General features: G+C 63.9%; 57 protein-coding genes and 1 riboswitch (2 of these 58 running past the window's edge). Of the genes, 31 read left to right on the top strand and 26 right to left on the bottom strand.

The window, feature by feature from the left end; all coding sequences use genetic code 11:
- A protein-coding gene (locus FJ986_RS26450; protein WP_140664817.1) for an alpha/beta hydrolase crosses the window boundary here: on the top strand, nt 1-729 show its 3' portion. The gene continues 78 nt to the left of window position 1, outside the view; the window shows 729 of its 807 coding nt (coding positions 79-807); the start codon falls outside the window, past its left edge; its stop codon occupies nt 727-729.
- 55 nt (nt 730-784) lie between these two features.
- Here FJ986_RS26450 and FJ986_RS26445 read toward each other — a convergent pair whose 3' ends face one another.
- The gene (locus FJ986_RS26445) at nt 785-1,087 is read right to left on the bottom strand and encodes a BolA family protein (protein ID WP_140560160.1); all 303 of its coding nucleotides are present in this window, start codon (nt 1,085-1,087) and stop codon (nt 785-787) included.
- A gap of 183 nt (nt 1,088-1,270) precedes the next feature.
- Here FJ986_RS26445 and FJ986_RS26440 point away from each other — a divergent pair, with 183 nt between their 5' ends.
- The 4 genes from FJ986_RS26440 (at nt 1,271) to FJ986_RS26425 (ending at nt 5,936) form a co-directional block, all read left to right on the top strand.
- Complete coding sequence (locus FJ986_RS26440; RefSeq protein WP_140500760.1) at nt 1,271-1,891, top strand: J domain-containing protein; 621 nt, start codon at nt 1,271-1,273, stop codon at nt 1,889-1,891.
- 123 nt (nt 1,892-2,014) lie between these two features.
- The gene (gene cobS, locus FJ986_RS26435) at nt 2,015-3,001 is read left to right on the top strand and encodes a cobaltochelatase subunit CobS (RefSeq protein ID WP_140500761.1); all 987 of its coding nucleotides are present in this window, start codon (nt 2,015-2,017) and stop codon (nt 2,999-3,001) included.
- An 11-nt stretch (nt 3,002-3,012) separates the two neighbouring features.
- A complete protein-coding gene (gene cobT / locus FJ986_RS26430; RefSeq protein WP_140525765.1) occupies nt 3,013-4,911 on the top strand; it encodes a cobaltochelatase subunit CobT in 1,899 nt (632 codons plus the stop codon).
- The gene (locus tag FJ986_RS26425) at nt 4,908-5,936 is read left to right on the top strand and encodes an esterase-like activity of phytase family protein (RefSeq protein WP_140500763.1); all 1,029 of its coding nucleotides are present in this window, start codon (nt 4,908-4,910) and stop codon (nt 5,934-5,936) included. Before cobT ends, FJ986_RS26425 begins: the two co-directional genes overlap by 4 nt.
- A gap of 87 nt (nt 5,937-6,023) precedes the next feature.
- On the opposite strand, the gene FJ986_RS26420 is transcribed toward FJ986_RS26425, so the two are convergent.
- The 3 genes from FJ986_RS26420 to rpmB form a co-directional block, all read right to left on the bottom strand.
- Nucleotides 6,024-6,704, bottom strand: a complete 681-nt coding sequence (locus FJ986_RS26420; RefSeq protein ID WP_140500764.1) for a hypothetical protein — start codon at nt 6,702-6,704, stop codon at nt 6,024-6,026.
- 3 nt (nt 6,705-6,707) lie between these two features.
- Complete coding sequence (locus FJ986_RS26415; protein ID WP_140500765.1) at nt 6,708-7,391, bottom strand: queuosine precursor transporter; 684 nt, start codon at nt 7,389-7,391, stop codon at nt 6,708-6,710.
- Between the two features lie 163 nt (nt 7,392-7,554).
- A complete protein-coding gene (rpmB, locus tag FJ986_RS26410) occupies nt 7,555-7,851 on the bottom strand; it encodes a 50S ribosomal protein L28 (RefSeq protein WP_140500766.1) in 297 nt (98 codons plus the stop codon).
- Between the two features lie 251 nt (nt 7,852-8,102).
- Here rpmB and FJ986_RS26405 point away from each other — a divergent pair, with 251 nt between their 5' ends.
- Genes FJ986_RS26405 through FJ986_RS26395 form a run of 3 tightly spaced genes read left to right on the top strand, consistent with a single transcriptional unit; the run spans nt 8,103 to nt 10,519 of the window.
- Complete coding sequence (locus tag FJ986_RS26405; protein ID WP_140676378.1) at nt 8,103-8,891, top strand: DUF3108 domain-containing protein; 789 nt, start codon at nt 8,103-8,105, stop codon at nt 8,889-8,891.
- Between the two features lie 27 nt (nt 8,892-8,918).
- The gene (locus tag FJ986_RS26400) at nt 8,919-9,848 is read left to right on the top strand and encodes an EamA family transporter (RefSeq protein ID WP_140676375.1); all 930 of its coding nucleotides are present in this window, start codon (nt 8,919-8,921) and stop codon (nt 9,846-9,848) included.
- Nucleotides 9,845-10,519 (top strand): lysoplasmalogenase family protein, encoded by a 675-nt coding sequence (locus FJ986_RS26395; RefSeq protein ID WP_140676372.1) that lies wholly within the window; start codon nt 9,845-9,847, stop codon nt 10,517-10,519. The genes FJ986_RS26400 and FJ986_RS26395 overlap by 4 nt, the downstream gene beginning before the upstream one ends.
- Before the next feature lie 15 nt (nt 10,520-10,534).
- Here the strand turns inward: FJ986_RS26395 and FJ986_RS26390 are convergent, their stop codons facing one another.
- The gene (locus FJ986_RS26390; RefSeq protein ID WP_140513900.1) at nt 10,535-10,975 is read right to left on the bottom strand and encodes a cupin domain-containing protein; all 441 of its coding nucleotides are present in this window, start codon (nt 10,973-10,975) and stop codon (nt 10,535-10,537) included.
- 23 nt (nt 10,976-10,998) lie between these two features.
- Nucleotides 10,999-11,766 (bottom strand): hydroxyacylglutathione hydrolase, encoded by a 768-nt coding sequence (gene gloB / locus FJ986_RS26385; protein ID WP_140560165.1) that lies wholly within the window; start codon nt 11,764-11,766, stop codon nt 10,999-11,001.
- A 153-nt stretch (nt 11,767-11,919) separates the two neighbouring features.
- Here gloB and FJ986_RS26380 point away from each other — a divergent pair, with 153 nt between their 5' ends.
- The 3 genes from FJ986_RS26380 to FJ986_RS26370 all read left to right on the top strand — a co-directional run bounded on the left by FJ986_RS26380 (nt 11,920) and on the right by FJ986_RS26370 (nt 15,580).
- A complete protein-coding gene (locus FJ986_RS26380) occupies nt 11,920-12,708 on the top strand; it encodes a methyltransferase domain-containing protein (RefSeq protein WP_140525413.1) in 789 nt (262 codons plus the stop codon).
- Between the two features lie 139 nt (nt 12,709-12,847).
- A complete protein-coding gene (locus tag FJ986_RS26375) occupies nt 12,848-14,671 on the top strand; it encodes an ABC transporter ATP-binding protein/permease (RefSeq protein ID WP_140676369.1) in 1,824 nt (607 codons plus the stop codon).
- 105 nt (nt 14,672-14,776) lie between these two features.
- A complete protein-coding gene (locus FJ986_RS26370; protein WP_140558098.1) occupies nt 14,777-15,580 on the top strand; it encodes a DUF1194 domain-containing protein in 804 nt (267 codons plus the stop codon).
- 111 nt (nt 15,581-15,691) lie between these two features.
- Here the strand turns inward: FJ986_RS26370 and metW are convergent, their stop codons facing one another.
- A complete protein-coding gene (metW, locus tag FJ986_RS26365) occupies nt 15,692-16,306 on the bottom strand; it encodes a methionine biosynthesis protein MetW (protein ID WP_140558100.1) in 615 nt (204 codons plus the stop codon).
- A gap of 58 nt (nt 16,307-16,364) precedes the next feature.
- Nucleotides 16,365-17,534, bottom strand: a complete 1,170-nt coding sequence (locus FJ986_RS26360; protein WP_140513895.1) for a homoserine O-acetyltransferase — start codon at nt 17,532-17,534, stop codon at nt 16,365-16,367.
- Between the two features lie 120 nt (nt 17,535-17,654).
- Nucleotides 17,655-17,732: riboswitch (SAM riboswitch) on the bottom strand.
- 136 nt (nt 17,733-17,868) lie between these two features.
- Here FJ986_RS26360 and hisC point away from each other — a divergent pair.
- Nucleotides 17,869-18,978, top strand: a complete 1,110-nt coding sequence (gene hisC, locus FJ986_RS26355; RefSeq protein ID WP_140676366.1) for a histidinol-phosphate transaminase — start codon at nt 17,869-17,871, stop codon at nt 18,976-18,978.
- A gap of 6 nt (nt 18,979-18,984) precedes the next feature.
- Nucleotides 18,985-19,920 (top strand): prephenate/arogenate dehydrogenase family protein, encoded by a 936-nt coding sequence (locus tag FJ986_RS26350; RefSeq protein ID WP_181167284.1) that lies wholly within the window; start codon nt 18,985-18,987, stop codon nt 19,918-19,920.
- Here the strand turns inward: FJ986_RS26350 and FJ986_RS26345 are convergent.
- Both FJ986_RS26345 and FJ986_RS26340 read right to left on the bottom strand, forming a co-directional pair.
- Nucleotides 19,917-20,846: a sugar kinase gene (locus FJ986_RS26345; protein WP_140676362.1), complete on the bottom strand. Its 930-nt coding sequence runs from the start codon at nt 20,844-20,846 to the stop codon at nt 19,917-19,919. The genes FJ986_RS26350 and FJ986_RS26345 overlap by 4 nt on opposite strands.
- Before the next feature lie 9 nt (nt 20,847-20,855).
- Nucleotides 20,856-21,854 carry a DUF2125 domain-containing protein gene (locus tag FJ986_RS26340; protein WP_140676359.1) on the bottom strand — a complete coding sequence of 333 codons (999 nt, stop codon included), beginning with the start codon at nt 21,852-21,854 and terminating at the stop codon, nt 20,856-20,858.
- A gap of 138 nt (nt 21,855-21,992) precedes the next feature.
- Between FJ986_RS26340 and FJ986_RS26335 the strand changes: the two genes are divergently transcribed.
- The 3 genes from FJ986_RS26335 to FJ986_RS26325 all read left to right on the top strand — a co-directional run bounded on the left by FJ986_RS26335 (nt 21,993) and on the right by FJ986_RS26325 (nt 24,293).
- Nucleotides 21,993-22,514 (top strand): gamma-glutamylcyclotransferase, encoded by a 522-nt coding sequence (locus FJ986_RS26335; RefSeq protein ID WP_140500781.1) that lies wholly within the window; start codon nt 21,993-21,995, stop codon nt 22,512-22,514.
- Between the two features lie 118 nt (nt 22,515-22,632).
- A complete protein-coding gene (locus FJ986_RS26330) occupies nt 22,633-23,580 on the top strand; it encodes an aldo/keto reductase (protein WP_140676356.1) in 948 nt (315 codons plus the stop codon).
- 86 nt (nt 23,581-23,666) lie between these two features.
- Nucleotides 23,667-24,293, top strand: a complete 627-nt coding sequence (locus FJ986_RS26325) for a LysE family translocator (protein ID WP_140676353.1) — start codon at nt 23,667-23,669, stop codon at nt 24,291-24,293.
- Nucleotides 24,294-24,333: 40 nt separating this feature from the next.
- On the opposite strand, the gene FJ986_RS26320 is transcribed toward FJ986_RS26325, so the two are convergent.
- Together FJ986_RS26320 and FJ986_RS26315 are read right to left on the bottom strand one after the other, a co-directional pair.
- Nucleotides 24,334-25,122: a 1-acyl-sn-glycerol-3-phosphate acyltransferase gene (locus FJ986_RS26320; protein ID WP_140525420.1), complete on the bottom strand. Its 789-nt coding sequence runs from the start codon at nt 25,120-25,122 to the stop codon at nt 24,334-24,336.
- A 122-nt stretch (nt 25,123-25,244) separates the two neighbouring features.
- Entirely contained in the window at nt 25,245-26,147 is a 903-nt protein-coding gene (locus FJ986_RS26315; RefSeq protein ID WP_140525421.1) for a LysR family transcriptional regulator, read from the bottom strand.
- A 112-nt stretch (nt 26,148-26,259) separates the two neighbouring features.
- Between FJ986_RS26315 and FJ986_RS26310 the strand changes: the two genes are divergently transcribed.
- Together FJ986_RS26310 and FJ986_RS26305 are read left to right on the top strand one after the other, a co-directional pair.
- Nucleotides 26,260-26,730 carry a DUF1348 family protein gene (locus FJ986_RS26310; protein WP_140500786.1) on the top strand — a complete coding sequence of 157 codons (471 nt, stop codon included), beginning with the start codon at nt 26,260-26,262 and terminating at the stop codon, nt 26,728-26,730.
- A gap of 25 nt (nt 26,731-26,755) precedes the next feature.
- Nucleotides 26,756-27,388: a pyridoxamine 5'-phosphate oxidase family protein gene (locus FJ986_RS26305; RefSeq protein ID WP_140513885.1), complete on the top strand. Its 633-nt coding sequence runs from the start codon at nt 26,756-26,758 to the stop codon at nt 27,386-27,388.
- Between the two features lie 9 nt (nt 27,389-27,397).
- Here FJ986_RS26305 and FJ986_RS26300 read toward each other — a convergent pair whose 3' ends face one another.
- The 3 genes from FJ986_RS26300 to ftsE form a co-directional block, all read right to left on the bottom strand.
- Complete coding sequence (locus FJ986_RS26300) at nt 27,398-28,111, bottom strand: YdcF family protein (RefSeq protein ID WP_140676351.1); 714 nt, start codon at nt 28,109-28,111, stop codon at nt 27,398-27,400.
- A gap of 99 nt (nt 28,112-28,210) precedes the next feature.
- A complete protein-coding gene (locus FJ986_RS26295; RefSeq protein WP_140658261.1) occupies nt 28,211-29,197 on the bottom strand; it encodes an ABC transporter permease in 987 nt (328 codons plus the stop codon).
- Nucleotides 29,190-29,849 (bottom strand): cell division ATP-binding protein FtsE, encoded by a 660-nt coding sequence (gene ftsE / locus FJ986_RS26290; protein WP_027023302.1) that lies wholly within the window; start codon nt 29,847-29,849, stop codon nt 29,190-29,192. Before ftsE ends, FJ986_RS26295 begins: the two co-directional genes overlap by 8 nt.
- 301 nt (nt 29,850-30,150) lie before the next feature.
- Here ftsE and FJ986_RS26285 point away from each other — a divergent pair, with 301 nt between their 5' ends.
- From FJ986_RS26285 to FJ986_RS26275, 3 genes are all read left to right on the top strand, one after another.
- On the top strand, nt 30,151-30,792 hold the full coding sequence (locus FJ986_RS26285; RefSeq protein ID WP_140676348.1) for a hypothetical protein: 642 nt from the start codon (nt 30,151-30,153) through the stop codon (nt 30,790-30,792).
- 89 nt (nt 30,793-30,881) lie between these two features.
- A complete protein-coding gene (hpt, locus tag FJ986_RS26280; protein WP_140525426.1) occupies nt 30,882-31,424 on the top strand; it encodes a hypoxanthine phosphoribosyltransferase in 543 nt (180 codons plus the stop codon).
- Between the two features lie 109 nt (nt 31,425-31,533).
- Nucleotides 31,534-31,905 (top strand): response regulator, encoded by a 372-nt coding sequence (locus FJ986_RS26275; RefSeq protein ID WP_181165388.1) that lies wholly within the window; start codon nt 31,534-31,536, stop codon nt 31,903-31,905.
- Here FJ986_RS26275 and FJ986_RS26270 read toward each other — a convergent pair whose 3' ends face one another.
- Nucleotides 31,906-32,847, bottom strand: coding sequence for a DMT family transporter (locus tag FJ986_RS26270; RefSeq protein WP_181165387.1), 942 nt, complete (start codon nt 32,845-32,847; stop codon nt 31,906-31,908).
- A gap of 222 nt (nt 32,848-33,069) precedes the next feature.
- Between FJ986_RS26270 and FJ986_RS26265 the strand changes: the two genes are divergently transcribed.
- Entirely contained in the window at nt 33,070-33,951 is an 882-nt protein-coding gene (locus FJ986_RS26265; RefSeq protein ID WP_140525428.1) for a LysR family transcriptional regulator, read from the top strand.
- On the opposite strand, the gene FJ986_RS26260 is transcribed toward FJ986_RS26265, so the two are convergent.
- The 3 genes from FJ986_RS26260 to FJ986_RS26250 all read right to left on the bottom strand — a co-directional run bounded on the left by FJ986_RS26260 (nt 33,930) and on the right by FJ986_RS26250 (nt 37,997).
- Nucleotides 33,930-34,301 (bottom strand): glyoxalase superfamily protein, encoded by a 372-nt coding sequence (locus tag FJ986_RS26260; RefSeq protein WP_140625569.1) that lies wholly within the window; start codon nt 34,299-34,301, stop codon nt 33,930-33,932. The two genes, FJ986_RS26265 and FJ986_RS26260, sit on opposite strands and share 22 nt — an antisense overlap.
- A 41-nt stretch (nt 34,302-34,342) precedes the next feature.
- Entirely contained in the window at nt 34,343-36,937 is a 2,595-nt protein-coding gene (locus tag FJ986_RS26255; protein WP_140676345.1) for a TIGR02302 family protein, read from the bottom strand.
- Nucleotides 36,938-37,055: 118 nt separating this feature from the next.
- The gene (locus tag FJ986_RS26250; RefSeq protein ID WP_140676342.1) at nt 37,056-37,997 is read right to left on the bottom strand and encodes a threonine/serine dehydratase; all 942 of its coding nucleotides are present in this window, start codon (nt 37,995-37,997) and stop codon (nt 37,056-37,058) included.
- Nucleotides 37,998-38,047: 50 nt separating this feature from the next.
- Between FJ986_RS26250 and FJ986_RS26245 the strand changes: the two genes are divergently transcribed.
- A complete protein-coding gene (locus FJ986_RS26245; protein ID WP_140513877.1) occupies nt 38,048-38,350 on the top strand; it encodes a metalloregulator ArsR/SmtB family transcription factor in 303 nt (100 codons plus the stop codon).
- 22 nt (nt 38,351-38,372) lie between these two features.
- On the opposite strand, the gene lysA is transcribed toward FJ986_RS26245, so the two are convergent.
- The 3 genes from lysA to argH all read right to left on the bottom strand — a co-directional run bounded on the left by lysA (nt 38,373) and on the right by argH (nt 41,457).
- A complete protein-coding gene (gene lysA, locus FJ986_RS26240; RefSeq protein WP_140676339.1) occupies nt 38,373-39,641 on the bottom strand; it encodes a diaminopimelate decarboxylase in 1,269 nt (422 codons plus the stop codon).
- Between the two features lie 68 nt (nt 39,642-39,709).
- Complete coding sequence (locus FJ986_RS26235) at nt 39,710-39,916, bottom strand: lipoprotein (protein WP_140500798.1); 207 nt, start codon at nt 39,914-39,916, stop codon at nt 39,710-39,712.
- A 140-nt stretch (nt 39,917-40,056) separates the two neighbouring features.
- The gene (gene argH / locus FJ986_RS26230; protein ID WP_140513875.1) at nt 40,057-41,457 is read right to left on the bottom strand and encodes an argininosuccinate lyase; all 1,401 of its coding nucleotides are present in this window, start codon (nt 41,455-41,457) and stop codon (nt 40,057-40,059) included.
- Nucleotides 41,458-41,493: 36 nt separating this feature from the next.
- Between argH and FJ986_RS26225 the strand changes: the two genes are divergently transcribed.
- Complete coding sequence (locus FJ986_RS26225) at nt 41,494-42,174, top strand: TlpA disulfide reductase family protein (protein WP_140558128.1); 681 nt, start codon at nt 41,494-41,496, stop codon at nt 42,172-42,174.
- A gap of 191 nt (nt 42,175-42,365) precedes the next feature.
- On the opposite strand, the gene FJ986_RS26220 is transcribed toward FJ986_RS26225, so the two are convergent.
- Nucleotides 42,366-43,124, bottom strand: a complete 759-nt coding sequence (locus FJ986_RS26220; RefSeq protein WP_140513873.1) for a Crp/Fnr family transcriptional regulator — start codon at nt 43,122-43,124, stop codon at nt 42,366-42,368.
- Between the two features lie 261 nt (nt 43,125-43,385).
- Between FJ986_RS26220 and FJ986_RS26215 the strand changes: the two genes are divergently transcribed.
- From FJ986_RS26215 to FJ986_RS26180, 7 genes are all read left to right on the top strand, one after another.
- Nucleotides 43,386-43,709, top strand: a complete 324-nt coding sequence (locus tag FJ986_RS26215) for a circadian clock KaiB family protein (protein WP_140676336.1) — start codon at nt 43,386-43,388, stop codon at nt 43,707-43,709.
- Complete coding sequence (gene kaiC, locus FJ986_RS26210; RefSeq protein WP_140500803.1) at nt 43,693-45,186, top strand: circadian clock protein KaiC; 1,494 nt, start codon at nt 43,693-43,695, stop codon at nt 45,184-45,186. The genes FJ986_RS26215 and kaiC overlap by 17 nt, the downstream gene beginning before the upstream one ends.
- Nucleotides 45,183-46,307 (top strand): ATP-binding protein, encoded by a 1,125-nt coding sequence (locus tag FJ986_RS26205; protein ID WP_140676332.1) that lies wholly within the window; start codon nt 45,183-45,185, stop codon nt 46,305-46,307. The genes kaiC and FJ986_RS26205 overlap by 4 nt, the downstream gene beginning before the upstream one ends.
- 396 nt (nt 46,308-46,703) lie before the next feature.
- Nucleotides 46,704-48,008 (top strand): sn-glycerol-3-phosphate ABC transporter substrate-binding protein UgpB, encoded by a 1,305-nt coding sequence (gene ugpB / locus FJ986_RS26200; protein ID WP_140633277.1) that lies wholly within the window; start codon nt 46,704-46,706, stop codon nt 48,006-48,008.
- A gap of 238 nt (nt 48,009-48,246) precedes the next feature.
- Nucleotides 48,247-49,131: a sn-glycerol-3-phosphate ABC transporter permease UgpA gene (gene ugpA / locus FJ986_RS26190; RefSeq protein ID WP_140513871.1), complete on the top strand. Its 885-nt coding sequence runs from the start codon at nt 48,247-48,249 to the stop codon at nt 49,129-49,131.
- An 8-nt stretch (nt 49,132-49,139) separates the two neighbouring features.
- Nucleotides 49,140-49,988 carry a sn-glycerol-3-phosphate ABC transporter permease UgpE gene (ugpE, locus tag FJ986_RS26185; protein WP_140676326.1) on the top strand — a complete coding sequence of 283 codons (849 nt, stop codon included), beginning with the start codon at nt 49,140-49,142 and terminating at the stop codon, nt 49,986-49,988.
- Nucleotides 49,989-49,995: 7 nt separating this feature from the next.
- A complete protein-coding gene (locus tag FJ986_RS26180) occupies nt 49,996-51,045 on the top strand; it encodes a sn-glycerol-3-phosphate import ATP-binding protein UgpC (protein ID WP_140500808.1) in 1,050 nt (349 codons plus the stop codon).
- Between the two features lie 45 nt (nt 51,046-51,090).
- On the opposite strand, the gene FJ986_RS26175 is transcribed toward FJ986_RS26180, so the two are convergent.
- The 3 genes from FJ986_RS26175 to FJ986_RS26165 form a co-directional block, all read right to left on the bottom strand.
- A complete protein-coding gene (locus FJ986_RS26175; RefSeq protein ID WP_140500809.1) occupies nt 51,091-52,173 on the bottom strand; it encodes an ABC transporter ATP-binding protein in 1,083 nt (360 codons plus the stop codon).
- Entirely contained in the window at nt 52,170-53,750 is a 1,581-nt protein-coding gene (locus tag FJ986_RS26170; RefSeq protein WP_181181925.1) for an iron ABC transporter permease, read from the bottom strand. The genes FJ986_RS26175 and FJ986_RS26170 overlap by 4 nt, the downstream gene beginning before the upstream one ends.
- Nucleotides 53,751-53,918: 168 nt before the next feature.
- Nucleotides 53,919-54,516: the 3' portion of an iron ABC transporter substrate-binding protein gene (locus tag FJ986_RS26165; protein ID WP_140676321.1), read on the bottom strand. Its footprint extends 410 nt past the window's final position; the window shows 598 of its 1,008 coding nt (coding positions 411-1,008); its start codon lies beyond the right edge, outside the window — the gene reads right to left on this strand; its stop codon occupies nt 53,919-53,921.

The following is a 54,516-nucleotide window of genomic DNA, read 5'->3' as shown; positions in this document are numbered from 1 at the left end:
CGCCAACCCGTGCCGACAACCTTCGATTACGGGCCGGCCAAGCTCGATATCTATGCGCCGGATGGCGCACGCGGATTGCCGGTCGTCTTCTTCGTCCATGGCGGCGCCTGGCGCTCCGGCAAGCGCTCGCAGGTCAACGCGAAGCCGGCCTTCCTGCTCGCCAACGGGTTTTGCCTGGTCTCCATCGACTATCGCATGCTGCCCGAAGCGGAGGTCGCCACCCAGGCCGACGATGTCGAAAAGGCCTATGCCTATGTCCGCGCCAACATTGCCCGGCATGGCGGCGATGCCAGGCGGATCGTGGCCATGGGCCATTCGGCCGGTTGCCACCTCGTTGCGCTGACCGGCATGCGTGGCGGTCTACCGGGTGTCGCCGCGCTGCTTCTCGACGACACCAGGGCCTATGACCTCACCGCGCTTGCCAGGAATGGCGGCATGGCGGGGGCCTATGCGCGGGCCTTCCCCGATCCCGCGCAATGGGCGGCGTTGTCGCCGGCCAGTTATGTAGATGGCCGCAAGCACCCACCGACCTTCATCGCCTACTCAGGCGCTTCGGGCCGGGACGGGGACTCCAAGGCGTTCGCCGAGCGCTTGCGCGCCACCGGCACCAAGGTGACGCTGTTCGACGGCAGCGCCTATACGCACATGTCGATCAACCGCGATTTCGGCGAGGATGGCGACGCCTTGACCGGGGCGGCACTGGCATTCCTGAAATCGGCGGTTGGGTGATTGCGGCATCGAAACGGAGCTCTGAACGTCACCGCGAGGAGCGAGGAGGACCGGCCTACCAGCGCGTCTTTTCGCCGGGAGCCGCCGGTTCGATCGCCAGCGCGTGCAGGCCAGCCTTCAATTCGTCGGCCAAAAGCGCGTTGACCGCGCGGTGGCGCTCGATGCGGCTCATGCCGGCAAAATCCTGCGAAACAATGCGGACGCGGAAATGCGTCTCGCCGGTGCCGTCGAACGTAGCCTGGTGGCCGGATTCCACATGATGATGGCCGGCGTGCAGATGGCTTTCGTTGATGACGACCAGCCGCTCCGGCGAAAATGCCTTGCTCAACTTGTCTTCCATGGTTGCCTGTATGGACATTGCCGTCTCCCTTCACCACATATCGCCAGCGGGATCGCGGAAGCCGAACCGACTTCGTTGCATGTCGCGCTTCAACAAAATCGGTCCTTCGCCTGCTTTATGCCGCGATTCAGCGGTTAGGGCGATCATCGCGAAAATGTCAATTCTTGTTTCGCATCTGCGAACGCCCCATAAATGGGTTAGATGAAGCCGTATCCCAAATATTTCGAGAAGATCCGCATCCGCCAGGAGAAGGACGCGGAGCTGAAGTCGCACGCGCCGATCTGCCAGTGGGATGGCTGCAAGGAGGCGGGCACCCATCGCGCTCCGGTCGGGCGCATGAAGGAGGGCGAGTATTTCCGCTTCTGCTTCGATCATGTGCGCGAGTACAACAAGGGCTTCAACTATTTTTCCGGCGTTCCGGACACCGAGGTCGCCCGTTTCCAGAAGGAGGCGATGACCGGCCATCGGCCGACCTGGAAGATGGGCGTCAACGGCGCCTCGACGCGCTCGTCTCCCGATATGGCGCAGATGCGCTCCGGCCGCGCCGGCTACTACAACCGGATGCGCGACCCGTTCGACCTGTTCAAGGGGCCGAAGGATCCCCGGGAGGTGCGCGAGCGCAAGGCCAAGCCGCTTGAGGCCAAGGCGCTGGAAACGCTTGGCCTTGATACAAAGGCGACTGGCAAGGAGATCAAGGCGCGCTATAAGGAACTGGTGAAGCGTCACCATCCGGATGCGAATGGCGGCGACAGAGGTTCGGAAGACCGGTTCCGCGATGTGCTCCAGGCCTATCGCGTGCTCAAGCAGGCGGGTTTGTGCTGAGCGACCCAACGGTTCGTGTCGTTTTCCAACTTTCATAAGGGTGGAAAAGGCTCTAAGACCGCCCCCGGAGAAAATCGATTGCCGGCGAAATCAGTCGTTTCGCCCGTGGAGACGTGGATAGAGATGAACAAGGTCGATCGCGACATCGCCAACCTGCCCGACACCACGGTGTCGGTGAAGGACAAATTCGGCTTCGACTCCAAGATGGTGGTGCCGGCCTATTCGGTCACCAGCGAACATGTGCCCGACATCGATCCCGACTATCTTTTCGACAAGGCGACGACGATGGCGATCCTCGCCGGCTTCGCCTACAACCGGCGCGTCATGGTCTCGGGCTATCACGGCACCGGCAAATCGACCCACATCGAGCAGGTCGCGGCCCGCCTCAACTGGCCTTGCGTGCGCGTCAATCTCGACAGCCATGTCAGCCGCATCGACCTCGTCGGCAAGGACGCGATCGTGGTCAAGGACGGCTTGCAGATCACCGAATTCCGCGACGGTATCCTGCCTTGGGCTTATCAGCACAATGTGGCGCTGTGCTTCGACGAATATGACGCCGGCCGTCCGGACGTGATGTTCGTGATCCAGCGCGTGCTGGAATCGTCTGGTCGGCTGACGCTGCTCGACCAGAGCCGCGTCATCCGTCCGCATCCGGCGTTCCGGCTGTTCTCGACCGCCAACACGGTCGGGTTGGGCGACACCACCGGCCTCTACCACGGCACCCAGCAGATCAACCAGGCGCAGATGGACCGCTGGTCGATCGTCACCACGCTGAACTACCTGCCGCACGACAACGAGGTGAACATCGTGCTGGCCAAGGCCAAGCACTATCGCGACGGCAAGGGCAAGGACATCGTCAACAAGATGGTGCGCGTCGCCGACATGACGCGCTCGGCCTTCATCAATGGCGATCTGTCGACCGTGATGAGCCCGCGTACCGTCATCACCTGGGCCGAGAATGCCGAGATCTTCGGCAATATCGGCATGGCGTTCCGGCTGACCTTCCTCAACAAATGCGACGAACTGGAGCGCTCGGTGGTGGCCGAGTTCTACCAGCGCGCCTTCGGCGAGGATCTGCCGGAGAGCGCCGCCAATGTGGTGCTGGGCTAAGCAGAGCCTCGATGGCGGGTCCGGGCGACAATACGCGCAACAAGTCGAAGACGGGCTCTGAAGCCGACAGCTTCAAGCGCGCCGTCACCGTCTGCATGCGCGCCATCGCCGGCGACAAGGAGCTGGAAGTCGGCTTCGCCAAGGACCGCCCGGCGCTCGCAGGCAGCCGCGCCCGGCTGCCGGAATTGCCCAAGAAGGCGTCCAAGACCGACATAGCCATCACCCGCGGCCTCGGCGATTCCATGGCGCTCAAGCGCGCCTGCCATGACGTGCGCATCCACAGCAGACTGGCGCCGGAAGGCAAGGCGGCCCGCGCCATCTACGACGCGGTCGAGCAGGCGCGCGTCGAGGCGATCGGCAGCCGCGCCATGCAAGGGGTCGCCGACAATATAGGCTCGATGCTGGAGGACAAATACGCCAAGGCCAATCTCGTCGACGTCAAGGACAAGGCCGACGCCCCGATCGAGGAGGCGCTGGCGCTGATGGTGCGCGAGAAGCTGACCGGCCGGCCGATCCCCAAGAGCGGCGAGCGGCTGGTCGAGCTCTGGCGCCCCTGGGTAGAGGAAAAGGCCAGCGCCGACCTCGACGGGCTGTCGTCCAAGCTCGACGACCAGCAGGCCTTCGCCCGCGTCGTGCGCGATATGCTCGCCTCCATGGAAATGGCCGAGGAACTCGGCGACGATCAGGAGACCGAAGACTCAGAGGACAATGACGATAACCAGCCGCAAGGCGAGGAACAGAGCGAGGAAGGCGGCGAGGACGATTCCGGCTCCGAACAGTCGCAGTCCGAGGATGCCGAGGCTTCCGCTGACGACGAGCAGTCGGCCGAGACCGAAGCCTCCGACGCCACTGCCGACGATTTGTCCGACGATGACGATGCCGATGCCGAGACGCCCGGCGAGGCGCGCCGCAATGACAACCCTTTCACCAACCTGCCGAAGGAGATCGATTACAAGGTCTTCACGTCAGCTTTCGACGAGACGGTCGGGGCGGAGGAGCTTTGCGAGGAAGAAGAACTCGACCGGCTGCGCGCTTTCCTCGACAAGCAACTCGCCAACCTGTCCGGCGTCGTCGGCCGGCTGGCCAACCGTTTGCAGCGCCGCCTGATGGCGCAGCAGAACCGGTCGTGGGATTTCGACCTGGAAGAGGGCTATCTCGACCCGGCACGGTTGGTGCGCGTCGTCATCGATCCGATGCAGCCGCTGTCTTTCAAGCAGGAGCGCGACACCAAATTCCGCGACACGGTGGTGACGCTGGTGCTCGACAATTCGGGGTCCATGCGCGGCCGGCCGATCACCGTGGCCGCCACCTGCGCCGACATTCTGGCGCGCACGCTGGAACGCTGCGGCGTTTCGGTCGAGATTTTGGGCTTCACCACGCGCGCCTGGAAAGGCGGGCAGGCCCGCGAGAAGTGGCTGAAGGACGGCAAGCCGCCGAATCCGGGCCGGCTGAACGACCTGCGCCACATCATCTACAAGTCGGCCGACCATCCCTGGCGGCGGGCACGGCGCAATCTCGGACTGATGATGCGCGAGGGCCTGCTCAAGGAAAACATCGACGGCGAGGCGCTGCTGTGGGCGCATAACCGGCTGATCGCCCGACCCGAACAGCGCAAGATCCTGATGATGATCTCCGACGGCGCGCCGGTCGACGATTCGACACTGTCGGTCAATCCGGGCAATTATCTCGAGCGCCATCTGCGCGCCGTCATCGAGCTGATCGAGACGCGCTCGCCGGTCGAGCTGCTTGCCATCGGCATCGGCCATGACGTCACCCGCTATTACCGGCGCGCCGTCACCATTGTCGATGCCGAGGAACTGGCCGGCGCCATGACCGAGCAATTGGCTTCGCTGTTCGCCGAGGAAAGCGCACGCGATACGCGGCGCGGCGGCATGCGGCGCGCCGGATGATCTTTTCGCACGGCGGATTTCGACAAGCACTTTTCGCCGCCATCGCCCTGTTTGCCGGTGCAGCCCCGGTGCCATCCAGTTCGGCCGGCGCGACCTCGGTTGAACCGGTCGAGGTCTTAGCCCGCCCGATCACCGAATTCCGTATAGGCCGTGCCGACAAGCAATTCGGTCCGCTCGAATTCGTCGGCGGGCTGGAGATGACGTCGCCGTCGCGCGATTTCGGCGCGCTGTCGGCCTTCCGTTTCCTGAAAGGCGGTCGCGACTTCGTCGGCGTCGCCGATACCGGATTCTGGTTCTTCGGCACCGTGACCCATGATGCGGACAAGCGCCCGTCAGGCATCGGGGACTTCCGCATGGAACAGATGGTCGATGCATCGGGCCAGCCGATCGACGAGAAATCGGAAGTCGATGCCGAGGGGCTTTCCGTCAAGGACGGCATTGCCACCGTGGGTTTCGAGCGCAACCATCGCGTCGCCCAGTTCAAAATTGGCCCCGACGATATGAAGGCGCCGTTCAGGCAGATGGATTTCCTGGTTCCGGCATGGGAGCTGCGCCGGAACCGAGGCTTCGAGACCGTCACCCACGCCAATGCCAATGGCCGCCACCAAGGCGGCCTGGTCGTGGTGTCGGAAAAGAGCTTGGACAAGGCCGGCAACATCTATGCCGCCATCATCGAAGGTCCGCACAAGGGCGTCTTCACCGTCAAGCGCAACGGCGATTTCGATATCACCGATGGGGCTTTCCTGCCGGATGGCGACCTTCTGCTGCTGGAGCGCAGTTTCACGATGGCAGGAGGTCTCAAGATGCGGCTGCGGCGCATTGATGGCGAGACCGTGGAGAAGGGCGCGGTCGCCGACGGTCCGGTGCTGCTGGAAGCCGATATGGGCTACCAGATCGACAATATGGAAGGGCTCGACGTCTGGAAGCGCGAAGACGGCGCGCTGATGGTGTCGCTGATCTCCGACGACAACCACTCGATCCTGCAGCGCAATCTCTATCTGGAATTCATTTTGCACCAGGACTGATTTGGCGCTCCAACTGCGAAGCTGAAGTTGAAGGTATTCAACGCCGGCTTCGATTTGGTCGGCTATTCATCAAATGACGGCGTCCGCTCAGGGTCGCGAGCCGTTGGTGGCGATCCAGATGACATGACGCGCGCCGCGCTTGCCGTTGGCGCGCGTGCTCACCTCCTCGACCGCGAAACCTGCCTGCTTCAGCCGCCGGGTGAAGCCGCTGTCCGGCCCTTGCGACCACACGGCAAGCACGCCGCCGGGCTTCAGTGCGGTGCGCGCTGCCGCCAGACCCTGCAGGCTGTACAGCGCGTCGTTGGATTTGTGAACGATGCCGTCCGGGCCGTTGTCGACATCGAGCAGGATGGCGTCCCAGACCGCGGGCCGGGATCTTATAAACTGCCCGACATCGGCCTCCCGGACGATGACGCGCGGATCGTCGAGACAGCCACCAAACAGTTCGGCCATCGGCCCTCGCGCCCACGCGATGACCGCCGGCACCAACTCCGCGACAGTGATTTCGGCATTCTCGCCCAACTCGGCGAGAGCGGCGCGCAGCGTAAAACCCATGCCAAGCCCGCCGATCAGCATTCTCGGCTGTCTGCGGCCGGCGATCCTCCGACAGGAGAGCCTGGCCAACGCTTCTTCCGAGCCGCTGAGGCGGCTGTTCATCAACTCGTTGGTGCCCAGCATGATCGAGAATTCGGAACCGCGCCGCTTGAGCCGAAGCTCCTGCGCGCCATCCGGGGTTTTCGCGGAGTCCAGCTGGATCCAGGGAATCACGGCCTAGACCGCAGCAACAGCCGGCTGGCTCCAGCGGGCGGCGAGCAGCCGATAGGGGATCAGTGCCACGACGGCGATGATCAGCTTCACGCTGAGGTCGCCAAGCGCCCAAGAGACCCAACGCATGGCCTCGACCGGCAGCACGCCCATCAGCGGCGCCGTTTCCAGCGCAAAACTGTCGCTTGGGCCAACGAAGGCGAAAGCCGCGGAGAAAGCGACGCTGAAGAACACGACGGTGTCGAACACCGAGCCGACCAGCGTGCCGACGATCGGCGCCCGCCACCAGCTCTGTCGGCGCAGACGGTTGAACACGGTCACGTCTAGCAATTGCGCGGTGAGGAAGGCCGCGCCGGACGCCGCCGCGATGCGCACCAGCCGGTCGGCGGCGGTCTCGAACTCGATGAAACCATGGCGGAACAGGAAGGGCGGCACGAGGACCGAGCAGACCACCGCCGTCATGAAGCCGACAAAGACGATCCGGCGCGCCACGGCAGGCCCGTAGCGGCGGTTGGCAAGGTCCGTGACCAGAAAGGAGAACGGGTAGGTGAACGCGCCCCAGGTGAGCAGGTCGGCCAGCGACAAGCCGCCGATCCGACCCTGCATCGGGAACTGCACGAGGATATTCGATGCCACGACGACAAGCGCCATGGCGGCCACGAAGGGCAGGTATCGCGAGAAGGAAGTCATTTTTTTATCCTGGGTAATGGAACCAGCGGAGCGTCATGCCGAAACCGGATCGCGCTCGCTTTGTTCGAGCATCGGATTTCCGAAACCGCCTTGCGGACGGCGACCCGATGTCCAAGGCCAACAAGAGGTTGGCCAGGGCGGTTGTCCCCCGCCTGAAGGCAGTTTACGCGGCAGCCTGCTCGGCGAGCTTCTTGGCGATCTGCTTCTTCAAGAGGCGCGCGCGCTGCGACAGCTCCTTGACGTCAGCCTTGGCCAGGAAGGCGTCGAGACCGCCGCGATGCTCGACCGAACGCAGCGCGTTGGCGGAAATGCGCAGGCGCACATTCTGGTTCAGCGCTTCCGAAATCAGCGTCACATTGACGAGGTTCGGCAGGAAGCGACGCTTGGTCTTGTTGTTGGCGTGGCTCACATTGTTGCCGGTCTGGACTGCCTTGGCAGTGAGTTCGCAGGTGCGGGACATGGTTCTAACCTTCAGTTCTCTCGGGGACCTGCCAAACCTTCGTGCCCACGCCGGGTGGCGCGCGGTTCTGGTCAAGCGGCCTTATGGAAAAAGTTGGCGTTCCATAGTTGCATTTCGCCCATGCGTCAAGCTCCAGCCTGGCCCAGCGGCATTTCATACTAAGGCCGGAATTCGTCGTATAAGCGGTTCCATAGGGACATGCCAGACCGGAGTTGTCCGCCTCCGGTTGAAATCAAGGATCCGATCGCGCCATGCTTCGCTTGCCCCATGCCCTTGCCGCCGCGCTGGCCGTCGCCTTGCCGTCGGCCGCGACGGCCGCCTCGCCGCAGTCCTTCAGGGGCGAATACACAGTGTCGTTTCTCGGCCTTTCTATCGCGAAATCAAGCTTTTCAAGCCATTATGAGAACGGCGTCTACTCGATCGACGGCAGCGTTTCCGCGGCTGGTCTCGCCAAGCTGTTCGATGACACGCGCGGCACGATCTCGTCCAAGGGTACGATTTCGGGCCAGAAGATGGTGCCGCAGGCGTTCCGCGCGGACTACACTTCCGGCAAGAAAGCCTCCGCCATCGACATTCGTTTTGCCAATGGCAACGTCATCTCGACGACGGTCGTTCCCGCGCCGGAAAAGCGCGATCCCGACAGTTGGGTGCCGCTTGGCGCCGGCGACCTGGCATCGGTGCTCGATCCGATGGCGGCAACCGTCATCCATGCCGGCAACCTCGACAAGGTCTGCGGCCGCACCGTGAGGCTGTATGACGGCGAGATGCGCGCCAACCTGACGCTGAGCTACGCTTCAAAAGGGTCGATCTCGGTGCCCGGCTACAAGGGCGACACGGTCACATGCCGGATGGGTTTCGAGCCGGTGGCGGGCTACCGCAAGGGCCGCAAGGCGCTCAACTACCTCAAGAACAAAAGCCGCATAATGGTGACATTTGCGCCGCTCGGCCAAACCGGGGTATATGCGCCGATCCGCGCGACGGTCGGGACGCAGATCGGCACCTTGACCATCAGCGCCAGGCGTTTCGAAGCAATACAATAAGGCGCCACGCGCGCCGCTGGAGACAGAATGGGGCGCGCGACACTGATCGGCTTTTCGGCCGTCGCCATGTGGGCACTGCTGGCGTTGCTTACGGACGCATCCGGCAAGGTGCCGCCGTTCCTCTTGTCGGCGATCACCTTCTCGATCGGCACCGGGGTCGGGCTTTTCGCGCGCCTTTTCATGCCGGCCGCGGATAAAAGCCAGAGGATACCTCGCCAGGTCTGGGTGATCGGCATTGCCGGCCTTTTCGGCTACCACTTTTTCTACTTCACCGCGCTGCGCAACGCGCCGGCGGTGGAGGCCAGTCTGATCGCCTATCTGTGGCCGCTGCTGATCGTGCTCGGCTCGGCGCTGATGCCGGGCGAGCGGCTGGCCTGGAACCATATCGTGGGCGCGCTGCTTGGCCTTGCCGGCACCGTGCTCATCGTCACCAAGGGCGGCGGCCTCGCCTTCGACGCGCGCTATGCCTTCGGCTACGCCATGGCTGCCGTCTGCGCCGTGCTGTGGTCGTCCTATTCGCTCCTGTCGCGGCGTTTCCCGTCAGTGCCGACCAGCATCGTCACTTGGTTCTGCGCGGCGACCGCGCTGTTGTCGCTTGCCTGCCATCTGGCGCTGGAAGAGACGGTGCTGCCCGCGAGTGCCGGGCAATGGCTTGCCGTGCTCGGGCTCGGCCTGATGCCAGTGGGGGCAGCCTTCTATGCCTGGGATGTCGGCGTCAAGCGCGGCAATATCCAGGTGCTGGGCGCGGCAAGCTATGCCGCGCCGCTCCTGTCGACGCTGGTGTTGATCGCGGCCGGCGTCGCCGAGCCGTCGCTGCGCATTGTCGCGGCCTGCGTGCTCATCACCGGGGGGGCCGCACTTGCGGCAAAGTCGCTGCTCCTGCGCAAACCCACCGAAAGCGGAGCCGGGGCATCCGAAAACGGAGCCGGTGCATCCGAAGGCGGAGCCCGGGCGTGACGATGCCGTTTCCAGGCGGCATCGACGCCAACGCCAATGCGACGCTGATCTTTTCGCTGGTGGCGGCGGTTGTCTACGCCTTCACATCAGGCATGGCGCCGACGCTCGCCCGTTCGGCGGCAAAAACGCTCGCCGTGGCCATGCTTGCCGTGCTGGCGGCGATGCAGGGCGGGCCGCTGCTACTGGTCGCCGCTCTTGCGCTGAGCGCCATCGGCGACGCCTTCCTGTCGCGGGATGGCGAAAAGATGTTTCTGGGCGGGCTGGGCAGCTTTCTCGCCGCGCATATCGTCTACGTCGTGCTGTTCCTGCGCAGCGGCGGGGGGATGGGAGTGCTGGGGGCCGAACCTTGGCGCGCGGCAATCGCACTTGCGATGGCGGTATTCGTTATTCTCATGCTGGCGGCGCTGTGGCGCCGCGTCGGCCCGGCCCTGCGAGCGCCGATCGCGGGCTATGTCGCGGCCATCCTCGCCATGGGCATTTCGGCGCTGACGACGAGCAGTGCCGCTGTTATCGGCGGTGCCGTGCTGTTCATCGCGTCCGACGCGCTGCTGGCCACGGAACGCTTCCTGGCGGCCGCCATTTCGCCACATCGCGCCTGGATGCGTTTGGCGGTCTGGGTGCTTTACTACGCCGCGCAGCTCGTGATCACGCTTGGTTTCCTGCTGCGCTAAGGGTTTCCGGCTGCGTCAGAGCTGTTTAGGCCGCCAACCAGGCTCCGCCAGTTCAAACGCCGCAAAGTCGAAGCCCGGCGCCACGGTGCAGCCGACCAGGGTCCACTCGCCCAGGCTGCGCGCCGATTGCCACCAGCCCGCCGGCACGACGATTTGCGGCCGCTCGCCGGCCGCAAGCTCGATGCCGAGCACCTGCTCGATCACCCGGTTAGCCTTTGGGCCGCCTTCTTCCCATATCGACAGCGCCAGCGGCGCGCCGGCGTAGAAGTGCCAGGCCTCGGCTGCATCCCTGACGCGATGCCAGGCGGAAACCTGGCCCTGCTCCAGCAGAAAATAGATCGCCGTCGAGTGGCCTCGAGCTCCGCCGCCACCGTCGCGAAAGGTTTCCGTGTACCAGCCGCCTTCCGGATGCGGCTTCATGCCAAGGATGGCGATGATTTCTGCGGAACTCGTCATGGTTTCGACCAGTGTCGCTTGGCCTAAAAATTATCCTTGCGCTTGCGAATCTCGGCAAAAACCTCGACGTCCGACGCCTTCTCCATGCCGAGATGCCTGCGGATTGCCGGATCATGCCAGCGCAGGAAAGGGTTGGTCGACAATTCCTCGCCGATCGTGGTCGGCAGCGTCGGCTTGTTATCGGCGCGCAGCGCTTCAATTTTTGCCGCGCGTTCCTTCAATGCCGAATTGGTCCGGTCGACGCTCAGCGCGAAACGGGCGTTGGCGAGCGTGTATTCGTGCCCGCAATAGATCACGGTCGCGGCAGGCAGTGCCGCGAGCTTCTTCAGGGATCCATACATCACCGGCGGCTTGCATTCGAACAGCCGCCCGCAGCCGAGCGCGAACAGCGTGTCGGCGGTGAACGCCACTTTCGATGCCGGCAGGTGATAGGAGACGTGGCCGGCGGTGTGGCCGGGGGTGGCGATCACTTCAATGCGCTCCTCGCCGAGATGCAGGATCGAACCGTCCTCGACAGTGTCGTCAATGCCGGGAATCTTGGCCTTTTCGGCTTCGGGACCCACGATGCGCAGCTTGAAGCGCTGCTTCAGCGCCAGATTGGCCTCGACATGGTCGGCATGGTGATGCGTGGTCAGGATCATCGTCGGCGTCCAGCCGGTGCGCTTGACCGCAGCCAGGATCGCCGCTTCTTCCGGCGCATCGATAAGCGCGGTCTGACCGCTTTTGGGGTCATGCACCAGCACGCCGAAATTGTCGCTGCGGCACATGAACTGTTCGATTTCGACCGCCATCGCATCTCTCCATCTTTCGCCGCAGACATAGGACGCCGACGCGCGGATGTCATCCCGGAGATGACTAATGTCAGGATGTCATTCGACATCCGGGATCTTGGGACGTCGCGGCCTTTTGTTGAAACCCGCCGATATCGCGGCTACATCCCTGACATGCATTCCGACATCGTCGATCTCCGCTCCTTCTATTCGACAGCGCTCGGTCGCTTTGCCGAGCATTCGATCACCATGGCCTTGTCATCGATATGGGCCACGGTGCCCAATGAGCGGCTTGTCGGGCTGGGCTACACCTTGCCTTGGCTGGAACGGTTCGGCAGCGACGCCGAGCGGGTCTTCGCCTTCATGCCGGCGACGCAGGGCGCCGTGGTCTGGCCAGCGGCGGGGCCGACCGCGACGGCGCTGGTCTTCGACGAGGAGCTTCCGCTGGTCGATTCCTGCATCGACCGCATGCTGCTGGTGCATTCGCTCGAGCATGTCGAAAACCCGCGCGAAACGCTGAACGAGATCTGGCGCGTGCTGTCGCCGGCCGGCCGGGTGGTCATCGTCGTGCCCAACCGGCGCGGCGTCTGGGCGCGGTTCGAGCACACGCCGTTTGGCAATGGCAGGCCGTTCTCGCGCGGTCAGCTCACCGAGTTGCTGCGCGAGGCGAATTTCACGCCCGCCGCCTGGTCCGACGCCCTGTTCTTTCCGCCATCGCGGCGGCGTTTCATGATGCGCTTCCACAATATGGTGGAGCGCGCCGGCCGGCGGCTGTGGCCGATCTTTTCCGGCGTCATCGTGGTCGAGGCGCAGAAGCGGCTCTATCAGGGCGTGCCGGCCGCCCAGCGCGCTTCCCGACGGGTTTTCGTGCCGGTGCTTTCGCCGCATGCAGCAACGCGGCTCGGCCGGCGAATAGAGACCGGGGGCACGACATCGCCGGGTCCGCGAATGACACCTTCGTGATCATGCCAGAAACTTGCGCCGGACGGCATTTCGCGACCTATCTGTCGCTGACGGGCTCGCAGCCTGGCTGAGTGACCAGTGGCGTCACTACACTTCATCCGGTTTTCAGCACCGCTTTTGAACGCAAGGACTTCAGCTCATGGCCGATTATCCGGACAATGATGCCTCTGCCCGGCCTATCGCTGCGGTCGAAGCTTCGAGCCTGCGTGATCAGGTGGCAACCATCAAGCTGGCGCTTGCCGGGTCGCCGGTCCGCAAAGGGCTACGCTGGGCCTCCATCGGAATGGTTGCCGTCATTGTCGCGACCTCGATCGGCCAGGTTCTGCTCAACCGCTGGAACCAGCCTTTCTACGATGCGCTTGCACGCCGCGACATGCAGGCCTTCCTGCACCAGCTCGCCGTTTTTGCCGCGATTGCCGGTGGGCTTCTTGTGCTCAATGTCGGCCAGACCTGGCTCAATCAGACGATCCGGCTGAAGCTGCGCGAGGCGCTGACGCTCGATCTGATCGATGGATGGATGCGGCCGGCGCGCGCTTTTCGCCTGGCGCATGCAGGCGCCATCGGGGTCAATCCCGACCAGCGCATGCAGCAGGACGCGAGCCATCTTTCCGACCTGTCGACGGATCTTGGCGTTGGCCTGCTGCAATCCCTAATCCTGCTCGCCTCCTTCGTCGGCGTGTTGTGGGAGCTGTCCTCGGGCTTCGTCTTCCATGTCGGCGGGACATCGCTCGCCATACCGGGCTACATGGTGTGGGCGGCCATCCTCTATGCCGGAACGGCTTCCTGGCTGAGCTGGCTGGTCGGACGGCCACTGATCCACCTCAACAGCGACCGCTACACACGCGAGGCGGAGCTGCGTTCCTCGATGGTGCGCGTCAACGAGAACATCGATGCCATCGCGCTCGCCCGAAGCGAGCCCGATGCCAGGCGGCGGCTGGAAACCGACCTGGGCACCGTGCTCGGCGCCATGCGACGCATCTATAACGCCCAGATCAATCTCGCCTGGGTGACGGACACCTATGGCTGGATCACCGTGGTGGCTCCCATCCTGGTCGCTTCGCCGGTCTATTTCGCGGGCGATATCAGCTTCGGCGGACTGATGATGGCGGTCGGCGCCTTCAATCAGGTCCATTCTTCATTGCGTTGGTTCATCAACAATATCGGCAGCATCGCCGATTGGCGCGCGACGCTGATGCGCGTCGCCGATTTCCGCATTGCGCTGGATGAGACCGATGTGCTGCACGGCCAGGAAAGGCGCATCGAATTCGGCGAGAATGCAAACGGCAAGCTGACCTTCGAGAAACTCGAAGTGGCCTCGCCGGAGGGCTGCACGAGGCTCGCCGACCAGCATGTCGAGATCCACGCCGGCGAACGCGTCATGCTCACCGGCGAGCCTGGCGCGGGCAAGACGCTGTTCTTTCGCGCCATTGCCGGCCTGTGGCCGTGGGGGAGCGGGCGCATCGGCATGCCGGCGGGAGAGACGCCCATCTTCGTGCCGCGCACGCCTTACTTCCCAACCGCCACGCTGCGCGAAGTGCTCGACCGCGTGGACGGGGTTGCGCCGGCAAGCGATGCCGATATCTCAGCCGTGCTGGCCGAGATCGGCCTGGAACACCTGTCGTCGTCGCTCGGCCGCAGCGCGCGCTGGGAGCATGAACTGGCCGACGACGAACTGCGCCTGCTGGCCTTTGCCCGCCTCGTGCTGCGGCAGCCGAAATGGGTGATCATCGATGAGGCTCTCGATGCCTTCGACGGACCGACACTGCGGCGGGTGTTGTCGATGCTGGAGAAGCGGCTGGCCGGGGCGACGATCCTCAATATAGGCCGCGGCCAGCACAACAATCAATTCTTCCCGCGCGCACTGACCATCGTGAAGGCGTCCGGCGTGCCGGCCCTGAAGCCCGCGCGTATAAGGGCAGGCGCGATCGAGCCGCCGCCGGCCGCTCCTCGCCGCAAGGCATAGCGCTTCCGGCATCTATTCGGACCAGCCCGCGCCACGCCACGCGGCAGCTTTATTTCGCCGTGATCGCGAGGGAAGATCGCACCGGAAACATAGCTTGAGCCGGCCATGCTTGATGCTCTCAGCCTGCTTGCCTGCCTGGCCTGCACCGAGGCCGCCGTGACTGCGCCTGCGCCGGACAGCCTGGCCGTTGACGTCGAATTGGTGCTGGCGGTCGATATCTCATTGTCGATGGACGAGAAGGAGTTCGCCCTGCAGCGCGCCGGCTATGTGGAGGCGCTGCGTCATCCCGACTTCGTCAAGGCGGTCCGCGCCGGGAACGCCGGTCGCATCGCGCTCACCTATTTCGAATGGGCCGGCACCGTGCGCGACGACGCGCTCATCGGCTGGCAGGTCATCGACGGCGCCGAGAGCGCCAACGCCTTTGCCGACAAGATAGCGGCCCGTCCGTTCCGCAGCTTCCGCGGCACGTCGATCTCCGGCGCGCTCGCCTTCGGCGCGGGGCTCTTCGACCGCACCGCTTACGAAAGCGAACGCAGCGTCATCGATATTTCCGGTGACGGACCAAACAATATCGGGCTGCCCGTCACCGCCACGCGGGATGCGGCAAACGCCAGAGGCATCGTCATCAACGGCCTGCCGATCCTGATCAATCCATCGCCCACCTTCAGCCATCTCGACCGGTATTACGCCCAGTGCGTCACCGGCGGGCCGGGCTCCTTCGTGCTGCCGATTTATACAGCCGCCGAATTCTCGACGGCGATCCGGCGCAAGTTGATCCTCGAAGTGAGCGGCGTTCAGAACGAGACCAGGATCATTCCCGCCGAAGCCGAGGCTCCGATCGACTGCCTGCAAGGCGAACGCGACAGACGGTTCTTGTCGGATCCGTATTTCCCGGAGCTCGATCGCTGAGCCTTCGCCGGGCTATGCGTCCCAACCTGCTGATGACCTTCGTCGCAGAGATCAGCCTGCAGCTCGACTTCGCCCGAAAAGGGGGTGTCATAGCCACCTCCGGGATGGCCCCTATCGCTTCAACAAGAACACCGCTTGCTGGCCGAAGAAGTTCCAGAACCACCATGGCATCGACAGGCCGATCTTCTGGCCGTTGGCGTCGAGCGCGGTCGCCCTTTCCACGGTCGCGCCAAGCTCCTCGCACAGATTGACGAAGTCGCGGATGGTGCAGAAGTGGATGTTCGGCGTGTCGTACCAGGAATAGGGCAGGTCCTTGGTCACCGGCATGCGGCCCCTGACGAACAGCGACAGGCGCACCCGCCAGTGGCCGAAATTGGGGAAGGAAACGATGGCGTGTTCGCCGATCCTGAGCAGTTCGTCGAGAACGAGCTTCGGGTTGCGGGTCGCCTGCAAGGTCTGCGACAGGACGACGAAATCAAAACCCTTGTCGGGATAGAATTCGAGATCCTTGTCGGCGTCGCCCTGAACGACGGAAAGGCCGCGCGCCACGCATTCGTTGACACCGCGCTGCGACAGCTCCAGTCCGCGGCCGTCGATCTGCTTGGTTTCCTGCAAAAGCTCGAGCAGCGAGCCGTCGCCGGAGCCGACGTCCAGCACCCGCGATTGCGGCGGGATCAGACCGGCGATCACCTCGAGATCGACGCGCTGGGCGCGGTTGACGCTCATGGCTTGCCCCTTGTCGTGGTGCGTGACCCTTGATGGACAGGTCTGCAATTTTGCGGGGTCATGCACCGAGCCCTCTCGCTCGCGCGGCCGAGCCGATGAAGCCATTGATGGCGGCGAACAGTTCCGGCTCGTCGAGCAGGAAGGCGTCGTGCCCGCGATCGGTCTCGATCTCGACGAAGGACACCGACGCGCCGGCGGCATTCAGCGCATGGACGATCGAGCGGCTCTCCTCGGTCGGGAACAGCCAATCCGAGGTGAACGACACCAGGCAGAAGCGGGTCTTGGTGCCGGCAAAAGCATCGGCCAGCCTGCCGCCGTGGTCGGCGGCGAGGTCGAAATAGTCCATGGACCGCGTCATATAGAGATAGGAATTGGCGTCGAAGCGGTCGACGAAAGTCATGCCCTGGTGACGCAGATAGCTCTCGATCTGGAAATCGGCGTCGAAGCCGAAGGTCAGCGCTTCGCGGTCCTGCAGGTTGCGGCCGAACTTCCGGTGCAGGGCGGCTTCCGACAGGTAGGTGATGTGGGCCGCCATGCGCGCCACGGCGAGCCCCTTTTCCGGGCGTTTGCCGTGGTCGAAATACTTGCCGCCATGCCATTCGGGGTCGGCCATCACGGCCTGCCGGCCAACCTCGTGGAAAGCGATGTTCTGCGAGGAATGACGCGCGCCGGTGGCGATCGGCAGCGCCGAGAAAACACGCTCCGGATAGCTCGACGCCCATTGCAGCACCTGCATGCCGCCCATCGACCCGCCGAGCACGCAAAACAGTTTTTCGATGCCGAAATGGTCGATCAGCATCTGCTGGGCACGCACCATGTCGCGGATGGTGATGACCGGAAGGTCGAGCCCATAGGGCTTGCCAGTAGCGGGATTGGTGGATGCCGGGCCGGTGGAACCGAGGCAGCCGCCGATGACGTTTGAGCAGATGACGAAGAAGCGGTTGGTGTCGATGATCTTGCCGGGGCCGATCAGCACTTCCCACCAACCCGGCTTGCCGGTCACTGGATTGGTGCTGGCCACATGCTGGTCGCCGGTCAATGCGTGGCAGACGAGAATGGCGTTGGAACGGGCGTCATTCAGCGTGCCGTAGGTCTGGTAGGCGATCTGGAACGGCGACAGCAGCGTGCCGGCGTCGAGCTTGAGCGGCTTGTCGGCGCCGAAGCGCACGACCGGGCTCGACGGTTGGTCTGCCTCGTTGTTGGTTCTGCCAGCGCGCTGAGCGGCCATCTCGTCTCTCTTGCTGCACCCTCGCCTTTGCGGAAATTGCTACCGATGTCCGCGCCGCCGATGCGTTCGTCCGGCCGGCCGCGGACAATAAAAAACCGGCAATGCCTTCGCAAAGCCGGTTACGTCGCGCAAACGGCCCTTTAGCGAATTGTTTAACGTGGCTGCAAGCCGACCGGCCAAATCACCACGGAACTGTCGCTGCCCTTCTAGAACTCACCTGCCTCGCCGTCAATGCCGCCTGCTGGCACCACTGCCACCTCTCGACATTGCCGGCCATGGCTTGTATTTCCGCAGCGGCTTCCAGGATGGAGGCGTTCTCGACGGATTTTGCGATATGAGCCAGACCTCGGACAAGACACGTCCAACCCCGCGCGCGGGCATCATGGACATCCAGGCCTATGTGCCGGGCAAGAGCTCGGCCCCCGCCGGGGTGGACAAGGTCCACAAGCTGTCGTCGAACGAGAACCCGCTCGGCCCCTCGCCGAAGGCAATCGAGGCCGCGCGCGAGGTCGCCGCCAAGCTCGACGTCTATCCCGACGGCACCGCCCGGCGCCTGCGCGAAGCAATCGCCGAGGTGCATGGTCTGAACGCACAGAACATCATCTGTTCCAACGGCTCCGACGAGATCCTCGGCCTCATGGCGCAGACTTATCTCGCCCCCGGCGACGAGGCCATATTCACCGAACACGCCTTCATGGTCTACAAAATCTACATCCAGTCGGCGGGGGCGACGCCTGTCGCGGTCAAGGAGACCGAGGAGCGCGCCGACATCGATGCGATCCTGGCGGCCGTCACGCCACGTACGAAGATCGTGTTCCTCGCCAATCCCAACAATCCAACCGGCACTTACGTGCCGTTCCAGGAGGTGCGCCGCCTGCATGCCGGCCTGCCGAAGAACGTGCTTCTGGTGCTCGATGCCGCCTATGCCGAATATGTCAGGCGCAACGACTATGAGGCCGGCATCGAGCTCGCGGGCAGCTCTCAGAACGTGGTCATGACCCGCACCTTCTCCAAGATCGGACTTGGCGGGGCGCGGATCGGATGGATGTATGGGCCGATGCACATCGTCGACGCGATCAACCGCATACGCGGTCCCTTCAACGTCAATGCGACGGCGATCGAGGCCGGCATCGCCGCCGTCCGCGACCGCACCCATATCGAGCGCAGCGTCGCGCATAACGAGACCTGGCTGGCCTGGCTGAGCGAACAGATGACCGGGCTCGGGTTGCGGGTGACGCCGAGCGTCGGCAATTTCCTCCTCATTCATTTTCCCGACGACGGCAAGCATTCGGCCGCGGCGGCGGACGATTATCTCACCCAGCGCGGCTACATACTGCGGCGTGTTTCGGGCTATGGCTTTCCCAACGCACTGCGTATGACGGTCGGCACCGAAGAGGCCAATCGCGGCGTTGTCGCGGCACTCACGACATTCCTGAAAAGCTAGAACGCCATGGCATCACCGATGTTCGAAAAGATCGCGCTGGTCGGCATCGGCCTGATCGGCTCGTCGCTGGCCCGCGTCATCCGCCGCGAGGGCCTGGCCGGCCATGTCGCCATCTCGACGCGCAGCGCCGCAACGCTGGCGCGGGCGCAAGAGCTTGGGCTGGGCTCCTCCTACGCCATAGATGCCAAGGAAGCGGTCCGCGATGCCGACCTGGTTATCGTCTCGGTGCCGGTCGGCTCGTCCGGCGCGGTGGCGCAAGAGATCGCGCCGGCGCTGAAGAGGGGCGCCATCGTCACCGATGTCGGCTCGACCAAGGCTTCCGTGATCGCACAGATGCAGCCGCATATACCCGGTGGGGTGCATTTCATTCCCGGCCATCCGCTGGCCGGCACGGAGAAATCTGGGCCCGATGCCGGTTTCGCCGATCTGTTCGACAACCGCTGGTGCATTTTCACCCCGCTGCCGGACACGGATCCGGACGCGCTGGAAAGGCTTTCCGAATTCTGGCGCCGTTGTGGCGCCAACATCGACACGATGGATCCGCAGCATCACGACATGACACTGGCCATCGTCTCGCATTTGCCGCACATCATCGCCTACAACATCGTCGGCACCGCCGATGATCTGGAATCGGTGACCAAGACGGAAGTCATCAAATATTCCGCTTCCGGTTTCCGCGACTTTACGCGCCTCGCCGCCTCCGATCCGACCATGTGGCGGGACGTGTGCCTGCACAACAAGGACGCGATCCTGGAAATGCTGGCGCGGTTCTCGGAGGATCTGGCTTTTCTGCAGCGGGCGATCCGCTGGGGCGACGGCGACAAGCTGTTCGACCTGTTCACCCGCACCCGCGCCGTGCGACGCTCGATCATCGAGGCCGGCCAGGACATCGACGTGCCGGATTTCGGCCGCCAGGCGGTCGAGCATCCAGCGAAGAACTAGGCTCCTTCAGGCCAGGTCGCCGCCATCATCGCCAGTGTCTCGGCACGATCGGGCGCGCCCAGCCTGCCGCCGAAGCGCTGGCATTTGAGCGCTGCGGCCGCGCTGGCAAAGCGTAGCGCCTGCTCGATCGGCATGGCTTGCGCCAATCCGGCTGCGAATGCGCCATGAAAGACGTCGCCGGCTGCCAGCGTATCCACCACCTTGACCTTTGGCGCAGCGACGTGGCGTACGCAACCGGCCTGCCTGTCATGCCACCAGGTTCCAGCCCCGCCGGCGGTTACCGCGACGAAAGCGTCGGTGCACGAGGCAAGGTCGGCGCATGCGGTCTGCGGGTCCAGCGCCTGGCCGCAGACGATGCGCGCCGCCGGTTCGGAGGCGACGATGTGCGAGGCGAGCGGCAACAGCCGCTCCAGCACTGCCAATGGCGCGGTGTCGGCATCGAGGATCCCGGGGCGGCGGGCAGCGCGCGCAGCGCTGAGGGCCAGCGCTGCCGCACCCGGCCAGCGCACATCGACCAACACGGCATCGAAAGCGGTGAGATCGGCGACCGGCAAGCCGTCGGGATCGGCCTGGGCGCGCTGATCGTAGAAAGGCACGATGATGCGCTCGCCATGGCCATCGACGAGGATCGCGGCCAGCGCCGAGGACGCTCCGGCGACGCGACGGACGAGGCTGCAATCAACGCCCTCCGCCTCGATGCCCGATATCAGCTGGTCGCCGACCTGATCATCGCCGGCGCTCGCCCAAAGCCACACTTCGGCGCCCAGCCGGCGTGCGGCGCAGGCGGCACTCGTGGCCATGCCGGAAGCGATCTGGACGCCATCGGCGGCCATGAACTTGCCCTGATGGACGGGAAGCGCTTCGACGCGGAGAATGGTGTCGAGCGTCAGCGCGCCGACGCTCAGGAGTTTTGCCGGTCTGTCCATTGGGGATGCTTAGTCGACCGGCTTGATCTTGCCCAGCGGGATAAAGCCGAGCGAGGCCTTGCCCTTGACCACCTTGAGCGGCATCGACGGTTCGTTGCCGAGCAGTGCCAGGGCGGCAAAGCCTTGTTCGATCTGGTTCTTCTGTTCGGGTACGGCGGCCCCGAGAATGGCGGCCACGGCTTTCGGGTCTTTTAGTCTGATCATCAGGTCGGCATCGACCAGGCCCTCGGCGTCGACCGACAGCGGCCCGGAAACGGCGACGTGCGCCGTGCCCGACGACAAATCGAGCCTGCGGATCTCGACGGCCTGGCCGCGCAGGCTTTTCAGTTGCGTGCCGATCAGGGCCAGGCCGTTCTTCAGCGTCGCCTCGCCACTGGCGTCGAGCGGCGGCAGGACGCGGCCCCCGATCGCATCGGGGTCGATCTCCAGATCGCCGAAGCTGCCGATATAGTCGATATCCCTGCCGTTCGGCTGCAGCTGGCCCGCCGCCTTGCCGGCGCTGAACAGTTGCACCGGATCGGTGTCGTCGGCCGGATCGGTCTGGCCGGACAGGCCCTCGGCCGTGAGCGAAATGCGTCGCGGCAGCGGCCATGAGAGCTTGACGTTGGCCTTAAGATCATCCCAGTCGATCCACAGCGGCACCATGCCCGGAACCGAGGTCCTGAGCGGACCGCGCAGGTCCGCGACCGGCGACAGCGGCTGGATGATCTGGGCGACGGCGTTGAAGGAGCCGGCAGAGGCGGCAAGGTTCTTGGCGTCGTCCTGATAAGCAAGATTGTCGCAGGAGACGGCGAAGCTCAGGGGATAACCGCTGACCTGGAGATTGGCGCAGCCGGCCTCGATGCCACTCTTGTTGAGCGTGGCGACCGCCTTGTCGGCTTCGCTCCGGACCCTGTCGGCGAGATAGAACCAGCCGCCGCTGTAGATGGCGAACAGCGCGATGACAAACGCTGCAAGCCAGAACAGGCGGCGGCGATGCTTCGGCTGGCGTTCGTCAGTGGACGTCATGCTGCGGTTCTCGTTCACGCATGGGGGCTGTGGGCGGGCTGTCGATTCTGGCAACGACAATAGGTAGACAGAGATGGACGGAAAAAAACACCGATTCCGGTGTGGTGTTGCCATTCTTACGCAATCAGGCACGGCGATATGGGCGATTTTTGGGTGTTTGGCTATGGTTCGTTGATATGGCGGCCGGGGTTCGCGCATGTCGAGACAAGGCGGGCGCGCCTGCATGGCTATCGTCGCGCGCTGTGCGTCTATTCCTTCGTGCATCGCGGCACGCGGGAACGTCCGGGGCTGGTGCTCGGCCTTGACCGCGGGGGTTCCTGCGTCGGGCTGGCTTTCCGGGTGCCGGGCGAGTTGCGGGACGAGGTCATCGCCTATCTGCGTGAGCGCGAGCTGGTCACCAATGTCTATCTCGAGCGCATGCTCAATGTCCGCCTTGACGGCGGCGGCACGGTCGAGGCCGTGGCCTATATCGTCGACCGCAATCATGAGCAGTATGCCGGTGCGCTCGATGCGGCCCACGCCGCTGATGTGGTGCGCGGCGCTGTCGGCCAATCGGGCAACAATGAGGACTATGTGTCGAGCACGCTGGACCATCTCCGGGCGCTCGGCATCCGCGATCACTGGTTGGAAGACGTGGCCAGGCGGATCGCGCCTTTGTGAAGCGCTGGCTTGCGGAAAAATCCGGCGAGGTCTTTGACCTCGATGCGGCGAGACCTAGGTTAGGCTCCGACTCTCAACGGGCGATAGCCGCCCAATCCCACCAACACGGAGATCAGCCTTGCAGAAACGCCGTCTCGGTCGCACCGACCTTTCCATCGCGCCGCTGGTTCTGGGCGGCAATGTCTTCGGCTGGACCGCCGACGAGAAGACGTCGTTCGACCTGCTCAACCGCTTCGTCGGCGCCGGCCTGAACGCGGTCGACACAGCGGACGCCTATTCGCGCTGGGTGCCCGGCCACGAGGGCGGTGAATCGGAAACCATCATCGGCAAATGGATGAAGGACCGCGGCAACCGCGATAAGGTCGTGGTGATCACCAAAGTGGGCTCAGACATGGGGCAGGGCCACAAGGACCTGTCCGCCGCTTACATCGAAAAGGCCGTCGATGCATCGCTGAAGCGGCTTCAGACCGAGTTCATCGATCTTTATCTGTCGCACTGGCCGGATCCAACCACGCCCTATGAGGAAACCCTCGGCGCCTATGAAAAGCTCCTCGCCAAGGGCAAGATCCGTTATGCCGGCTGCTCGAATCTCGACGCCGGCCAGTTGCGCGCCGCGCTCGACGTGGCAAGCCTGCGCAGCCTGCCGCGCTATGAAGTGCTGCAGCCGGAATACAATCTCTACGACCGCTCGTCGTTCGATGGCCCGCTGCGCGATCTCTGCATGGCGGAGGACATCGGCGTGATCACCTATTTCAGCCTGGCCAAGGGTTTCTTGAGCGGCAAATACCGCAGCGAGGCCGATCTCGGTCAAAGCCCGCGCGGCGGCGGCGTGAAAGATTACCTCAATGCGCGCGGTATGCGCATCCTCGCGGCACTCAACGCGGTGTCCGCCAGGCATTCGGCCAAACAGGCGGAAGTGGCGCTTGCCTGGGTCATTGCCCGGCCGGGCGTCACCGCGCCTATCGCCAGCGCCACCAAGCCTGAACAGATGGACAGCCTGATCAAGGCGGTGTCGCTGGAGCTGAGCGCCGACGACATGGCCGAGCTCGACAAGGCGAGCGGCTGAGCCGTCAGCAGCGCGCACGATCGTCCAAGACGGTCGCCCCGACCTTGCCATACCGTCATTGACGCTTGGCAAGACAGGAGGCGCGGATGGCAGGCCCGCTTTTTTCGCAGCCGGATATGTGGCGTCAGCTCGTTGCGCTGATGCTTGCCGCTACGGCCGTCATGGGCAGCCCGGGACCGGCGACGATAAGCGTCACCGCCGTCGGCGCGGCGTTCGGCCTGCGCCGTTCCCTGAGCTACGCCTTGGGGGTCATCCTGGGCACGATCACCGTGCTTCTGGTCGTGGCAAGCGGGGTGAGCGCCATGCTTGCCGCGATGCCGCGGCTCGCGCCGCTGCTTGTCGCGGCGTCGGCTGCCTATATCCTCTATCTCGCGTTCAAGATTGCCAGCGCGCCGCCCCTGGCGGCGGATGCCGGCGAGGCCGCGCGACCGACATTCACCGGCGGGTTCCTGCTGGCGGTGGCCAACCCGAAGGCTTATGTGGCCATCGCCGCGGTGTTCGCCGGCGCGTCCGCGGATTCGGGCGCCGGCGCCATCGGCACCGGGCCGAAGCTGACCGCTCTCGCATGCATGATCGTCGCCATCCATGCCGTGTGGCTGCTTGCGGGCGCTGCTTTCGCGCGCTTTCTTCGCAGGCCGGTGGCTTCGCGCATCATCAATCTGGTCTTTGCCGCGACGCTGGTGCTGACGACCGCACTGGCTGTGTTCGCTTGAACGTTGCGCGAGCCGCCATCGGCGCGCCGAAGGCCGCACTTCAGGCTTTGGCGCCGAGTTCCCGCAGCCGCTTGACCGCCGTCGGCGGCAAGGCGGGCGGATTGGGTGCACGGGACGCGTCGATGAGGAACTGGTCGCAGGCGGTTTCGGTTTCGCCGATCAGCCGCCGCATGAATTCCTCCTTGTCCAGGCCCGGCGGGATCGGCGGCAGGAAGCGCGCCTTGATGGTGCCGGGATAGCGCAGGAACTTGCGGCGCGGCCAATAGAGGCCGGCAACATGGGCGACCGGCACCACGGGAATGCCGAGCTGCGCATAGATTTCGACGATGCCGTATTTGTAGGCGGGTTCGTCGCCGGGCGCGCGGCGGGTGCCTTCGGGATAGATGATGAGCTGCCGCGGGTTGCGCGCGATTTCTTCCTTGGTCGCCGCAACCACCGCCTTCAGCGCCTTGGAGCGGCTGCCGCGGTCGACCGGGATCATGCGCATTTTCAGGATGTACCAGCCGAAGAACGGAATCCAGGTCAGCTCGCGCTTCAGAATGTAGAGTGGATCCTGGAGATAGGGGAAGAAGGCGATCGCGTCCCAGAAGGACTGGTGCTTGGGCGCCAGGATGAAGGAACCTTCGGGCAGATTTTCCACCCCGGTGATGTCGCTCTTGGTCCCGGCGATCTTGTCGTAGAGCCACATCGAGGTGCGCGACCAGAACTTCGGCACGAACCAGGCGCGATGGCGCGGCGACAGGAAATAATAGGGAGTCCAGAGGATCATCTGGACGATCAGATTGATGTAGAAGACGAAGTTGAACGCCAGCGATCGGACTTGGAGCATTGGGGGAGGCCCGGTAAGGAGGTGTGCGTTGGTTACACCAAGCGGGCGCAAAAAGGAAATGGCCGAAGATGCCCCCGAACGGCGCCGAAAGACATTTCGGCTTCGCCCACGGCCCAGCCCCGCTACATCAGCCGCGCCAGCCTTTCTTTCAGGCGCGGGGCGGCGAAGTCAAGAAATGCGCGCAGCTTGACCGGCAGCAAGCCGTGGCCTGCGTGCACCAGGCTTACCGGCCAGGGTTCCGGTTCGAACTCCCGCAGCAGCACGCGCAGCGCGCCTGACCGCACCGCCGCGTCGACCTGGTAGGACAGCACCCTCGTCAGCCCGACGCCGGCGAGCGCGGCATCGATCGCAGCTTCGGCGGTGTTGACCTGAAGCCGCGAGCGGACCCGAATCGGCATCTCGGCCTTCCCGACGGTGAAGCTCCATGTCGAGAGCGCGCCCGGCCCTTCGAAGGTAATGCAGCTGTGGGACTCGAGGTCCGCAAGCGCCGTCGGGGCGCCGCGTTCGGCCAGATAGCCGGGGCTCGCGCAAACGACACGGCGGATCGTACCGATCCGCATGGCGACAAAACTGGAGTCGGGAAGCCGGCCGATGCGGATGGCGAGGTCGAAATGGTCCTCAACCAACTGGGTTATGCGGTCGGCCAGCGTCAGGCGGATGTCTACGTCGGGATAGGCGGCGAGGAAGCCGGTCACGACCGGCAGCACATGCAGGCGGCCGAAGACGACCGGCGCGGTGATGGCCAGTTCGCCCGTCGGGGCGCTGTATTCGCCGGCCGCCATGCGCTCGGCCTCGCCGACCTCGCCCAGGATGCGGCGGCAGGCGGCAAGATACGCCTGGCCCGCATCGGTCAGCGTCAGCCGGCGTGTCGAGCGGTTCAGAAGGCGGGTCTTGAGATGTCGTTCCAGGTCGGAAACCTTGCGGCTGACCGTCGCCAGCGGAATGCGAAAACGGCGCGCGGCTGCAGACAGGCTGCCGGCCTCCGCCGCGGCGACAAAGAGCGACATGGCTTCGAGCCGGTCCATCGATTCTTCCGGAAATTGGAAGGATAGATTACAAATATGGCATCTACATCTGTCTGATGGAAGCCTCCATATTGGCCGTGACGCAGACGACCCGGGTCAAGAAGGAATTGTCATGTCGCAAGAGCGCCCGCCGCTGCCGCCATTCACCGCGGAAACCGCCGCGCAGAAGGCGCGCATGGCCGAGGATGCCTGGAACTCGCGCGATCCAGCCCGTGTCGCGCTTGCCTATACGGTAGACAGCCGCTGGCGCAATCGCGCCGAGTTCCTGCAAGGCCGCGATGCCATCCAGGCTTTCCTGACGCGCAAATGGAGCCGGGAACTCGACTACCGGCTGATCAAGGAGGTCTGGGCTTTCCATGGCAACCGTATCGCGGTGCGTTTCGCCTATGAGTGGCATGACGACAGCGGCTCGTGGTTCCGCAGCTATGGCAACGAGAACTGGGAATTCGACGAACATGGGCTGATGCGGCTGCGCATCGCCAGCATCAACGACCTGCCGATCGGCGCTGCCGACCGTAAATATCACTGGCCGCTCGGCCGACGGCCGGACGACCATCCGTCGCTGTCTGAACTCGGGCTTTAACCTCTCCGGGTAAGAAAGGCTATCGATGGACGCGCATGCTTTTACCAGCGACGTCGCTTTCACGCCGACCGTCAAGGCGATCCAGGCCCGCAAGGGCTCTCGCCAGGCCTATTCCCGGGTCGAGGAGCGCGGTGGCTGGCAGTCGGTGATTACATCGGACCTTGCGGCCTTCATCGAGATGCAGACCAGCGTCTTCCTGTCGACGGCCAACGGTGTTGGCCAGCCCTATATCCAGCATCGCGGCGGGCCGGCCGGCTTCCTCAAGGTGCTCGATGAAAAGACGGTCGGCTTCGCCGATTTCGCCGGCAACAGACAGTTCATCACCCAGGGCAATCTCGCCGACAATCCGCAGGCCTTCCTGTTCCTCATCGACTATGCCCATCGCCGGCGTGTCAAGATCTGGGGCACGGCGCGTGTGGTGGAAGGCGACGCCGAGCTGATGGCGAGGCTGATGCCGCGGGATTATGCGGCACGGCCCGAACAGGTCATCCTGTTCACCGTGGCGACTTGGGATGCCAATTGTCCGCAGCACATTCCTCAGCGTTTCGAGGCCGCCGACGTGGCGGCGGCGCTGGCCGAACGGGACAGGCGGATCGAACGGCTCGAACAGGAAGTCGCTCGCCTGCGGCAGGCGCCGGGATCCGTCGTCACCAAATGACGAGCAGGTTCAGCTGCCGGCGGCGATCTCGGCCAACGCGATGCCGTCCGGCGTCGGCTTCACCGGAACGATGCCGCGCGCCAATGCCAGCAGATATTTATTGTATTCGGTGAACAGCACGCGCAGCGCCCGCGGCTTGGTCAGCCAGCCGCCATTGTCGAGATTGCTGTTGACCACCGGATAGGGTTCGAGCTTGGCCTTGTGCAGCAGCCGGCCCATTTCCAGCAGGCTGCGCGGCATGTGGTAATTGTTGGTGACGAGGATCACCGTGCCATAGGCATGGCTCTCGACCCATTTGGCGCTTTCCTCGGCATTGCCGATCGTGTCGAGCGCGGCGCGATCGATGTCGACGCAGCAGGAAAACAGCCTGATGTCACCGCCGGTCGCGGCCTGAAGCTGACGCCGGCTGGCGGAGGGATGCACACCGCTGATCAAAAGCCGCGCGCCCTTGCCGGACGCCAGCAGTTCCATCGCCGCATCGAGGCGCGATTGGCCGCCGGTCAACACGATGATCGCGTCGGCCTTGGCCGGGTTGGCAGGGGTGGTCAGATGGCTGACGGTGTTGGCGAACCAGCCGAAGCCGCCGGCAAACAGGGCGACCAGGGCAAGCAAGGCGAAAGAAGAAACGCGCAGCACGGCCGAAACCCGGCCGCGTCCATGCGGAAGCGCCGCCAACGCCGGCATCGGTCCAACGGTACTGGTCGAGTCCCGCACCTCCATCATGGCATGGTTAATCCCGAAATGCGGCCTTTGGTAGGTAAAAATCGCAATTTGCGTTACGGCGGTTCTTCATGCGTGATCGATCCTGGTCATTCGACGTTGTCATGCTTCAGGCTGGCGGACGTCGATGTCGCTGAGATAGGCGACGACGGTGGCGTGCGAGGTTGCAGCCGTCAGCCCGCCGATAATCAGCACCATCAGCACGACACCGAGATAGCCGGCCGAGCCGATGGCGAAGTTGCCGAATAGCGCAGTCGCCTGGTCGGCCTGCGGGGTCGCCATGTTGCGCGAGGACCACCAGGAAAAGACGATGAAGACGGCGACCGCGGCGGCTCCGCCGGCGGCCGCGCCCTTCATGCCGGTGATCAGGAAATGGCGGCGGAACTCGCGGGCGATGAAACGCGCTTCGGCGCCGACGAAATGCAGCACCTCGATGATGTGGCCGTTGCCGGCCATGGCGCCGCGCGTGGCGAACACCACGGTCAGCACCGTCGCCGAGAGCATCAGCGCCAGCACCGCGATACCGATGGTCACCGTGGTGCGGGCCATGGCCACCAGCCGGTCCACCCAGGTGCGGTGATCGTCAAGCGATGCGCTCGGCAGCTTCGGCGTGATCGCGGCGCGCATGGCGGCGAAATCGGGCGGGTTGCTCTCGTCGATGGTGACGATGATCAGCCGCGGCACCGGCAGTTCGTCGATGTTGAGGCCCGAACCCAGCCACGGCTCCAGCAATCTGGCGGTGGCGTCGCGGTCGATGATCCTGGTCGCCTTCACGCCGGGGAATTCGCCGGCGATCTGCGAGGCCTGGGCAAGGGCTGCCTCCATGTCGAGGCCGTCGACCGGCTTGATCTGGATCGTCGCCTCTCGCGAGATCTGGTTTTCCCAGACCGAGGCGGTGTCGCGCACCAGGGTAACCGCGCCGAAGGTCAGGCAGGACAGGAAGGTCATGATGGCGATGACCAGCACCAGGGCGCGGCCGGCGATGTTCTGCGCCGGCACGATGGGCGCCATCTTGCGCTGGACGCGCGGCCTTGGCGCGGCCGCTTCGTCGGCCTGTGCGTCGAGGTGTTCGGCGGAAAGCTCAGTCATAGATATCAAGCCTCCCGCCGGCCAGGATCATGCGGCGCGCATCGACCTGCTCCATCAGGCCGAGATCGTGGGTCGCGATCACCACGGCGGTGCCCAGGCGGTTGAGTTCGATGAAGAGCCTGAGCAGGCGTCGCGCCAGCGGCGGATCGACATTGCCGGTCGGCTCGTCGGCCAGCAGGATCTCCGGCTGCTCGATCAGGGCGCGGGCGATCGCGGCTCGCTGCTTCTCGCCGCCCGACAGGACTGGCGGCAGCACATGCATGCGTTCGCCGAGCCCGACCCATTTCAACAGCTCGGTGACGTCGGTGCGGTAGCTCGCTTCCTCGCGCCCGCGCACGCGCAAGGGCAACGCGACATTCTCATACGTGGTCATGTGGTCGAGCAGGCGGAAATCCTGGAACACCACGCCGATGCGGCGCCTGAGATGCGGCAGTTCGGCGCGCGAGATGCGCGAGCGGTCCTTGCCGAAGATGGTGATCAGCCCACGCGTCGGCTTCAGCGACATGAACAGAAGGCGCAGCAACGTCGTCTTGCCGGCGCCCGAAGGCCCGCTCAGGAACTGGAACGAGCGCTCCGGTATGTGCAGGGAGATGTCGCGGAGGATTTCCGGACCCATGCCATAGCGGAGGCCGACATTTTCGAAGCGAATCACTTTCGGCGACCTGAAATTCCTAGAGCGTGATGCCGAAAAGTGTGAGGCGATTTTCGGGCGACATCATGCTCTATCACTCTAATTCGGAGGCGGATTCAGATTTCAGGTCGATTTGACCTGAAATCGGAATCCGTCGGCGGCAAGCCGGCCTGTTCTGGGAAAAGACCATCGGCCGGCATGGTTAACCGGCGGTTAATTAGCGGGTTGTTTCGGCTCGTCACAAGGGCTCCGGTGGGGAAGCGTTAACCATTTGCCTTTACGCAAAAGAAACGAAAAGCGAACGTGCTGCAATGCTGGGGCCATGATGGCTGAGGATCGAACCGCGCGCCCGGTTTCCGGCGAAATCATGACCGACCCGCCGGCAAATGCCGCGCCGGAGCGTATCCTGCGCGCTGGCGCGGCGGATATCGTCGATGCCGACTATGTGGTGGTGCCGCGGGCCATGCCCCATGCCGAAGCCCTTTCACCGCGGCGCGTGATGTCCATGCCATCCCTCGAAGGCATGGACATGCTACGCAAGCCCGAGCCGCCGCCGGTGCGGCCGCCGGCGCCGCGCGGCGGTCCGATCTTCTGGATCGCCGGTGTCGGCGCCGCCTTTGCCGCCTTCTGGATCTCCGGCGGGCATGCACTGGTGCGCCAGGCGCCGCCCGCCGCGGGCGGACCGGGCTCGGCGTTGAGCATTTCAGGGGTGACGTCCCGCGTGGACGCGTCTGGGGCGAACCCCGTGCTGTTCGTCGACGGCGAGGCCGCCAATGACGGTGCAAGTCCGGCGACGCTGCCGCCGCTCGAGATCCGCGTCACCGGCAATGACGGGCGCACAACGCGCTATACTTTGGGGACATCCAGCCGCTCATTGGCGCCAAGTGAAAGATTCGGCTTTGCCAGCCGGCTTGACGTGCCTAGAAACGGCGTAAGGACGGTGTCGGTCACCTTCGCGGAATAGCATGTGCGACAGGTGAGGCCGGCCCGCAAACGGCTGATGTCAGCGCTTCCGGTGCGCGAAGGCCTTTGAAAATCTTGAAGGGACGAAGAATGCCAGTTGTGCGCGGCAAGGACATCGAGGTCCTGTTTTCGGCGTCGGCCATCGCCCGGCGCAATCTCGAACTCGCCAAGGAGATCGCCGGGCACGACTATCACGATCTTCTGGTGATCTCGGTGCTGAAGGGCTCGTTCATCTTCGCCGCAGACCTTATCCGCGCCATGCATGATGTCGGCCTGTCGCCGGAGGTCGAGTTCATCTTCATCTCCAGCTACGGCGCTGGCACCACAAGCGGCGAGGTGAGGGTGCTGCGCGACATCGACAACGAGGTCGCCGGCCGCGACGTGCTTCTGATCGACGACATTCTGGAGTCGGGCAAGACGCTGAGCTTCACCCGCGACCTGATGCTGTCACGCGGCGCCAGAAGCTGCGCCATCGCGGTGCTGCTCGACAAGCGCATGCGCCGCCAGACCACCCTCAATGCCGATTATATCGGATTCGACTGCCCCGACTATTTCGTCGTCGGCTACGGCATGGATGTCGCGCACGCCTTTCGCGAACTGCCGTTCGTCGGCGTCGTCAAAGGCGATGCGTGAGGCAGCGGCAAATACTGAAAAAGGCCTTAACGGCTTCAAGAAAATAACCCATGCCGGAGCGCCGGGCCCTTCAGAAAAAGTCAACGTTTGCTCGCCAAACATGCCGGCCATGGCAAAGCTTCTGATCGTTGAGGACGATGAGTCCGTCCGCACCCTCGCAGCCCGGGCGCTCGAACGCGCCGGACACGCAATCGACATCGCCGCCGACGGCGCGCAAGGACTGGCGCTGATACGCGCCGCGAAGGGCGCCTATGATCTCGTCGTCTCCGACATCCGCATGCCCGAGATGGACGGCATCGAGATGGCGATTGCAGCTTCGGCATTTTTCCCGTCGATGAAGATCCTGCTGATGACCGGCTATGCCGATCAGCGCGAGCGCGCCGAGGAACTGAACGGCATCATCCTCGACGTCGTGCAGAAGCCGTTCACGCTGGCCGAAATCCGTTCACGCGTCGAACGGGCGCTGAGCATTTTCGCCTGATCAGGCGGGATCGGCAGCGACGAGTACGGGGAGCTTGCGCCGTCCGGTGTTGAGCGCAAGCAGGCCGGCGCCGATGATAAGGGCGGCGCCGATCACGGTCGTCGACCGCGGCACTTCGGCGAAGAACAGAAAACCCCACAGCGGCGACCACAGGATGCCGGTGTATTCGAAGGTGGCGACGCGGTTTGCCGGCGCCATCCGGTAGGCCTGCGACAGCAAGATCATGCCGGCGGAGGCGACGAAGCCGCAGGCGGCCATCTTGAGGAAATCCGGCAGCGTCGGCCAGAGCCAGGGCCGCACCAGGAATTCCAGGCTGGGATGGGCGGCATGATTGATGCCGGCAAGCCAGAACAGGCTTGCGACCAGTGCGGCGCCGGCGAGATAGGCACCGTTCTGGTAGAAAGCCATCACAGTCGAAGATTCGGTGTCGCCGATCTTACGCGCCATCAGTTGCGAGAAGCCGTAGAGCACCGCGGAGCCCAGCGACAGCAGCGCCGCCCAGTCGAACAGTCCCGCACCCGGGCGCAGCATCACGACGACGCCAAGCAGCCCGATCAACACGGTCGCCAGCGTCTGCCAGGAGACCCGTTCGCCAAGATAGGGCCCGGCCAGCACCATGATGCAGAGCGGGGCCATGAAATAGAGCGCCACGGCATCGGCCAGGGGCAAGGCGGCGATGGCGAGGTAGTACATGGTGTAGGAGGTGAACTGAATGAAGGCGCGCATGGTCAGCATGCCGAACCGCCGCGACAGGATCGCACGCAGCCCGACATCGGCATGGACGAGCACGATCAGGATCGGCAGGGCGACGACCGCGCGGATGGCCATCACCTCGGTCACGGGGTAGCCGCCCGACACCGCCTTGACCAGCGGGTCCTGCAACGAGAAGACCAACACGCCCAGGCACAGGCTCAGCATGCCGAGCACCATCCGATTGCGCATAAGGATCCCAAGCTCCCGTACCAGGACGCAAGCAAGCTTGCAGCAAGCTAAAAAGAACCCGCCACCGTTTCGGGCAGCGGGCATGAGTGAGGACTGTTGATTGGTCCGTGGCCGAATCCTCAGCCACATATCCAATGGGTGAACCAACTATCATCCCGTGTTTGACATGTTGCAAACGAATTGGAATGATACCAGCAATCAAAATTCCTTATGGCGGACGGGATGCGGCCCACTCTCGACAGCGATCTCCTGCGCACCTTCGTGGCCATTGTCGAAGCAGGCAATTTCACCAAGGCGGCCGAGCAGGCCGGCCGCACCCAATCGGCGGTTTCGATGCAGATGAAGAAGCTCGAAAGCGTCATCGGCGACAGCCTGTTCGAGCGCGGGTCGCGCGGCGTGGCGCTGACGCGGCGCGGCGGCGAGCTGATTGTCAATGCCCGCCGCATCGTCTCGCTGCTCGACGAGACGGCAGCGTCGATGGCGGCGGCGCCGCTCGGCGGGCCGGTGCGGATCGGCATTCCGGAAGAATACGGCCATGCCATCCTGTCGCGCGCGCTCGGCGCGTTCTCGAAGCGGCACACCAAGGTCGAGGTCACCGTGCGCTATGCCCATTCGGGGGCGCAGATAGCGGCGCTTGCCGCCGGCGAACTCGATCTTTGCGTGGTGTTCGAATGGCAGGATCCTTCAGGCGGCGAAGTGCTGATGCATGATCCGACGGTGTGGGTGACATCGATCCTGCATAACATGCATGAGGAGCGTCCGGTGCCGATCGCTCTCTATAACCGGGCCGGCTGGTGCAAGGATTTCGCCATCAAATCGCTCGAGCAGCGCGGGCTCGGCTATCGTGTCGCCTACACCAGCGACACGACCGGCGGCCTGAAGCTTGCCGTCACCTCGGGACTGGCGATCGCACCGATTTCGCGCAGCAACATTCCGGACGGCTGCCGCGAGTTGACGTCCGCCGACGGTTTCGGCGACATCGATTCCTCGAATGTGGTGATGCATCGCAACCCGAATGCGTCGGGCGAGGCGATCGACGGCATGCAAGAGGCGATCCGCGAGGCGTTCGTCAACAGGCAGACTCAGCCGGCCGCATCCTCGTAGAAATGCAGCCGGTTGCCGAACGGATCGGCAACCGACACCTCGCGGGTCTTCCACGGCGTCTTTTCCAGGCCCGGCCTGGCGAAACGGTATGCTCTGCCGATCAGTTCGCGATGCAGGGCGGCGATGTCCTCGACCTTGATGCGCATGGCGATGCCGGGCGCGCCGTCGCCATGGTGTTCGCTCAGATGCAGGATGCAGCCGTCACGGCCGACCGCCATGTAAAGCGGCGCGTTGTCGTCAAAGCGGTGCTCCCACAGCACCTGGAAGCCGAGGAAGCCGACGTAAAACTCGTGGGCCTTGGCAATGTCGAAGATGCGCAGGATGGGCGTCACTGTGCCGAGTTTGGGCATGATGTTGCAGCCGCTCCCAGCGGATGCCGCGGCGGCGATCCCTATTTCAGTTCCAGCAGCCGTTCCAGATAGCTGCGCTCGATATCGGGGCTGAGCGCATTGCCGAGCCGCTTGCGGATCGCTTCCAGGATCTGGCGGGCGCGCTGCACGTCGATCTCGTCCGGCACCTTCACCGAATCGCCGAAATCGGGACCCTGGCTGGCACGCGGCCGGCCGAGCGGATCGCGATCGGCGTTCTGCTGGCGACCGCCTTCCTGGCTGCCGCCTTCGTCGCCCTGCATCGCCTGCATCTGCTTCATCATGTCCTTGGCGCCCTTGCGCAGCGCCTCCAGCGCGCGCCCCTGGTGGCCAACGGCCTGATCACCTTCACCATCGCCCAGGGCCTGCTCGGCATTGCCCATTGATTTGCCGGCCTCGCCAAAGCCTTCATTGGGCTCCATGCCCATGCCCTCGAGCCCCTTCTTCAACTGCTCAAGGTCGTTCTTCAGCTGGCCTTGGCCTTCCTGCAACTGCTTCAGCGCATCGGCGAATTCCTGCGGCGTCATCGGCTTTTGCCCGGCGAGCGGATCGCGGTTCTCGCCTGCGCCCGGTCTGTCCTGATCCTCGCCGCCGCCTTCGCCGAGCTGTTCATCGCGGTTCTGGCCGCGCTGGCGCTCGCCGCGTTGCATCTGGTCCATGCGGAAGGTGTCGTTCATCATCTCCTGCTGGCGCCGCAGGATGTCGCCGAGCTTGTCCATCTGCTGGCGCATCTGGCTGTCCTGCTGGCCACCCTGCTGCTGGCGGCCGGCCTGGAGGTTGTTCATCATGTCCTGCAGCTGCGACAGCAATTGCTGCGCCTTGTCGCGATCGCCGGACTTCGCCAGGTTCTCGATCTGGTCCATCATGCGGTCGATGTCGCTCTGGCGTAGTTCCTGGCCGTTCTGCTGCATCTGCGGGGCGTTGGGATTCTGCTTGGCGCGCTCGGCGAATTCCTGCAGGAACTGGTTCATCGCCTCGCGCAGTTCCTTCATCGCCTTTTCGATCTCCGCGTCGCTGGCGCCGTTCTTGATAGCATCCTGCAACGCCTGCTGCGCCTGGCGCAGCCGCTTCTCGGCAGCCGAGAGATTGCCCTCCTCGATGCCGAGCGCGATTTCCCAGAGATAGGAGACCTCGTTGCGCAACTGGTCGTCGCTGTCGGCCATCTTCAACCGGCTGCGCGCGCTCATGATGGCGAGGTAGTGGGACATGTTGTCGAACGTGTCCTCGGGCCGCAGCGTGATCGCATCCATCAGGTCGAGCACGCGCGGCTTGGCGTTGGCGTCGAGCGCCAGCAGGCGGCGCTGCTCGATAACGGCCCGCGCCAGCGGATTGGAGAACGGCCGCTCCGGCATCACCAATGTCTTGGTTTCGCTGCTCGCCGTATGCCCGGCATCGTCGGTGGCGACCAGCGTCAACTTGATCTCGGCGCCAGCCCAGACGTGCTCGGTCAGGTCCTTCGAGGTCCGGGCGGCATTCGCCTTGCCACCGCGGCGCGGCAGCGTCAGCGGCATGTCAGGCGGACCGTAGAGCGGACGTGCATCGGGCGCCTGCGGATCGGCGAGCGCGAACACGGCCTTGGCGTTGGCGGCGCCATAATCGTCGTCGATCTGGTAGTTGAGCTCGAAAGCGCCGTTGACAGCGCGCTTCGGCTCGCCGACGAAACGGATCTGCGGCGGCTTGTCCGGGATCACCGCGAAGGCCCAACGGCCGAGTTCGTCCTCGCCCGACTTCAGCGTCAGCGTGCCATCGCTCGTCAGCTTGCCGATGAACTGGCGCACTTTGGACTGCGCTGCCGGGCTTGCCGCCGGCTTGGCCGCGGCCGCCTGCGGGTCGGCGGGATCGATGGCGCGCGCATTGCCATCCTTGTCGGCATAGGCAAGCGTCTCCTCGCCCGAGCCGCCGGTGACGCGCAGCGAAACATCACTGCCTTCGGGAACGTGGAAAGCCGGCGCCGCCTGGTTGGCATCCGCGGTCAGGAAAATCGGCGGCTTGCCGGTATAAGCGGGCGGCGTCACCCATGCATCGATGCGCGGCGGCACGGCGTCATGCGCGTCCTGGGCGCTGAACGCGTCGGCTATCCGGCCACCGGTCGGTCCGAAGGAAAAAGCGAAGGCGGTGACGAGCAGAAGCGCCGCCACGGCGCGCAATCCCCAGGGATCGCGTTCCGGCACGCGCGTGCGCGGCACGTCGGCGCCGAGGCTGTCGAGCCTGTCGGCCATGCGCTTCTGGTGCTCGCGCCACAGCGCCTGCGAGAAGCTGCTTTCGCGACCACTCGGCCGGTCCGTCTGGGTCTGGACGGGGTGGTGCAGCAAATGGTTGGCCGCCTCGATGCGGCGGTCGATCTCGGCGCCGCCCGGCATGCGGAAAAAGCGTAGCGGGTAGAGCGCGGCCAGTGTCGCGACGCCGAAGGCGGCGACCAGCCCGATGCGCGCGGCATCGGGCAGGCGCGGGAAAAGCCCTAGCCAGGAAATGCTGAGAAACAGGCTGGCGACGACGAGAAGCGGCAGCAGGAGCGGCCAGCCCCGTTCGACCATCATCGACACCCGCGTCGCCAGCCGGCTGAGCGCCAGGCGCCCGGCGAGACCGCGATCGCTGCTGAAGATCGGTCGTTCCGTCATCGGCCCTTCCACGGGAGCGGGCGGGATGGCCCGAACCTCACGACTCGAAGAATACCCAGCAAACGCGGCGAAGGCGAGGCAGTTCCTGAAAAACGTGAAGGAGAGAAAGGCGCAGCGATCAGAATTTCGCCGGGTTTGCGTTCGCGCCGCAGACCAGGACGGCGAGCCGTTCGCCGGGTGCCGGCGCATAGCGGCCGGACAGGATGGCGCCGAACGCCGCGGCGCCACCGGGTTCCGAGATGATCCGCACCCGGTCCCACAGCGCCTTCTGGGCGGCGACGATGTCGTCGTCGCTGACCAGGATGGAGCGTTCCACGAAGGCCTCGGCGATCGGGAACATCATCTCGCCGACACGTTTGGGCGCCAGGGAATCGGCGGCGATGCCCTCGGCCGGCGCATCGACCGGATGGCCGGCCTCGAGGGCGCGATAGAGTGTCGGCGCGCCCTCGGGTTCTACGGCGACGATGCGGATACGGCCGGCGAACCAGGCGGCGATGCCGCCGATCAGGCCGCCGCCGCCCACGGCGACCAGCAAAGTGTCGATCTCAGGCAGGTCGTTCTCGATTTCCAGCCCGAGCGTGCCTTGCCCGATAAGCGTTTCCTCCTGGTTGAAAGCGTGGATCTGCAAGGCGCCGGTTTGCTCGGCGAAACGTTCGCTGGCGGCCAGCGCCTCGGCATAGCGGGCGCCGCCGACGACCAGCTCGGCGCCGTAGCTGCGAATGCGCTCCAGCTTGGCCGGCGGGCTCACCTCCGGAACGAAGATGGTCGCCCTGTGGCCGAGACGCATGGCGGCATACGCCACCGCCGCTCCATGATTGCCGCCCGAGGCGGCGACGACACCGGCCCCGGGGACCTGCCGCTCGAGAAGATTGGTGAACGCGCCGCGCGCCTTGAACGAACCGGAATGCTGCAGGCATTCGAGTTTGAGATCGACCGCCAGCGGCGGCCGGTTGAAGTCGGCCATGTCGACGCGTAGCACCGGCGTGTGGCGCACATAGCGACGGATGCGCGGTTCCATCATCGCGATGCGTTCGCGCGTTATGGTGTTGCCGTTGGTCATGGCCATCTCCTTGGGATTGACAGCAATTAGTAACTTGGCAAAATGCCTAAATGCAAGAGGTTGACGTGTTCAAGGCGATTGCCAACGAACGAAGGCTGCGGATCCTCGACTGGCTGAAGGATCCGCGCGCGCATTTCCCGGCCCAGGCGGATGGCGATCTGGTCGAGGACGGCGTCTGTGCGCTGCTGATCGCCGAAAAGCTCGGCATTACCCAGGCGACGCTCAGCGAGCACATGCGTGTGCTCACCCAGGCAGGGCTGTTACGGGCCAAGCGCATCAAGCAATGGACATTCTATCGCCGCGACGAGGACAGGATCGCTGAGACAAGAGCGCTCATCCAGAACCGGCTATAGCTAGGACCGCCTTCGGCGGCTTCTATGCAAGCCAGTCGGGGATCGAATCCAGCCCGATCAGTTCGTCATAGGTCTGGCGCGGGCGCACGACGTGGAAACGATCGCCGTCGACCAGCACTTCCGGCACCAGCAGGCGGGTGTTGTAGGTGCCCGCCTGTACCGCGCCATAGGCGCCGGCGGTGGCGATGGCGACCAGGTCGCCGGACTTGAGCCTTGGCAGGTCGCGGTCGAGGCCGAGATAGTCGCCGGTCTCGCAGACCGGGCCGACGATATCGACCGTCATGCGCGGCGCCTCGGCGGGCGGCAGCACCACCGGTCTTATGTCGTGGAAAGCGTCGTAGAGCGTCGGCCGGATCAGGTCGTTCATGGCGGCGTCGACGACGAGGAAATTCTTGGCATCGCCTTCTTTGGCGAAGATCACTTGCGAGACGAGGATACCGGCATTGCCAACGATCAGCCGGCCCGGCTCGAACATCACCTTCAAGCCAAGCTTGGTGACGTGCTTGCGGACGATCTGCGCGTAGGCGTGGGGGAGCGGTGGCGGGTTGTTGTCGACGCGGTAGGGAATGCCGAGACCGCCGCCGAGATCGACATGCTCGATGGCATGGCCGTCGGCGCGCAGCGCGCCGACCAGTTCCACCAAAAGCGCGAAGGCATCGTCGAAGGGTTGCAGCTCGGTGATCTGGCTGCCGATATGGGTGTCGATGCCGGTGACCTTGATGCCCGGCAATTCAGCCGCGCGCGCATAGACCTGACGCGCCTTCTGCCATGGAATGCCGAACTTGTTCTCGGCTTTGCCTGTCGAGATCTTCTTGTGCGTCCTGGCGTCGACATCCGGATTGATGCGCAGCGAGACCGGCGCCACCTTGCCCAGGGCAACGGCGCGCGACGAGAGCAGTTCGAGTTCGGGCTCGGATTCGACGTTGAAGCACAGGATGCCGGCTGCCAGCGCAAAGTCCATCTCACGCGCGGTCTTGCCGACGCCGGAGAACAGGATGTTGCTGGCCGGGATGCCGGCTGCCAGCGCGCGCCGCAACTCGCCTTCCGACACCACGTCGGCTCCGGCGCCGAGCCTGGCCAGGGTTTTGAGCACCGCCTGATTGGAATTCGCCTTCATGGCGTAGCAGACCAGTGCATCGAGCCCGGCAAATGCCTGGACGAAGACGTGGTAGTGCCTGGTCAGCGTGGCCGTCGAATAGCAGTAGAATGGCGTGCCGACGGTTGCGGCGATGTCCGATATCGCCACGTCCTCGGCATGAAGCACGCCGTCGCGGTAGTCGAAATGGTTCACGAGAGTGGTTCCGAAAAGTTGGAGCAGGGTAGGAGCGGGTTTAGCACTCTAAACCGCTCTGACCGGCTCTAGAGCAGCGGGTCGAGAATGAACTTCTTGTCCGCGACCGGTTTTTCCGGTTCCGGCGGCACGGGTTGGTGTGCCTTCTCGGCGTCCTTGCGCGCCTGCACGGCCGCCTCGTAAGGCGTGTCGAGACCGGACCTTCTGCCGCAAGCCGTAACGGCGGCAACCGCCGCAAGCAGCGTCAGTGTTACCAAAATCCTGCTTCCGGTCATCGATCCATCCGTCCGAAACTTTTTTCCGCCGCTGCTTTTAGCCGAGTTCTCGGCGCATTGCACCCTGGATATTGCCGTTGCAATATCGTGGATATTGGCGGTTGCAATATCCGGGATATGGCTGGCCGCAATGTCCGGCATCACGCCTTCGCCAGCCGCTTTTTCCAGTAGCGGATCTGCTTCCTGACTTCCGACGGTGCGGTGCCGCCGAAGGAGGTGCGGCTCTTCACAGAGTTCTGCACGGCCAGCACCGAAAAAATGTCCTTCGTGATGCCGGGGTGGATCGACTGCAAGTCTTCCAGCGCAAGCTTCTCCAGGCTCAGCTTCTTCTCTTCGGCCAGCGCCACCGCCCGTCCCGTGACATGATGCGCTTCCCGGAACGGCAGGCCGAGCGTGCGCACCAGCCAGTCGGCAAGGTCGGTCGCGGTTGCGTGGCCGGAGCCGGCAGCCTTCTTCATCGCCGCCGCGTTCACCGTCATATCGGAGACCATGCCGGTCATCGCCGCCAGCATCAGGTCGAGCGTCTCGGCGGCATCGAACACCGATTCCTTGTCTTCCTGCATGTCCTTGCCATAGGTCAAAGGCATGCCCTTCATCACCGTCAGCAGGCCGACCAGATGGCCGGTGACGCGCCCGGTCTTGCCGCGCACCAGTTCGGCGGCGTCGGGGTTCTTCTTCTGCGGCATGATCGAGGAGCCGGTGGAGAAGCTGTCCGACAGCCTGATGAAGCCGAATTGCGGCGTCGACCAGATGATGATTTCTTCCGCCAGCCGCGACAGATGCGTGGCGCATATGGCCGCCAGTCCCAGGAATTCCAGCGCGAAATCGCGGTCCGAGACGCTGTCCAGCGAATTGCGCATCGGCTCGCGGAAGCCGAGCGCACTGGCGGTCTGGTGGCGGTCGATCGGAAAGCTGGTGCCGGCAAGGGCGGCCGCACCCAGCGGGCTCTCGTCCATGCGTTCGATGGCGTCGCGCACCCGCGACAGGTCGCGCGAAAACATCTCGACATAGGCCATGCAGTGGTGGCCGAATGTCACCGGCTGCGCCGCCTGCATATGGGTGAAGCCCGGCATCACCGTCGCGGCGTGCTGCTCGGCCCGCTCCAGCAACGCACTGATGAGACCCTTCAAGGCCTCGGCGACGCGAAAGCACTCGTCTTTGACCCAGAGCCGGAGGTCCACTGCAACCTGGTCGTTGCGAGAGCGGGCCGTGTGCAGCCGGCCGGCGGCCGGACCGATCAGCTCGGCGAGGCGGGCCTCGACGTTCATGTGGATGTCTTCCAGCCTGGTCGAGAATTCAAACGTGCCCGCCTCGATCTCTTTCAGGATCGTGTTCAGGCCGTGAGCGATTTTCTCTTGATCGGCCGCCGAAATAATGCCCGTTTGCGCCAGCATCGCGCTATGGGCGATCGAACCTCTGATGTCCTGCGCATAGAGTTTGCGGTCGAACGAGATCGATGCGTTGATTGCTTCCATGATCGCGGCCGGACCCGAGGCAAATCGTCCGCCCCACATCTGGTTGCTGGTCTTCTTGTCGCTCATGGCTATAAAACCCGTGCTCGGAGCAGTTTTGAGAACATGGCAGACGGAAACAGATTTTTCCCGGCCCCGCGCCTGATCCTCGCCGCCCTGGTGGCGGGAGCGCTGGCCGGCGCGGTCGCGGTATATGTCAGCGAGAGCCAGTCTGGCAACAACGCCGCGTCGCAAGTCGCCGTCGGCGACAGCAAGGACGATGTCGCCTGCGCCGCCAAGAGCGAACGCGCCAAGAAGATCGCCGCAGCCGCCACCGGCGAGGTCGCGGCGCTCTTGCCAGCCGATCCGCCGCAATCGATGAAGAGCCTCGCCTTCAACGGCCCGGACGGCAAGCCGATGACCATCGCCGACCATGCCGGCAAGACGGTGCTGCTCAATCTGTGGGCGACATGGTGCGCGCCATGCCGCGCCGAAATGCCGGCGCTGGACGCCTTGCAGAAGGAGAAAGGCAGCGATGCGTTCCAGGTCGTCGCCGTCAACGTCGATGCCGGCGACGACGTGAAGCCGAAGAAGTTCCTCAAGGACACCGGCGTCGAGGCGCTCGGCTATTACAGGGATTCGACGATGGCGCTGTTCAACGAACTCAAGACGCGCGGCCTGGCGCTCGGCCTGCCCGTCACCATGCTGATCGACGGCGAAGGCTGCCTGATCGCCCATATGAACGGCCCGGCCGAGTGGTCGGGGCCGGACGCCAAGCGGCTTGTCGAGGCCGCGCTCGGGTCTTGAAGAGGCTGGGACAAGGCTGGGCGCAAGCGCGGCTTGACCACGCAACGGTTCCGCCCAGCCCATCCGCGGCGGCCTGAGCCGACCCGGTCAATTCGTCGAATGCCTGGATCGGCGCCGGCTTGCCGAGATAGTAGTCCAAGCCTCGGCGTCCAGGGACTCACCTTAAGGACATATATGGCGAGCCGTTTGTGCTATCGGCCAGACGAGCCGTTGGTCGGCAGGGGATAGACGCCCTTCAATACTTCGTCGAAGTGATGACTGACCGCCGCATTGCACTCGCAAGCAAGCCACCGCAGGCCGTCGACCTTGCGAACGACGATCCGGGCACGATGGGTCTCAATGAGACCGTGTTCTTTCAGATCGCGTATGACGCGGCTCAAATAGCTCCGGCCGACTCCGAGCATTACGGCGAGCTGTTCTTGTGTCAGCGCCAGATCGGGAGTGCCCGTCCGATCAATGGCGGCCAGCAGCCATTTCGCTGTCCGTTGCTCGATCGAATGCGCGGCATTGCAGGCCACGGACTGGAACATCTGCGCCATCAGGCAGTCCGCGTACCGCGCGAACAGATTCCGTAGCGTCGACGACCTGGACTTCGCCTCTTCAAGGTTAAGCAGGTCGATGCGGAAGAACGAACCTCCCAATTGTACTTCAGCGCGAGCGTAAGCTGGGAGCCTGCCTTGGCTGACAACTCCGCCAATTGCCCCTTCTCGTCCGACCAGAGCCGTCTCGATCGCACGCCCGTCGCTCAGCACGACGAGATAGGAAATCAGGCTGGGACCTCTCGGGAAGTATGCATGGCGAACCGTGTCGCCAGGTTCATAAAGCAGTGTTCCGGTGGGGGCCGACCACTCATCCAGCCAAGGCTCGAGGATTGCCCAATCTGCCGCGGTGAGTGCCCGCAGAAGATTGTTGCCGATCATGCCGGAGTCTATGTGGGCGCGGGCTTCCATTTACACTCCTCCGAACGATCGCTTGCGGCCCATATCCCAATAACCGGAGAAATGTCCACTAGTGCGCAGACGCGCAAAGCGCGAATGTCTAAGAAGTGACAGGGGTGCTGATCCAGGCCCCATCTAGCGCGAGCTGTGGCGCGTCGGCTCCAGGCGAAATGCTAGAAGATCGCCCAAGGCGGACAACAAAGCCCTGCGGTTGAATTGCTGGCGTGTCGCGTAGAGCACGTCGATACTGAACCCGTGCAACCAGCGTGAGATATGAACCCGGAACAACCGCCCGCTTCAGGGGCCCATCCCCTTCTCCGGCTCTACATCGCCGGAGACACGCCCGGTGCTCGTCGGGCACTGGAAAGCCGCCTGAAGATAATCGAGGAGATGAGCGCATCCATTGAAATCCAGATCTTCGATATCCTGGAACATCCTCATGAGGCGGAGCGAGCAGGGATACTAGCAACGCCGACGCTCTCCGACGAATCCGCCGATCCCCCGCGCCGTATGGTGGGCGACATCAGCAATATCGCTCAGGTTCTGGACTATTTCGGTTTTCGCAAGAAGGATGATATTCATGACCGCGACGGATGAGATCTCTATCGACCCGGTTCTTGAACGCGTCAATACAGGGATCGAGGCTTTTGACGACTTGGTGATGGGTGGCTTGCCGCGCGGACGCACCACCATCGTGGGCGGCACGCCCGGTAGCGGCAAGACCGTATTCGCCACGCAGTTCCTGGCGCATGGCATCACCGGTCTCAATGAGGCCGGTGTCTTCGTCACTTTCGAGGAGTCGCCAACCGAGATCGAGGTAAACATGGCGAGCTTCGGCTGGGACATCCGCGGCTGGCGAGCGGCGGACAAGCTTGTTTTCGTCGATGCGAGCCCGCGCGATCAGGACCAGGTGGTTGTGGGCGATTTCGACCTCGCCGGTCTTCTGACCCGCATTCTGCACGCGAGCCGAAGCGCCGGGGCAAAGCGCATCGTGCTCGATTCGGTTACCCAACTTTTCGATCATTTCGTAGCCGAGCAGACGGCAGTGCGCCGCGAACTTCTACGTATTGCGACCGCGCTGAAGAAAGAAGGGCTGACGGTCCTTATGACCGCGGAACGCAACAGTGAATATGGTGAAATCTCCCGTCACCGAATAGAGGAGTTCGTCGCAGACAATGTCGTGATCCTTCGCAATGCCCTTGATCGCGAGCGCCGTCGGCGGACCATAGAAGTCCTGAAAATGCGCGGCAGCCGTCACGTTGAGGGCGAAGTGCCCATAACGCTGGTCGCCGAACAGGGCATCGTAGCTGTGCCTCTGTCATCGTTGCGCCTGGAGCAGCAATCAAGCACGAAACGGGTCACCAGTGGTAATTCCGAACTCGACAAAATGTGCAGCGGCGGGTTCTTTCGCGACAGCGTAACCCTTGTCAGTGGAGCCACAGGCACCGGAAAGACTCTACTTGTCACCAACTTTCTAGCGGGCGGAGTGGCTGCGGGCGAACGCGCCTTGCTCGTCGGCTATGAGGAGAGCCGCGGCCAGCTTTTCCGCAACGCGCGTAGCTGGGGCGTCGATTTCGAAGCGATGGAGGCGGATGGTCGCCTGAAGGTAGTCTGCCTTTATCCGGAAGCGCAGAGTTTGCCGGATCACCTTCTGATGATCCGCGAACTGGTGGCGGAGTTCAAACCCGATCGCATGGCAATCGACAGCTTGTCGGCATTGGAGCGCATCGCGCCAGAAACCGGGTTTCGTGAGTTCTTGATCAGCGTCACCTCCTTCATAAAGAAGCGCGAAATTGCCGGCCTTTGCACCGCTACCAACAAATCGCTTGTCGGAGGCCAGAGCGCTAGCGAGCAGCATATTTCCACACTCACCGATTCGATCATTCTGTTGCGCTACATTCAGCAGGAAGAATTCATGCATCGCGGCATGATGGTGCTGAAAATGCGCGGCAGCGAACACGACAAACAGATACGGCGCTTCACCATCGACAGTGGCGGCATGCATCTTGGAAAGCCCTTTGACAGCGCGCCTGATGTGTTCGGCGACTCCGCCGTGGACAACACGTCGACATGAAGAGCGCCTTGAATACGGCGCAAAACGCCGCCGAAATGCTGGAATCGCCCGGAGATACATCTCCGGCTGGCATCAGCCAGCTCAGCTTTCGCCAGTTGATCGAAAATACCGCCGACGGGATGCTGGTGGTCGATTTGGACGGAACAGTGCTCTATGCCAATCCTGCGGCAGCCGTAATTTTTGGACAGCCGCTTGACGAACTCCTCCACGTTCCGCTCGGCCGTCCGGTCGTCTCCGGAGAGATCGCCGAGATCACCGTTCACCGTTCCGGCCGCAAGCCGGCAGAAGTGGAAATGCGTACGGTCGAGGTTACCTGGGACAGCAGGCCCGCATTGCTTGCCAGCCTGCGCGATGTCTCGGCCCAGCGATCAAGAGAAGAAAACGCACGCCAGTCACAAAAGCTCGAAGCCATTGGACGCCTCGCAGCTGGCATTGTCCATGACTTCAACAACCTACTCGCCGTTTTCGGGTCTGGCCTTCGGCTTCTGGAGAAACAGATCGCTAAATATCCTGCGGATGAGAAAGTCACTCTGCTGGTCGAGGAGATGTTCAGGCGGATCGAAAATGGAGGAGCGCTAACACAGCAACTGCTTGCCTTTTCGCGACGCCAATCCCTGGCCCCGGAACAGATTGATCTCAATGAACGTATCAAGGGGCTGACGACGCTGCTGGAACGGACGTTGGGGAGCGGTATCCGGGTGCAATGCAATCTGGATCCAGCCTTGGACCCTATCCTTATCGATGCCAACCAGCTCGACATCGCCGTTCTTAACCTTGCGGTGAACGCCAGAGATGCAATGAAAGGCAGTGGCACCCTCACGATTGAGACCAGCAATTTTCCAAATGATCTGGAGGATTTGCGTTCAGCGGCGGCTTCATTTGTTCGCGTGACTGTACGCGATACCGGCTGTGGAATGAGCAAGGACACCCTGGCGCGCGTTTTCGAGCCGTTCTTCACAACAAAATCGGAAGGGCAGGGTACGGGACTCGGGCTAAGCCAAGTTTACGGCTTCATCAAGCAATCCGGTGGGCATGTCCGAATCGATAGCGAAATCGGTCAGGGAACAAGCCTGCATCTCTACTTGCCGCGCGCTTCTGGAACCGAGCGGCAGCAGAACTGAGCGGCGGCAGACCCATTCCCGGCCAGCAGACTGATTGGCCGATGTCAAATCCGTCAGGCTGAGCGCGGGACGGGAATTTCCACGCATCGACCGAGCATTAAACCGACGCCTTTTTCAGCGTTGTCATGTCAGTGTTGTCATGTGCTGTTAGACGCCGTCCGTCGGTGAGGTCGCTGACCGTCTCGAGACAGGTCCCTGGTACATCAATTCAAGCAGCAAGCCGCTATGCAATCCTTTTCCGGGTCACTTTCATCCGGAAGTGAACGCTACTTTAGCCGGACATGAAGTGCGCCTGCCCGCAACAAAACCGTTGTCCGCTGCGCGCGAACGACACATAGTGCCATTGCGGGAGTGCCCCTTTCGCCAATGACAAGCAATGAGAACGGGAGACGAAACATGAAGTTCTTTGGCTTCGCGGCCGGTGTCGCCGTGACCCTGCTTTCCACAACCTCCGCCTTCGCCGTCACGCAGATCAGCTGGTGGCACGCCATGACCGGCGCCAACGCAGAGGTCGTCGACAAGATTTCCAAGGATTTCAACGCCAGCCAGGGCGACTACCAGATTGTTCCGGTTTTCAAGGGCACCTATCCCGAAACGCTGAATGCCGGCATCGCCGCCTATCGCGCCGGCCAGTCGCCTGACATCATCCAGGTGTTCGATGTCGGCACCGGCGTGATGATGGCGGCCCGGGACGCGATCAAGCCAGTGGCCGAGGTGCTGACCGGCGCCGGGATGGACTTTGACAAGAGCCAGTATCTGCCAGGCATCGTCGGTTATTATTCGACGCCGGACGGCACCATGCTGTCCTTCCCCTACAACTCCTCCTCGCCGATCCTCTACTACAACAAGGACATCTTCCAGAAGGCGGGGCTCGATGTGAACAACCCACCCAAGACCTGGAACGAGGTGTGGGAGGATGCCAAAAAGATCAAGGCGAGCGGCGCCGCCGCTTGCGGCTACACCTCGACCTGGCTGACCTGGATACACCTGGAAAACTTCGCGGCGTGGAACGATGTGCCGTGGGCCACGCAGCAGAATGGCCTGGCCGGCGGTGATGTCGAACTCAAGATCAACTCGCCGATCTTCGTCAAACATTTCCAGGCGCTTGCCGATCTGGCCAAGGACGGCACCTTCAAATATGGCGGGCGCACCTCCGAAGCCAAGCAGATATTCCTCGCCGGCGAATGCGGCATCTTCACCGAATCCTCGGGCGGCCTAGGCGACATCGTCAAGTCGGGCATGAACTACGGCATTGGCCAGTTGCCCTATGACAGCGACGCCAAGGGCGCGCCGCAGAACACGACGCCGGGCGGCGCCAGCCTTTGGGTCTTCGGCGGCAAGTCCGACGAGGAATACAAAGGCGTCGCGGCCTTCTTCGCCTATCTGTCCAAGACCGATGTGCAGGAATATCTGCACCAGAAATCGGGATACCTGCCGGTGACGCTCGCCGCCTATGAGGCGACGAAAAAGTCCGGCTTCTACGACAAGAATCCCGGTCGCGAGACGCCGATCCTGCAGATGACGGGCAAGGCGCCGACCGACAATTCGAAGGGCGTGCGGTTGCCGAACCTGCCGCAGGTGCGCGACATCCAGAACGAGGAGTTCGAAAAGATGCTTGCCGGCCAGGAAACCGCCCAGCAGGCGCTCGACAATGCGGTCACGCGTGGCAACGCGGCGATCAAGGAAGCACTGGGGAATTAGGGCGCGTCGAGCCTATCGAGTTATAGTCCTTGCTCTACGAGACCCCCCTCTGCCCTGCCGGGCATCTCCCCCTGGAGGGGGGAGACTGGCTGTCGCGACCGTTTTCGGCAATTGTCAAAGCTGGAGAATGGCAGCTGCCGCAGGAACTGCCAATCTTCCTCCAAGAGGGGGAGATGCCCGGCAGGGCAGCGGCGAGCGCCGTAGAGCGCCGCTCGGCTTTCCACGCCGGAGCGGCGCATTGACCCCGCGCGTCGTCTTTCCCAACAAAGTCTTGCCATACCTCCTGGTGGCGCCGCAACTTGCCATCACGCTGGTGTTCTTCTACTGGCCGGCCGGGCAGGCGCTCTACCAGTCGATGCTGAGGCAGGACCCGTTCGGGCTGAGGAGCAGGTTCGTCTGGTTTGCCAATTTCCGCAAGGTGCTTGCCGACCCGGCCTATCTCAACTCGATCAAGGTCACAGTGGTGTTTTCGCTCGCGACCGTGATCGTTGCCATGGGCGTGGCGCTGCTCCTTGCCGTGATGGCGGAAAAGGTGGTGCGCGGCAAAGGCCTCTACCGCACGCTGATGATCTGGCCCTACGCGGTGGCGCCGGCGATTGCAGGCATGCTGTGGCTGTTCCTGTTCAATCCATCGATCGGCTCGCTGTCTTATCTGCTGAGACGTTTGGGCGTCGCCTGGGATCCGCTGCTCAACGGCACCGACGCCATGATCCTTCTGGTGGCGGCGGCCGCCTGGAAGCAGATCAGCTATAATTTCCTGTTCTTCGTCGCCGGGCTGCAGGCGGTGCCGAAAACGCTGATCGAGGCGGCGGCGATCGACGGCGCCGGCGAAACCAAGCGCTTCTGGACCATCGTCTTCCCGCTTTTGGCGCCGACGACGTTTTTCCTTTTGGTCGTCAATACCGTCTATGCGCTGTTCGACACGTTCGGCATCGTCCACGCCGTCACCGGCGGCGGGCCGGGCAAGGCCACCGAGACACTGGTCTACAAGGTCTACAATGACGGCTTCGTCAATCTGATCCTCGGCGATTCGGCGGCGCAGTCGGTCATCCTGATGGTCATCGTCATCGCGCTCACCGCCATCCAGTTCCGCTACGTGGAACGGAAGGTTCATTACGGCTGAGGAGCGCGATGATCGGTCAATCCCCGTTTCGCATTTTCCTTGCACATGCCGTGCTCATCCTCGGCATACTGATCGTGGCCTTTCCGATCTACTACACTTTCGTTGCCTCGACGCAGACGCTGCAAACCATCCTTAGGCCGCCACTGCCTTTCCGGCCGAGCAGCGAGTTCTGGAACAATTACGGCGAGGCGCTGTTCGGCGGCGTCGGCCGCATCGGCGGGCTCGGCGTCGGCAGGCTGCTCCTCAACTCCACGATCATGGCGCTCGGCGTCGCGGTCGGAAAGATATTCATCTCGATCCTGTCGGCCTATGCGATCGTCTTCTTCCGTTTTCCGCTGCGCATGACGTTCTTCTGGCTGATCTTCATCACCCTGATGCTTCCCGTCGAGGTGCGCATCCTGCCGACCTACAAGGTAATGGTCGACCTCGGTATGATCGACACCTATGCCGGACTGATCATCCCGCTGATCGCCTCGGCCACCGCAACGTTGTTGTTCCGCCAGTTCTTCATGACCATCCCGGGCGAGTTGGTCGAGGCGGCGCGCGTCGACGGCGCCGGTCCATGGCGGTTCTTTTTCGATATCCTGTTGCCATTGTCGCGCACAAATATCGCGGCGCTGTTCGTCATTCTTTTCATCTACGGCTGGACCCAGTATCTGTGGCCGCTGCTGGTCACCAACAGCAACGATATGAACACCATCGTCATCGCACTGAAGAAGATGGTCTCCTTCGCCGATGCCGACACCCAATGGCATTTGGTCATGGTCACGGCGATCCTGGCAATCTTGCCGCCAATCCTGGTTGTGGTGCTGATGCAGCGCTGGTTCGTGCGCGGACTGGTCGACACCGAAAAGTGAGAAGCCGATGGCGACGGTCGATCTGAGGGACGTGAAGAAAGTCTATGCCGGCGGCGTCGAAGCCGTGAAGGGCGTCTCCATTGCCATTCCCGACAAGGAACTCTGTGTGCTGGTCGGGCCGTCCGGCTGCGGCAAGTCCACGCTTTTGAGGATGATCGCCGGGCTGGAGACCATTTCTTCCGGTACGGTCGCTATCGACGGCAAGATCGTCAACACGATCGGCCCGACCGAGCGCGACATCGCCATGGTGTTCCAAAACTATGCGCTCTATCCGCATATGAAAGTCTACGACAACATGGCTTACGGGCTACGCAATCGCGGTACGCCCAAGGACGAGATCGACAGCAGGGTTCGTTCGACCGCCAAGGTGCTGGAGCTTTCAGCGCTGCTTGACCGGCGCCCGCGCGAGCTTTCAGGCGGTCAACGCCAGCGCGTCGCCATGGGCCGCGCCATCGTGCGCAATCCGAAAGTCTTCCTGTTCGACGAGCCACTCTCCAATCTCGATGCCAAGCTGCGCGGCCAGATGCGGGTCGAAATCAAGAACTTGCAGCGCTCGCTCGGCGTCACCTCGGTCTACGTCACCCATGACCAGTTGGAAGCGATGACGTTGGCCGACATCCTTGTCGTCATGAATGGCGGATTGGTCGAGCAGGCGGGCGCGCCACTCGACATTTACGAAAAGCCGGCCTCGACGTTCGTCGCCTCTTTCATCGGCGCACCGCCGATGAATCTTCTGTCCCTTTCGGGTCCGGCGCTGACCGGCAGCAAGACGAGCGACTTTGCGCCTGCGAATGCCGTCACGCTTGGCTTCCGCCCCGAGGATGCCGATGTCACTTTCGCGGCCGAGGCACCGTCCGGCGCGCTCGTGCTGCCGACAATGGTGGAGGCGGTCGAGCCGGTGGGAGCGGACAGCTTTCTTCACTGTGCGGCAGGAGGCGACCGCATCGTCGTGCGTGTGGCCGCGCGCGCCACAGCCAAGCCCGGCGACCAGTTGCGCGTCGTGGCCAAGGCCGAGAAACTTCACTGGTTCGATCAGGCTGCAAAGAGGGTCGACTGACGCCAATCTTGCATGCCGATTAGCGAGCCGCGAACCGTCGGCCGGTCAGGCGAATACATGCGCCTGTCCCGACACGGTGAGCCGGACGATCTCACCGACCGCCGGCGCGTCCATGCCGGACTTGCGCAGGATCAGCGGCGTACTGCCGATGGCGGCGGCGTCCGGCGGGTCGGGGCTGTTGAGCAACCGCACCGCGACCGTGCAGGTCGAGCCGGCGAATTCGGATTCCGTTACCTCGCCAAACAGCATGTCCGGCGTGCCGGACATGCCCTCGCGCGATGTCCGCTTCAGTCCGATCTGCTCCGGCCGCAACATGATGCGGGCGACATCGCGGCTGTCCGATGTATCCACGGCGATGCGGCCAAGCGGCGACGTGGCGAAACCACCCGCTATCTTCGCCGGCAGGATGATGGCGTCGCCAAGGAACTCGGCAATCATCCTGTCCTTCGGCTTGAGATAAAGTTCGCGCGGCGTGCCGACCTGCGAGAATCGGCCCTCGCGCATCACAGCGACCTGGCTGGCGAAGGACAGCGCCTCGGCCTGATCGTGCGTCACCAGGATGGTGGTGATGCCGGCGGCTTCGAGCAGTTCCGCCACGGCCTTGCGCATGGAGGCGCGCAGGCCGGTGTCGAGCGCCGAGAACGGTTCGTCGAGCAGCATCAGCCGCGGCTTCATCGCCATGGCGCGGGCGAGCGCCACGCGTTGCTGCTGACCGCCGGAGAGTTCGTGCGGGCGGCGCTTCAGGATCGCCTTGTCCAGCCCTACTATATAGGCCAGTTCGACGATGCGTTCGGAGCGTTTGTCCAGCCTGCGGTCCATCCCGAAACCGATATTGTCGCCAATCGTCAGGTGCGGAAACAGGGCGCCGTCCTGTGCAACCAGGCCAATACCGCGGCGGTGCGCCGGAACGGCGCCGCCGCTGTCGGCCAGCATCTTTCCGTCAAGCACAATGCTGCCCTGGTCGGGCGCCTCGAAACCGGCGATCAGCCGCAGCAAGGTGGTCTTGCCGCAGCCGGACGGCCCGACGATGGCCGTGCGGCTGCCGCTGGCGATGTCGAGATCGATGCCGGCAAGCGCCGCGACCGGGCCGTAATGCTTGTGCAAGCCCCTGAGTTCGAGAAAGCTCATCGTCCAGCCATCCGTTTTGACTGGACATAGAGCAGCCAGGTCAGGGGCAGCGACATCGCCACCATGATGAAGGCGTAAGGTGCCGCCGAAGCGTAGTCGATCTCGCCGCTGTAGGACCAGAACGCCATCGCCAGCGTGCGGGTGCCGTTCGGCGCCAGCATCTGGGTCGCGGTCAGTTCGTTCATGATGCCGAGCGCCACCAGCGCCATGCCGGCGGCGGCACCCGGCGCCGACAGGCGGATCGTCGTCGACCACAATGCATGGAGCGGCGACCGCCCGAGGCTGGACGCGGCGCGCTCGAGCTCGACCGGCGCCTGCGCGATCGACGCCCGCAGGCTGATCAGGGCGCGGGGCAGGAACATCAAGGCATAGGCAACCAGGATGGTGAACAGGGTCTGATAGAGCGGCAGGGCGATGCGCACGGTGATGGTGACCAGCGCCAGTGCGATCACGACCCCGGGCAGCGATCCGACGATGTAGTTGCAGCCCTCCAGCAAGCGCTGCAGAGGCCCCGGCGCGCGGATCGAGATCCAGGCCATCGGCATGGCGGCGACGGTGGCGAGCAGCGCGCCGGCGAGCGCCAGGAACAACGTCTGGCCGAGCGCCAGGCCGATCTCGTCGAGCCGCCAGACCTCGGCGCCGCCGGCGGCAAGCCAGCGTCCGATGGTGACGAACGGTACGCCGAGCGCCAGAAGCGTGGTGGCGGCAAGCAGCAGCAGGCAAGGCACGGTCGCCCGGCCGAGCGGCGCGCGCTGTTGGTGGCGCGCGGCGCCCGAACCGACGCGGGCATAGCGCTCTTCCCCGCGCACCAGCACCTCCAGCCCGAGCAGCACGAAGCAGCAGCTCACCAGCACGCCGGCCAGCATATTCGCGGCCGGCCCGTTGAAGGTCGATTGGAACTGGTCGACGATCGCCGTGGTGAAGGTGTCGAAGCGGATGAAGACGTAAAGGCCGTATTCGGCCAACAGGTGCAGGCCGACCAGCAATGCGCCGCCACAGATGGCAAGCCTGAGCTGCGGCAGCACGACGCGCCAGAACACACGCCAGGGACCAAGGCCGAGTGCGGCCGCGGCGTCTTCGAGCGCCGGATCGAGCCGGCGCAGGGCCGCCGATACCGGCAGGTAAAGGAACGGGAAATACGCTATGACAGAGACAAGCACGCCGGCCCACAAGCCATGTAGCCCGGGCACCATGGTGATCCAGGCATAGCTGTGCACGAAGGCGGGAATGGCGAGCGGCGCCACGCATAGCCAGGCCCACAGCCGGGCGCCGGGCAGGTCGCTGCGTTCGGTCAGCCAGGCCAGCGCCACCGACAGGATGATGGCGATCGGCACGGCGAGCGCGACAAGCAGGACGGTGTTGGCCAGAAGCTCGCCGACACGCGGCCGGAAAACCAGCGCCGAGACGGTTTCCCAACCGGTCTGCACGGCGACCCAGACGATGAAGGCAAGCGGCAGCAGGGCCAGCAGCGAAACGAAGATAGCGGCGGCAACGATCCATGACGCAGCGCGCTGGCGCGCCCTGCGGCGCGTCCTCGGCGGCAGGCCCGGGGTTGCAATGTCGGCCGCGAACTGCATCGGCTCAGACTTCGCGCCCTTGCCGCCCGGCGGCGGCAATCGAAAGACCACGATCATGGTCGGGAATACAGCGTGTCGTCATCGACGAATGCCATCTCGAAAAAACAAAACGCTCCCGCGGAATTCCCGCGGGAGCACGGCCGGTGTCCTTATTAGGACGAACGGCAACTAAAGCAAGCCGGCCGTCGTCATCAGGTCGGTGGCCTTCTTGGAGTTCAGCGTCGCGGCATCGATCTTCGGCGCCTGCAGGTCGGCCAGCGGCACCAGCTTCGGATTGGACTCTGCGCCCTTGCCGACCGCGTATTCGAAGGACGTTCCGTTCTTCAGCACGTCCTGGCCGCCCTTGCCGGTCACCCACTTCAGGAAAGCCTGGGCTTCCTTGGGATGCTTGCTCGAAGCCAGCACGCCACCGCCGGAGGTCGAGACGAAGGCGCCCGGATCCTGGTTCTTGAAATAATGCAGCGCTACGTTCTTGCTGTTTTCGCCGGTCTTGGCCTGATCGCCGAAGTAGTAGTAGTGATAGATCACGCCGCCTTCGATCTCGCCGGCGTTGACCGCTTTCATCACGGTGCTGTTGCCCTTATAGGCGGTGAAATTCTGCTTCATCGCCTTCAGCCAGTCCGCTGTCGCGGCTTCGCCCTTGAGCTGCAGCAGCGCGCTGACGATAGCCTGGAAATCGGCGCCCGACGGCGAGGCGGCCCAGCGGCCTTTCCAGCTCGGATCGGCAAGGTCGAGCAGCGACTTGGGCAACTGGTCGGCCTTGAGC

Source organism: Mesorhizobium sp. B1-1-1 (genome assembly GCF_006442955.1).
Taxonomy (GTDB): domain Bacteria; phylum Pseudomonadota; class Alphaproteobacteria; order Rhizobiales; family Rhizobiaceae; genus Mesorhizobium.
Note: the sequence above shows the minus strand (reverse complement) of the source record. Positions and strands in the feature narration are given on the sequence as shown.

What these genes read in the sequence shown, in the direction of transcription:
- FJ986_RS26445 (WP_140560160.1), bottom strand. Translation starts at nt 1,087, where the DNA reads ATGTCCATACAGGCAACCATGGAAGACAAGTTGAGCAAGGCATTTTCG.
- FJ986_RS26440 (WP_140500760.1), top strand. Translation starts at nt 1,271, where the DNA reads ATGAAGCCGTATCCCAAATATTTCGAGAAGATCCGCATCCGCCAGGAG.
- cobS (WP_140500761.1), top strand. Translation starts at nt 2,015, where the DNA reads ATGAACAAGGTCGATCGCGACATCGCCAACCTGCCCGACACCACGGTG.
- cobT (WP_140525765.1), top strand. Translation starts at nt 3,013, where the DNA reads ATGGCGGGTCCGGGCGACAATACGCGCAACAAGTCGAAGACGGGCTCT.
- FJ986_RS26425 (WP_140500763.1), top strand. Translation starts at nt 4,908, where the DNA reads ATGATCTTTTCGCACGGCGGATTTCGACAAGCACTTTTCGCCGCCATC.
- FJ986_RS26415 (WP_140500765.1), bottom strand. Translation starts at nt 7,391, where the DNA reads ATGACTTCCTTCTCGCGATACCTGCCCTTCGTGGCCGCCATGGCGCTT.
- rpmB (WP_140500766.1), bottom strand. Translation starts at nt 7,851, where the DNA reads ATGTCCCGCACCTGCGAACTCACTGCCAAGGCAGTCCAGACCGGCAAC.
- FJ986_RS26405 (WP_140676378.1), top strand. Translation starts at nt 8,103, where the DNA reads ATGCTTCGCTTGCCCCATGCCCTTGCCGCCGCGCTGGCCGTCGCCTTG.
- FJ986_RS26400 (WP_140676375.1), top strand. Translation starts at nt 8,919, where the DNA reads ATGGGGCGCGCGACACTGATCGGCTTTTCGGCCGTCGCCATGTGGGCA.
- FJ986_RS26390 (WP_140513900.1), bottom strand. Translation starts at nt 10,975, where the DNA reads ATGACGAGTTCCGCAGAAATCATCGCCATCCTTGGCATGAAGCCGCAT.
- gloB (WP_140560165.1), bottom strand. Translation starts at nt 11,766, where the DNA reads ATGGCGGTCGAAATCGAACAGTTCATGTGCCGCAGCGACAATTTCGGC.
- FJ986_RS26380 (WP_140525413.1), top strand. Translation starts at nt 11,920, where the DNA reads ATGCATTCCGACATCGTCGATCTCCGCTCCTTCTATTCGACAGCGCTC.
- FJ986_RS26375 (WP_140676369.1), top strand. Translation starts at nt 12,848, where the DNA reads ATGGCCGATTATCCGGACAATGATGCCTCTGCCCGGCCTATCGCTGCG.
- FJ986_RS26370 (WP_140558098.1), top strand. Translation starts at nt 14,777, where the DNA reads ATGCTTGATGCTCTCAGCCTGCTTGCCTGCCTGGCCTGCACCGAGGCC.
- metW (WP_140558100.1), bottom strand. Translation starts at nt 16,306, where the DNA reads ATGAGCGTCAACCGCGCCCAGCGCGTCGATCTCGAGGTGATCGCCGGT.
- FJ986_RS26360 (WP_140513895.1), bottom strand. Translation starts at nt 17,534, where the DNA reads ATGGCCGCTCAGCGCGCTGGCAGAACCAACAACGAGGCAGACCAACCG.
- hisC (WP_140676366.1), top strand. Translation starts at nt 17,869, where the DNA reads ATGAGCCAGACCTCGGACAAGACACGTCCAACCCCGCGCGCGGGCATC.
- FJ986_RS26350 (WP_181167284.1), top strand. Translation starts at nt 18,985, where the DNA reads ATGGCATCACCGATGTTCGAAAAGATCGCGCTGGTCGGCATCGGCCTG.
- FJ986_RS26345 (WP_140676362.1), bottom strand. Translation starts at nt 20,846, where the DNA reads ATGGACAGACCGGCAAAACTCCTGAGCGTCGGCGCGCTGACGCTCGAC.
- FJ986_RS26340 (WP_140676359.1), bottom strand. Translation starts at nt 21,854, where the DNA reads ATGACGTCCACTGACGAACGCCAGCCGAAGCATCGCCGCCGCCTGTTC.
- FJ986_RS26335 (WP_140500781.1), top strand. Translation starts at nt 21,993, where the DNA reads ATGGGCGATTTTTGGGTGTTTGGCTATGGTTCGTTGATATGGCGGCCG.
- FJ986_RS26325 (WP_140676353.1), top strand. Translation starts at nt 23,667, where the DNA reads ATGGCAGGCCCGCTTTTTTCGCAGCCGGATATGTGGCGTCAGCTCGTT.
- FJ986_RS26320 (WP_140525420.1), bottom strand. Translation starts at nt 25,122, where the DNA reads ATGCTCCAAGTCCGATCGCTGGCGTTCAACTTCGTCTTCTACATCAAT.
- FJ986_RS26315 (WP_140525421.1), bottom strand. Translation starts at nt 26,147, where the DNA reads ATGGACCGGCTCGAAGCCATGTCGCTCTTTGTCGCCGCGGCGGAGGCC.
- FJ986_RS26310 (WP_140500786.1), top strand. Translation starts at nt 26,260, where the DNA reads ATGTCGCAAGAGCGCCCGCCGCTGCCGCCATTCACCGCGGAAACCGCC.
- FJ986_RS26305 (WP_140513885.1), top strand. Translation starts at nt 26,756, where the DNA reads ATGGACGCGCATGCTTTTACCAGCGACGTCGCTTTCACGCCGACCGTC.
- FJ986_RS26300 (WP_140676351.1), bottom strand. Translation starts at nt 28,111, where the DNA reads ATGATGGAGGTGCGGGACTCGACCAGTACCGTTGGACCGATGCCGGCG.
- FJ986_RS26295 (WP_140658261.1), bottom strand. Translation starts at nt 29,197, where the DNA reads ATGACTGAGCTTTCCGCCGAACACCTCGACGCACAGGCCGACGAAGCG.
- FJ986_RS26285 (WP_140676348.1), top strand. Translation starts at nt 30,151, where the DNA reads ATGATGGCTGAGGATCGAACCGCGCGCCCGGTTTCCGGCGAAATCATG.
- hpt (WP_140525426.1), top strand. Translation starts at nt 30,882, where the DNA reads ATGCCAGTTGTGCGCGGCAAGGACATCGAGGTCCTGTTTTCGGCGTCG.
- FJ986_RS26275 (WP_181165388.1), top strand. Translation starts at nt 31,534, where the DNA reads ATGGCAAAGCTTCTGATCGTTGAGGACGATGAGTCCGTCCGCACCCTC.
- FJ986_RS26270 (WP_181165387.1), bottom strand. Translation starts at nt 32,847, where the DNA reads ATGCGCAATCGGATGGTGCTCGGCATGCTGAGCCTGTGCCTGGGCGTG.
- FJ986_RS26265 (WP_140525428.1), top strand. Translation starts at nt 33,070, where the DNA reads ATGCGGCCCACTCTCGACAGCGATCTCCTGCGCACCTTCGTGGCCATT.
- FJ986_RS26260 (WP_140625569.1), bottom strand. Translation starts at nt 34,301, where the DNA reads ATGCCCAAACTCGGCACAGTGACGCCCATCCTGCGCATCTTCGACATT.
- FJ986_RS26255 (WP_140676345.1), bottom strand. Translation starts at nt 36,937, where the DNA reads ATGACGGAACGACCGATCTTCAGCAGCGATCGCGGTCTCGCCGGGCGC.
- FJ986_RS26250 (WP_140676342.1), bottom strand. Translation starts at nt 37,997, where the DNA reads ATGACCAACGGCAACACCATAACGCGCGAACGCATCGCGATGATGGAA.
- FJ986_RS26245 (WP_140513877.1), top strand. Translation starts at nt 38,048, where the DNA reads ATGCAAGAGGTTGACGTGTTCAAGGCGATTGCCAACGAACGAAGGCTG.
- FJ986_RS26235 (WP_140500798.1), bottom strand. Translation starts at nt 39,916, where the DNA reads ATGACCGGAAGCAGGATTTTGGTAACACTGACGCTGCTTGCGGCGGTT.
- argH (WP_140513875.1), bottom strand. Translation starts at nt 41,457, where the DNA reads ATGAGCGACAAGAAGACCAGCAACCAGATGTGGGGCGGACGATTTGCC.
- FJ986_RS26225 (WP_140558128.1), top strand. Translation starts at nt 41,494, where the DNA reads ATGGCAGACGGAAACAGATTTTTCCCGGCCCCGCGCCTGATCCTCGCC.
- FJ986_RS26220 (WP_140513873.1), bottom strand. Translation starts at nt 43,124, where the DNA reads ATGGAAGCCCGCGCCCACATAGACTCCGGCATGATCGGCAACAATCTT.
- FJ986_RS26215 (WP_140676336.1), top strand. Translation starts at nt 43,386, where the DNA reads ATGAACCCGGAACAACCGCCCGCTTCAGGGGCCCATCCCCTTCTCCGG.
- kaiC (WP_140500803.1), top strand. Translation starts at nt 43,693, where the DNA reads ATGACCGCGACGGATGAGATCTCTATCGACCCGGTTCTTGAACGCGTC.
- FJ986_RS26205 (WP_140676332.1), top strand. Translation starts at nt 45,183, where the DNA reads ATGAAGAGCGCCTTGAATACGGCGCAAAACGCCGCCGAAATGCTGGAA.
- ugpB (WP_140633277.1), top strand. Translation starts at nt 46,704, where the DNA reads ATGAAGTTCTTTGGCTTCGCGGCCGGTGTCGCCGTGACCCTGCTTTCC.
- ugpE (WP_140676326.1), top strand. Translation starts at nt 49,140, where the DNA reads ATGATCGGTCAATCCCCGTTTCGCATTTTCCTTGCACATGCCGTGCTC.
- FJ986_RS26180 (WP_140500808.1), top strand. Translation starts at nt 49,996, where the DNA reads ATGGCGACGGTCGATCTGAGGGACGTGAAGAAAGTCTATGCCGGCGGC.
- FJ986_RS26175 (WP_140500809.1), bottom strand. Translation starts at nt 52,173, where the DNA reads ATGAGCTTTCTCGAACTCAGGGGCTTGCACAAGCATTACGGCCCGGTC.
- FJ986_RS26170 (WP_181181925.1), bottom strand. Translation starts at nt 53,750, where the DNA reads ATGCAGTTCGCGGCCGACATTGCAACCCCGGGCCTGCCGCCGAGGACG.